General features: G+C 71.2%; 51 protein-coding genes (2 of these 51 running past the window's edge). 14 read left to right on the forward strand and 37 right to left on the reverse strand.

Translation table 11 applies throughout. The features are described 5' to 3' along the window. On the reverse strand, nucleotides 1-132 hold the 5' portion of the coding sequence (locus ACZ5L9_RS04560) for a redox-sensing transcriptional repressor Rex (protein WP_464534349.1). The gene continues 528 nt to the left of window position 1, outside the view; only the first 132 of its 660 coding nucleotides appear in the window; the start codon lies at nucleotides 130-132; the stop codon falls past the left edge of the window. Nucleotides 133-304: 172 nt separating this feature from the next. After that, the gene (locus ACZ5L9_RS04565) at nucleotides 305-541 is read right to left on the reverse strand and encodes a glutaredoxin family protein (RefSeq protein WP_464534350.1); all 237 of its coding nucleotides are present in this window, start codon (nucleotides 539-541) and stop codon (nucleotides 305-307) included. A 126-nt stretch (nucleotides 542-667) separates the two neighbouring features. Here ACZ5L9_RS04565 and ACZ5L9_RS04570 point away from each other — a divergent pair, with 126 nt between their 5' ends. The 3 genes from ACZ5L9_RS04570 to ACZ5L9_RS04580 all read left to right on the forward strand — a co-directional run bounded on the left by ACZ5L9_RS04570 (nucleotide 668) and on the right by ACZ5L9_RS04580 (nucleotide 3924). Then, on the forward strand, nucleotides 668-1576 hold the full coding sequence (locus ACZ5L9_RS04570) for an HAD family hydrolase (RefSeq protein WP_464534351.1): 909 nt from the start codon (nucleotides 668-670) through the stop codon (nucleotides 1574-1576). A gap of 187 nt (nucleotides 1577-1763) precedes the next feature. Continuing rightward, nucleotides 1764-2549, forward strand: a complete 786-nt coding sequence (locus tag ACZ5L9_RS04575) for a sigma-70 family RNA polymerase sigma factor (protein WP_464534352.1) — start codon at nucleotides 1764-1766, stop codon at nucleotides 2547-2549. Nucleotides 2550-2673: 124 nt separating this feature from the next. Beyond that, nucleotides 2674-3924, forward strand: coding sequence for a DUF5667 domain-containing protein (locus tag ACZ5L9_RS04580; RefSeq protein ID WP_464534353.1), 1251 nt, complete (start codon nucleotides 2674-2676; stop codon nucleotides 3922-3924). A 34-nt stretch (nucleotides 3925-3958) separates the two neighbouring features. Here the strand turns inward: ACZ5L9_RS04580 and ACZ5L9_RS04585 are convergent, their stop codons facing one another. The 8 genes from ACZ5L9_RS04585 to ACZ5L9_RS04620 all read right to left on the reverse strand — a co-directional run bounded on the left by ACZ5L9_RS04585 (nucleotide 3959) and on the right by ACZ5L9_RS04620 (nucleotide 10596). After that, nucleotides 3959-5128 carry a lysophospholipid acyltransferase family protein gene (locus tag ACZ5L9_RS04585; RefSeq protein WP_464534354.1) on the reverse strand — a complete coding sequence of 390 codons (1170 nt, stop codon included), beginning with the start codon at nucleotides 5126-5128 and terminating at the stop codon, nucleotides 3959-3961. After that, a complete protein-coding gene (locus ACZ5L9_RS04590) occupies nucleotides 5121-6158 on the reverse strand; it encodes an NAD-dependent epimerase/dehydratase family protein (protein WP_464534355.1) in 1038 nt (345 codons plus the stop codon). Before ACZ5L9_RS04590 ends, ACZ5L9_RS04585 begins: the two co-directional genes overlap by 8 nt. Nucleotides 6159-6191: 33 nt before the next feature. Beyond that, the gene (locus ACZ5L9_RS04595; RefSeq protein WP_017933175.1) at nucleotides 6192-6293 is read right to left on the reverse strand and encodes a 30S ribosomal protein bS22; all 102 of its coding nucleotides are present in this window, start codon (nucleotides 6291-6293) and stop codon (nucleotides 6192-6194) included. A 141-nt stretch (nucleotides 6294-6434) separates the two neighbouring features. Further along, complete coding sequence (locus tag ACZ5L9_RS04600) at nucleotides 6435-6641, reverse strand: helix-turn-helix domain-containing protein (RefSeq protein WP_017933176.1); 207 nt, start codon at nucleotides 6639-6641, stop codon at nucleotides 6435-6437. 185 nt (nucleotides 6642-6826) lie between these two features. Next, nucleotides 6827-8008 (reverse strand): acetoin utilization protein AcuC, encoded by a 1182-nt coding sequence (locus ACZ5L9_RS04605; protein ID WP_464534356.1) that lies wholly within the window; start codon nucleotides 8006-8008, stop codon nucleotides 6827-6829. A gap of 17 nt (nucleotides 8009-8025) precedes the next feature. Continuing rightward, nucleotides 8026-8826, reverse strand: coding sequence for a pyrroline-5-carboxylate reductase (proC, locus tag ACZ5L9_RS04610; RefSeq protein WP_464534357.1), 801 nt, complete (start codon nucleotides 8824-8826; stop codon nucleotides 8026-8028). 26 nt (nucleotides 8827-8852) lie between these two features. After that, nucleotides 8853-9629 carry a sugar phosphate isomerase/epimerase family protein gene (locus tag ACZ5L9_RS04615; RefSeq protein ID WP_464534358.1) on the reverse strand — a complete coding sequence of 259 codons (777 nt, stop codon included), beginning with the start codon at nucleotides 9627-9629 and terminating at the stop codon, nucleotides 8853-8855. A 22-nt stretch (nucleotides 9630-9651) separates the two neighbouring features. After that, the gene (locus ACZ5L9_RS04620) at nucleotides 9652-10596 is read right to left on the reverse strand and encodes a Ppx/GppA family phosphatase (RefSeq protein ID WP_464534359.1); all 945 of its coding nucleotides are present in this window, start codon (nucleotides 10594-10596) and stop codon (nucleotides 9652-9654) included. Between the two features lie 63 nt (nucleotides 10597-10659). Between ACZ5L9_RS04620 and ACZ5L9_RS04625 the strand changes: the two genes are divergently transcribed. From ACZ5L9_RS04625 to ACZ5L9_RS04635, 3 genes are all read left to right on the forward strand, one after another. Continuing rightward, nucleotides 10660-11421 (forward strand): DUF3109 family protein, encoded by a 762-nt coding sequence (locus ACZ5L9_RS04625; RefSeq protein WP_464534360.1) that lies wholly within the window; start codon nucleotides 10660-10662, stop codon nucleotides 11419-11421. A 137-nt stretch (nucleotides 11422-11558) separates the two neighbouring features. Beyond that, nucleotides 11559-12215, forward strand: a complete 657-nt coding sequence (locus ACZ5L9_RS04630) for a VOC family protein (protein WP_464534361.1) — start codon at nucleotides 11559-11561, stop codon at nucleotides 12213-12215. A 19-nt stretch (nucleotides 12216-12234) separates the two neighbouring features. Next, nucleotides 12235-12924: a class I SAM-dependent methyltransferase gene (locus ACZ5L9_RS04635; protein ID WP_464534362.1), complete on the forward strand. Its 690-nt coding sequence runs from the start codon at nucleotides 12235-12237 to the stop codon at nucleotides 12922-12924. A 3-nt stretch (nucleotides 12925-12927) separates the two neighbouring features. Here the strand turns inward: ACZ5L9_RS04635 and ACZ5L9_RS04640 are convergent, their stop codons facing one another. The 6 genes from ACZ5L9_RS04640 to ACZ5L9_RS04665 all read right to left on the reverse strand — a co-directional run bounded on the left by ACZ5L9_RS04640 (nucleotide 12928) and on the right by ACZ5L9_RS04665 (nucleotide 20079). After that, nucleotides 12928-13809 (reverse strand): carbohydrate ABC transporter permease, encoded by an 882-nt coding sequence (locus ACZ5L9_RS04640; protein ID WP_464534363.1) that lies wholly within the window; start codon nucleotides 13807-13809, stop codon nucleotides 12928-12930. After that, entirely contained in the window at nucleotides 13809-14705 is an 897-nt protein-coding gene (locus ACZ5L9_RS04645) for a carbohydrate ABC transporter permease (protein WP_464534364.1), read from the reverse strand. Before ACZ5L9_RS04645 ends, ACZ5L9_RS04640 begins: the two co-directional genes overlap by 1 nt. A 99-nt stretch (nucleotides 14706-14804) precedes the next feature. Next, nucleotides 14805-16178: an extracellular solute-binding protein gene (locus ACZ5L9_RS04650; protein WP_464534365.1), complete on the reverse strand. Its 1374-nt coding sequence runs from the start codon at nucleotides 16176-16178 to the stop codon at nucleotides 14805-14807. A 40-nt stretch (nucleotides 16179-16218) separates the two neighbouring features. After that, the gene (locus ACZ5L9_RS04655) at nucleotides 16219-17832 is read right to left on the reverse strand and encodes a glycoside hydrolase family 13 protein (protein WP_464534366.1); all 1614 of its coding nucleotides are present in this window, start codon (nucleotides 17830-17832) and stop codon (nucleotides 16219-16221) included. A gap of 118 nt (nucleotides 17833-17950) precedes the next feature. Continuing rightward, nucleotides 17951-18976 (reverse strand): LacI family DNA-binding transcriptional regulator, encoded by a 1026-nt coding sequence (locus tag ACZ5L9_RS04660; protein WP_464534367.1) that lies wholly within the window; start codon nucleotides 18974-18976, stop codon nucleotides 17951-17953. 77 nt (nucleotides 18977-19053) lie between these two features. Next, complete coding sequence (locus ACZ5L9_RS04665) at nucleotides 19054-20079, reverse strand: LacI family DNA-binding transcriptional regulator (RefSeq protein WP_464534368.1); 1026 nt, start codon at nucleotides 20077-20079, stop codon at nucleotides 19054-19056. Nucleotides 20080-20217: 138 nt separating this feature from the next. On the opposite strand from ACZ5L9_RS04665, the gene radA reads away from it, so the two are divergent. Together radA and disA are read left to right on the forward strand one after the other, a co-directional pair. Then, nucleotides 20218-21630: a DNA repair protein RadA gene (gene radA / locus ACZ5L9_RS04670; protein ID WP_464534369.1), complete on the forward strand. Its 1413-nt coding sequence runs from the start codon at nucleotides 20218-20220 to the stop codon at nucleotides 21628-21630. Between the two features lie 99 nt (nucleotides 21631-21729). Further along, nucleotides 21730-22812 carry a DNA integrity scanning diadenylate cyclase DisA gene (gene disA / locus ACZ5L9_RS04675; protein WP_464534370.1) on the forward strand — a complete coding sequence of 361 codons (1083 nt, stop codon included), beginning with the start codon at nucleotides 21730-21732 and terminating at the stop codon, nucleotides 22810-22812. A 17-nt stretch (nucleotides 22813-22829) separates the two neighbouring features. Here disA and ACZ5L9_RS04680 read toward each other — a convergent pair whose 3' ends face one another. Then, nucleotides 22830-23687 carry a hypothetical protein gene (locus ACZ5L9_RS04680; RefSeq protein ID WP_464534371.1) on the reverse strand — a complete coding sequence of 286 codons (858 nt, stop codon included), beginning with the start codon at nucleotides 23685-23687 and terminating at the stop codon, nucleotides 22830-22832. 74 nt (nucleotides 23688-23761) lie between these two features. On the opposite strand from ACZ5L9_RS04680, the gene ACZ5L9_RS04685 reads away from it, so the two are divergent. Further along, nucleotides 23762-24655, forward strand: coding sequence for an HhH-GPD family protein (locus tag ACZ5L9_RS04685; protein ID WP_464534372.1), 894 nt, complete (start codon nucleotides 23762-23764; stop codon nucleotides 24653-24655). 46 nt (nucleotides 24656-24701) lie between these two features. On the opposite strand, the gene ACZ5L9_RS04690 is transcribed toward ACZ5L9_RS04685, so the two are convergent. The 8 genes from ACZ5L9_RS04690 to ACZ5L9_RS04725 form a co-directional block, all read right to left on the reverse strand. After that, nucleotides 24702-27272: an ATP-dependent Clp protease ATP-binding subunit gene (locus ACZ5L9_RS04690; protein WP_464534373.1), complete on the reverse strand. Its 2571-nt coding sequence runs from the start codon at nucleotides 27270-27272 to the stop codon at nucleotides 24702-24704. A gap of 447 nt (nucleotides 27273-27719) precedes the next feature. Then, nucleotides 27720-28058: a histone-like nucleoid-structuring protein Lsr2 gene (locus ACZ5L9_RS04695; protein ID WP_464534374.1), complete on the reverse strand. Its 339-nt coding sequence runs from the start codon at nucleotides 28056-28058 to the stop codon at nucleotides 27720-27722. 92 nt (nucleotides 28059-28150) lie between these two features. Continuing rightward, entirely contained in the window at nucleotides 28151-28933 is a 783-nt protein-coding gene (locus ACZ5L9_RS04700) for a type III pantothenate kinase (RefSeq protein ID WP_464534375.1), read from the reverse strand. Between the two features lie 5 nt (nucleotides 28934-28938). Further along, the gene (gene nadC / locus ACZ5L9_RS04705; protein WP_464534376.1) at nucleotides 28939-29856 is read right to left on the reverse strand and encodes a carboxylating nicotinate-nucleotide diphosphorylase; all 918 of its coding nucleotides are present in this window, start codon (nucleotides 29854-29856) and stop codon (nucleotides 28939-28941) included. Continuing rightward, on the reverse strand, nucleotides 29853-31505 hold the full coding sequence (locus ACZ5L9_RS04710) for an L-aspartate oxidase (protein ID WP_464534377.1): 1653 nt from the start codon (nucleotides 31503-31505) through the stop codon (nucleotides 29853-29855). Before ACZ5L9_RS04710 ends, nadC begins: the two co-directional genes overlap by 4 nt. Before the next feature lie 22 nt (nucleotides 31506-31527). Beyond that, the gene (gene panD, locus ACZ5L9_RS04715) at nucleotides 31528-31953 is read right to left on the reverse strand and encodes an aspartate 1-decarboxylase (protein ID WP_464534378.1); all 426 of its coding nucleotides are present in this window, start codon (nucleotides 31951-31953) and stop codon (nucleotides 31528-31530) included. Further along, entirely contained in the window at nucleotides 31953-32816 is an 864-nt protein-coding gene (gene panC / locus ACZ5L9_RS04720) for a pantoate--beta-alanine ligase (protein ID WP_464534379.1), read from the reverse strand. Before panC ends, panD begins: the two co-directional genes overlap by 1 nt. Beyond that, nucleotides 32813-33748, reverse strand: coding sequence for a Rossmann-like and DUF2520 domain-containing protein (locus ACZ5L9_RS04725; RefSeq protein ID WP_464534380.1), 936 nt, complete (start codon nucleotides 33746-33748; stop codon nucleotides 32813-32815). The genes panC and ACZ5L9_RS04725 overlap by 4 nt, the downstream gene beginning before the upstream one ends. A 202-nt stretch (nucleotides 33749-33950) precedes the next feature. On the opposite strand from ACZ5L9_RS04725, the gene ACZ5L9_RS04730 reads away from it, so the two are divergent. Further along, nucleotides 33951-35390, forward strand: coding sequence for an SDR family NAD(P)-dependent oxidoreductase (locus ACZ5L9_RS04730; RefSeq protein WP_464534381.1), 1440 nt, complete (start codon nucleotides 33951-33953; stop codon nucleotides 35388-35390). Between the two features lie 7 nt (nucleotides 35391-35397). Here the strand turns inward: ACZ5L9_RS04730 and ACZ5L9_RS04735 are convergent, their stop codons facing one another. Together ACZ5L9_RS04735 and ACZ5L9_RS04740 are read right to left on the reverse strand one after the other, a co-directional pair. Continuing rightward, nucleotides 35398-36435, reverse strand: a complete 1038-nt coding sequence (locus ACZ5L9_RS04735; protein WP_464534382.1) for a sulfotransferase family protein — start codon at nucleotides 36433-36435, stop codon at nucleotides 35398-35400. Between the two features lie 11 nt (nucleotides 36436-36446). Beyond that, nucleotides 36447-39083: a bifunctional glycosyltransferase/CDP-glycerol:glycerophosphate glycerophosphotransferase gene (locus ACZ5L9_RS04740; protein ID WP_464534383.1), complete on the reverse strand. Its 2637-nt coding sequence runs from the start codon at nucleotides 39081-39083 to the stop codon at nucleotides 36447-36449. A 63-nt stretch (nucleotides 39084-39146) separates the two neighbouring features. Between ACZ5L9_RS04740 and ACZ5L9_RS04745 the strand changes: the two genes are divergently transcribed. Both ACZ5L9_RS04745 and ACZ5L9_RS04750 read left to right on the forward strand, forming a co-directional pair. After that, a complete protein-coding gene (locus ACZ5L9_RS04745; RefSeq protein WP_464534384.1) occupies nucleotides 39147-39500 on the forward strand; it encodes a phosphomannose isomerase type II C-terminal cupin domain in 354 nt (117 codons plus the stop codon). Between the two features lie 47 nt (nucleotides 39501-39547). Continuing rightward, nucleotides 39548-42658, forward strand: coding sequence for a bifunctional glycosyltransferase/CDP-glycerol:glycerophosphate glycerophosphotransferase (locus ACZ5L9_RS04750; RefSeq protein WP_464534385.1), 3111 nt, complete (start codon nucleotides 39548-39550; stop codon nucleotides 42656-42658). A gap of 14 nt (nucleotides 42659-42672) precedes the next feature. Here the strand turns inward: ACZ5L9_RS04750 and ACZ5L9_RS04755 are convergent, their stop codons facing one another. Further along, nucleotides 42673-43542 carry a DUF6270 domain-containing protein gene (locus ACZ5L9_RS04755; protein WP_464534386.1) on the reverse strand — a complete coding sequence of 290 codons (870 nt, stop codon included), beginning with the start codon at nucleotides 43540-43542 and terminating at the stop codon, nucleotides 42673-42675. Next, nucleotides 43539-46103, reverse strand: coding sequence for a bifunctional glycosyltransferase/CDP-glycerol:glycerophosphate glycerophosphotransferase (locus tag ACZ5L9_RS04760; RefSeq protein WP_464534387.1), 2565 nt, complete (start codon nucleotides 46101-46103; stop codon nucleotides 43539-43541). The genes ACZ5L9_RS04755 and ACZ5L9_RS04760 overlap by 4 nt, the downstream gene beginning before the upstream one ends. A 333-nt stretch (nucleotides 46104-46436) precedes the next feature. Here ACZ5L9_RS04760 and ACZ5L9_RS04765 point away from each other — a divergent pair, with 333 nt between their 5' ends. Then, nucleotides 46437-47720 carry a DUF6056 family protein gene (locus ACZ5L9_RS04765; protein ID WP_464534388.1) on the forward strand — a complete coding sequence of 428 codons (1284 nt, stop codon included), beginning with the start codon at nucleotides 46437-46439 and terminating at the stop codon, nucleotides 47718-47720. A gap of 1 nt (nucleotide 47721) precedes the next feature. Here ACZ5L9_RS04765 and ACZ5L9_RS04770 read toward each other — a convergent pair whose 3' ends face one another. The 6 genes from ACZ5L9_RS04770 to folP form a co-directional block, all read right to left on the reverse strand. Next, a complete protein-coding gene (locus ACZ5L9_RS04770; protein ID WP_464534389.1) occupies nucleotides 47722-49809 on the reverse strand; it encodes an acyltransferase family protein in 2088 nt (695 codons plus the stop codon). Between the two features lie 67 nt (nucleotides 49810-49876). Further along, nucleotides 49877-50458: a hypothetical protein gene (locus ACZ5L9_RS04775; RefSeq protein WP_464534390.1), complete on the reverse strand. Its 582-nt coding sequence runs from the start codon at nucleotides 50456-50458 to the stop codon at nucleotides 49877-49879. A 10-nt stretch (nucleotides 50459-50468) separates the two neighbouring features. Next, nucleotides 50469-50939 (reverse strand): DUF3180 domain-containing protein, encoded by a 471-nt coding sequence (locus ACZ5L9_RS04780; protein WP_464534391.1) that lies wholly within the window; start codon nucleotides 50937-50939, stop codon nucleotides 50469-50471. Beyond that, nucleotides 50936-51505 carry a 2-amino-4-hydroxy-6-hydroxymethyldihydropteridine diphosphokinase gene (gene folK / locus ACZ5L9_RS04785; protein ID WP_464534392.1) on the reverse strand — a complete coding sequence of 190 codons (570 nt, stop codon included), beginning with the start codon at nucleotides 51503-51505 and terminating at the stop codon, nucleotides 50936-50938. Before folK ends, ACZ5L9_RS04780 begins: the two co-directional genes overlap by 4 nt. Continuing rightward, complete coding sequence (gene folB, locus ACZ5L9_RS04790; RefSeq protein ID WP_464534393.1) at nucleotides 51502-51879, reverse strand: dihydroneopterin aldolase; 378 nt, start codon at nucleotides 51877-51879, stop codon at nucleotides 51502-51504. The genes folK and folB overlap by 4 nt, the downstream gene beginning before the upstream one ends. Then, on the reverse strand, nucleotides 51876-52715 hold the full coding sequence (gene folP, locus ACZ5L9_RS04795; protein ID WP_464534394.1) for a dihydropteroate synthase: 840 nt from the start codon (nucleotides 52713-52715) through the stop codon (nucleotides 51876-51878). Before folP ends, folB begins: the two co-directional genes overlap by 4 nt. 142 nt (nucleotides 52716-52857) lie before the next feature. Between folP and ACZ5L9_RS04800 the strand changes: the two genes are divergently transcribed. Then, entirely contained in the window at nucleotides 52858-55071 is a 2214-nt protein-coding gene (locus ACZ5L9_RS04800; protein WP_464534395.1) for a methyl-accepting chemotaxis protein, read from the forward strand. 94 nt (nucleotides 55072-55165) lie between these two features. On the opposite strand, the gene folE is transcribed toward ACZ5L9_RS04800, so the two are convergent. Both folE and ftsH read right to left on the reverse strand, forming a co-directional pair. Next, nucleotides 55166-55750, reverse strand: coding sequence for a GTP cyclohydrolase I FolE (gene folE, locus ACZ5L9_RS04805; RefSeq protein ID WP_464534396.1), 585 nt, complete (start codon nucleotides 55748-55750; stop codon nucleotides 55166-55168). Nucleotides 55751-55761: 11 nt separating this feature from the next. Continuing rightward, nucleotides 55762-56487, reverse strand: the end of a protein-coding gene (gene ftsH / locus ACZ5L9_RS04810) for an ATP-dependent zinc metalloprotease FtsH (RefSeq protein WP_464534397.1). 1329 nt of this gene lie beyond the right edge of the window; only the last 726 of its 2055 coding nucleotides appear in the window; the start codon falls outside the window, past its right edge; its stop codon occupies nucleotides 55762-55764.

The following is a 56487-nucleotide window of genomic DNA, read 5'->3' on the forward strand; positions in this document are numbered from 1 at the left end:
GGCCAGCTCCTCGCTGGAGCAGACGCTGATCTGCTGATCCCCGAGCGCGACGAGCGCGCGCAGGTAGACCGGGAGCCGGGCCACGGTCGCCTCCGGGATCTCCCGGGTGCTGTCGCTGCTTCGTGCCGTCACAGGATGCGCTCTCTAGTGCCACGCCGTGGACGGGGGCTCGTGACAGCCCGGGTTCGCCCAGCGGCCCGATCACTGTAGGAGTTTGTGAACGTGAGAACAAACCGAGCCGGACCCGGCCGGGACCTTCACCCGGCCCTTCACTGGGCCCTTCACCGGGTCCGTCTGGTGGCAATCAGGTGAGCGCCGAGCGCAGCCGCGCCTCGTCGACCCGCCAGAAGTCGTGCTGCCGGCCGTCGACAAGTGTTACCGGGATCTCCTCGCCATACCGCTCCCGCAGCGCCGGATCGTCGTCGATCGAGTGCTCGACGAAGCTCTCCCCCAGGTCGGCGCAGACCCGCTCGATGACGGCGCGGGCGTCCTCGCAGAGGTGACAGCCGGGACGGGAGTACAGGGTGATGCGTGCAACCACCCTCACAGTCTCCCCCACGGCCGAGCGGCCTCCCACGACGCTTCGCGTCTGACGTCCTCGCTCGCGGCCAGCGCCAGAGCTCGTTCCTCGCTCGCACTGCCGCCCCGGTCCCCTAGGGTGACGGGCATGAGCACCGCTCGCGATCGCCAGCGCCGCCGTGACGACCTGCGCCGCAAGGACCTGCAGCGGCGCTCCGTGCTCGCCGGGGAGGCGTCCGCGGCCGCAGCGGAGGTCGAGTCCGCGCTGAGCACCTCGGTCGAGCAGGCGAGCACCGCTGCCGCCTTCTTCGACGTGGACAACACGGTGATGCAGGGCGCCTCGATCTTCCACCTCGCGCGGGGGCTGTACCGGCGCAAGTTCTTCACCACCCGCGACATCGTGGGTGCGGCGTGGAAGCAGGCGTACTTCCGCTACGTCGGGGTGGAGAATCCCGAGCACGTCGAGGCGGCCCGCAACTCCGCGCTGAGCTTCATCGCCGGCCACACGGTGCAGGAGCTCCAGGAGGTCGGCGAGGAGATCTTCGACGAGGCGATGGCGGACCGGATCTGGCCGGGTACGCGCGCGCTCGCGCAGATGCACCTCGACCGCGGCGAGCGGGTCTGGCTGGTGACCGCCGCTCCCCTCGAGATCGCCCAGATCATCGCCCGCCGCCTGGGCCTGACCGGGGCGATGGGCACCGTCGCCGAGCATGTCGACGGCGTCTACACCGGCCAGCTGGTCGGTGACATGCTGCACGGCCCGGCGAAGGCCGAGGCGGTCAAGGCGCTCGCCGCTCGCGAGGGTCTCGACCTGAGCGTGTGCTCGGCCTACTCCGACTCCGCCAACGACCTGCCGATGCTCGGGCTGGTCGGGCACGCCACCGCGATCAACCCCGACGCCCGGCTGCGCCATCACGCCAAGGCCAACGGCTGGCAGATCCGCGACTACCGCACCGGCCGCAAGGCGGCTCGTGTCGGGTTCGCCGCAGGGTTGGTCGGCGGCGCCGCCGCGGGCGGCCTCGCGGCCGCCTCGGCGCTGCGCGGTCGCCGCCGCTGATCCGGTCGCCGCCGGCGCCGAGCACAGGCTCTTGTTACTCACGGGTTTGCATCGACCCCAGGACCGGTCAGACACTCGGTCAGATCCACATGACCCGAACGGGTCAGATGGCGAGCGGTCGCCTGACAGGCCTTGCACTGAAACGTAGAGTGACGTACGTCCCAGGGGAATGACGGGGAGGGACCAGATGACGCCGCGGTACGGCACGGAGGTTGAGCGCGGACTCGACGCATTGCGCGCCGCCGTCGCTGCTCTGCTGATGCAGCCGGCGACCGCAGGCGCCCCGGTCGGCATCCTCTACTCCGAGGCCGCCACCGAGAAGGACGGCGGCGATCCCGGCAACGTCCGCCCTCGCGAGCCCGGCGACGACGAAGGCCCGGACGACGAGGCGCTGGCGGCCTCCTCCGAGGTCTCGGCGGCCGAGCGGACTCGGCTGATCGCCCTGGTCGAGCTGGCCCGCAAGGGTGACACCGACGCGTTCGGCCTGCTGTACGACCACTACCACACGGCGGTCTACCGCTTCCTCTACTACCGGACGCGCTCCTCGACACTGGCCGAGGACCTCACCTCCGAGACGTTCTTCCGTGCGCTGCGCTCGATGACCGGCTTCCGCTGGCAGGGCAAGGACTTCGGCGCCTGGTTGATGACGATCGCCCGCAACCTCGCCACGGACCACTTCAAGGCGGGTCGTACGCGCCTCGAGATGGCGACCGAGGACATGGGCCAGCACGACGACGAGACCGAGGGCCCCGAGTCCGCGGTGCTCGCCAGCCTGACCAACGAGGTGCTCCTCAAGGCGCTCGCCAAGCTGCCGGACGAGCAGCGCGACTGCGTCGTGATGCGCTTCCTCCAGGGACTCTCGATCGCCGAGACGGCAGCGGTCCTCGGCCGCAGCGACGGCGCGGTGAAGCAACTCCAGCTCCGCGGCGTGCGCAATCTGGCGAAGCTGATGCCGGAAGGGCTGCGTGGGTGATGCACGACACTGGAAACACCCGTTTGAGGGCCGTAACCTCGGGACACGCGCTCCCGTTAGGGAGGTGGAGCGGCTCCACCCCTGCCGCGCCGCCCACCCACTTCACCCGAGTAGGACCACTGCGATGAGCCCGGCGTTCACCACGCGCCGCCGCGCTGAGGAGTTCGACCGCCTGGTCGAGAGCACCCTGAGCGGCGACCCCGTCACCGGACCGGTATCGGCCGACCTGGCCGAGCTGGCCGGCTTCGCTGCCGCGCTCCGCACTGCTCCCGAGGTCGCGCCCCGTCCCGCCTTCTCCGCCGATCTGCGCGAGCGCCTGATGGCCGCCGCCGCGACCGAGCTCGCCGCCGGCAGCACCGACGCTGTCAACGACCGGCTCACGGTGCGCAACAGCCCCGTGCGCCGCAAGCACGAGCGCCGCCTCACCGTCGGCATCGCCGCCCTGGCCATCGTCGGCGCCAGCGCCGGCACCGCCATCGCCTCGCAGGGCTCGCTCCCCGGCGAGCCGCTCTACCCGGTCAAGCGCGCGATCGAGAACGTCCGCTCCGGCTTCACGCCGAGCGACAGCGGCAAGGGCGCCGCGATCCTCGGCGACGCGGACCGGCGCCTCAGCGAGGTCGCCCAGCTCTCCCGCGGCTCCGACGACGACGTCGAGGAGATCACCAAGACGCTCGACGCGTTCTCCGACCAGGCCAAGAAGGCCTCCGACCTGCTGCTGAGCAACTACCAGCAGAACCAGGACGCCGAGTCGATCGAGAAGCTGCACGCCTTCACCTCCGACAGCATCGACCAGCTCACCGTCCTCGAGCCGCTGCTGCCGGACGGCGCGAAGCAGGCCCTGACCCAGGCTGCCCAGGCGGTGCTGATGATCGACACGGCGGCGAGCAAGCTCTGCCCGGCCTGCGCCGGCAACCCGATCACCGCGATCCCGGAGACCCTGCTCTCGGCGACCGCGCACACGATCGACACGCTCACGACCGCCCTGGTGCCGAAGGGCACGACCTCGGGCTCCGGCACGGCATCGACGACCACGTCGACGGGCCCGTCGGTCGCGCTGCCGTCGGTCCCGAGCAACGTCGGCCCGGCCAACGTCCTGCCGTCCTCGCTGCCCTCGCTCTCGGTCGGCTCCAACGGCGGCACCTCCGCCGGTCAGGGCAAGACCACGAAGGCGACCGCCAACCCGAGCACGCTCGACGGCGTGGTCAAGGGCGTCGGCGGGACCGTCAAGGGCGTCACCGATGGGCTGGGCAACGCCGTGGGCGGCCCGGTCGGCGAGACCGTCAAGGGCCTCGGTGACACCGTCAACGGCGTGACCGACGGCGTCGGCGACCTGCTCGGCGGCCTGCTCGGCACGACGAAGACCACGGCCCCCTGACGGAGGCCGCAGGGCCCGGCCACGGCCGCCGGAGTCAGCGGAAGACGGACTGGCGCTGCATCAGCAGCGAGTAGAGCGTCTGCTGGATCGTCTCGCGGACCTGGTCGGTCACGTTGAAGACCAGCATCGGGTCGTCGGCAGCGCTCGGCTCGTACTCGTCGGTCCGGATCGGCTCGCCGAACTCCATCAGCCACTTCGACGGCAGCGGGATCATGCCCAGCGGACCCAGCAGCGGGAAGAACGGCGTGATCGGCAGGTAGGGGACGCCGAGCACCTTCGCAAGCGCCGGGATGTTGCCCACCAGCGGGTAGATCTCCTCGGCTCCGACCACCGAGAGCGGCACGATCGGCACGCCCGTACGGAGCGCGGCCGAGACGAACCCTCCCCGGCCGAATCGCTGCAGCTTGTAGCGCTCGCTGTAGGGCTTGCCGATGCCCTTGAAGCCCTCGGGCCACACACCGACCAGCTCCCCGCCGCTGAGCATCCGCTCGGCGTCCTCGGTGCACGCCAGGGTGGCGCCGCCCTTGCGGGCGATCGAGCCGATGAGCGGGAGGCGGAAGACGAGGTCGGCGCCGAGGGGGCGCAGCGAGCGGCCGGTCAGGTCGTTGAGCATGACCATGGTCATCAGGCCGTCCATCGGCAGCGTGCCGGAGTGGTTGGAGACGACCAGCGCACCGCCGTCGACCGGGACGTTCTCGAGGCCGCGGACCTCGATGCGGAACCACTTCTGCGCGATCGGGCGCAGCAGGCTGACCAGGAACCGCTGGGTGAGCTCGACGTCGAAGCCGTACTCGTCGACGACATAGTCGCCGGTCACCCGGCGGCGCAGGAAGGCCAGGAAGTGGGCCAGCTGCGGCTCCCATTGCTCCCCGAACACCTCGCGGGCGGCGATGTCGAGGGCGGCCTGCCAGTCGGCGAGCGGGATGTGCCTCAGCGGGCCCCGGTCCTGCGTGAACGCGGTCACCGGGGCGGTCGGGGTCTCGACAAGCTCGACCTCCGGGCTCTCGGGCTCGACCTCCGGGCTCTCGGGCTCGACCTCCGGCCGCTCGGCCTCGTCCGGCGCCGGATCGGGCTCGTGCTTGGCCGCCTTCGCCGGCTCCTTCGCGGATCGTGCGAGCGCGCGGGCGGCGGCCGACGGGGCCTGGCCGGTGCCACGACCGGGGCGGCCACGGGTGCCGATCGGGATGATCTCAGCGTCACCCATCAAGAGCCTCCCGGAGCGTGCGCTCGGCGCGAGCTGACGGCAGCCGGGACTCGATCGCGGCCAGTGCGTGATCGGTGCGGCCGCCGGTCGGCACCAGGTCCCGGGCGAAGTCGTCCAGTGCCGCCGCGGTGGAGTAGGCCGGCTGGAAGCCGAGGGCGTCGCGCGTACGGGTGGTGTCGATGCCGCGACCGTAGGTGAGCAGCGCCCGCAGCTCGGGCGAGACCTGGGCGACGTGGGCCGACTTGAGCAGGCCGAGCCCGAAGGAAGGCACCGGGAGCGTGGGCCGCTGCAGGCGACGGACCACCTGGGAGAGCGGCATGACGCCCTCGCCGGCGACGTTGAAGGTGCCGGCGACCTGGCTGCGCACGGCGTGGCCGAGCACGGCGTACAGGTCGGCCTCGTGCAGGAACTGCAGGCGGGGGTCGAAGCCGAGCCGGCGCGGGATGAGCGGCATCCGCAGGTAGCTGGCCATCGGGCTGTGCACCTTCGGCCCGATGACGTTGGCACAGCGCAGCGTGGTCACGCAGACGTCGGGGCGGCGTCGCGCGAAGCCGCGCACGTAGCCCTCGATCTCGGCGACGTCCTTGGCGTAGCCGCCACCGGCGCGCCTGGTCTCCGAGGTCTCGGTGAACATCGCGGGGTCGCGGCTGCTGGCACCGTAGACGTGGGCGGTGGACTTCACCACGAGGTGCTTGACCGTCGCCGACTTCTGGCAGGCGGCGAGGAGCTGCATCGTCCCGATGACGTTGAGCTCCTTCATCATCGTCCGCCCGCCGGTACTGCCGGGCGTCGAGATGATGCTCATGTGGACGACGGTGTCGACGTCTTCCTTGGCGATCACCTTGGCGATCACCGGGTTGCGGATGTCGGCGCGGACGAACGACATCCCGCCGATGTCTCCACCGGGCGGGACCACGTCGACGCCGATCACCCGATCAACGTTGGGGTGAGCCGCGGCAGCGCGCGCAAACCTGCGCCCGAGGTCTCGAGAGACCCCGGTGACGAGAACAACCCGCCCTGCGCTGGCCACTGGCTCTAACGCGAGATCAGAAGGATCCGAGCGTCACTTGCCGAGCTTGCGACGGGCAACACGCGTCTTCTTGAGCAGCTTGCGGTGCTTCTTCTTCGCCATCCGCTTGCGACGCTTCTTGATGACAGATCCCACGGAACAACCTTTCAACTGCACCGACGACCTTCGCCGGCGCCGGCGGATGCGACTCCACCGGTCGGGCCAGCCTATCGGTCAGAACGAAGGGGAGCGGAATCGGTACGCCGCCCGAGACGGCGACCGGTCCCACCTGACGGATCAGCCGGCGTTGTAGAAGGAGTTCTTCAGGTACTCGTTCGCGTCCTCCTCGCGGACACGGAACGAGCGGCCGACGCGGACGGCCGGCATCTCGCCGCTGTGGACGAGGCGGTAGACGGTCATCTTGGAGACGCGCATCATCGCGGCCACCTCGGCGACGGTCAGGAACGTGCTGTCGGAGATGTCACCGGGCTTGTTGGCGGCCATCGTTTCCCACGCTTTCACTCGGGCAGCTGGTCAGCGCGCCATCGGCTTCCCCACCGATGTTCATCACGCTGCGCTGAGCGTGAGATTAGTGCCCCCTGTGACTCGTGGGGAAGAGGAAACTGATGGGAATTTCTTTTGATCGGCGTGTCGCCTTGCCTTCAGCATATTTCGGCGTTCAAGTGCGCCTACGGCAGCGGGTCGAGACCCAGCAACGGGAAGACCGCCGTACGGGTCGCGTTGACCTGCCGGTCGAGCCACGTGTTCGGGTCGTACCCCTCGCCCCAGTGCCGGTACGCGGGGATCTTCCCGTCGGTCATCAGCCGCGGCGCCTCCGCCCCGGCGAGCTCGCGGACGTGCTCGCGCCAGGCCTCCGGAACCTCGGTCCAGGGCTCGACCGGGACGCCGCTGGCGATCGCGAGCAGATGGGTCCAGGCGCGCGGGACGACATCGACCACGGCATAGCCACCGCCGCCGAACGCGACCCACTTGCCCTCGCAGAGCTCGTGGGCCAGCTCGTGCAAGGCGAGATAGGCGGCGCGCTGGCCGTCGACGCTGAGCATGAGGTCGGCGAGCGGGTCCTCGGCGTGGGAGTCGCAGCCCTGCTGCGTGACGAGCACGTCGGGCTTGAACTCGCGGAGCAGGTCGGGCACGACCGCGTGGAAGGCGCGCAGCCAGCCGTGGTCGGCGGTGCCGGGCGGCAGCGCGACGTTGGCGGCGCTGCCCTGGGCGTCGCGCCCGCCGACGTCCTCGGCGAACCCGGTGCCCGGGAACAGCATCTGCCCGGTCTCGTGCAGGCTGATCGTCAGGACCCGCGGATCGTCCCAGAACGCCCGCTCGACCCCGTCGCCATGGTGGACGTCGACGTCGACGTAGGCGACCCGCTCCGCACCGTGGTCGAGCAGCCACCGGATGCCGACCGCGACGTCGTTGTAGATGCAGAACCCGCTGGCCCGCCCCGGCATCGCGTGGTGCAGGCCGCCCATCGGGTTGACGGCGTGGACGTTCTCGCCCTCCCAGACGCGTCGGCAGGCCTCGACACTGGCCCCCACGATGTGGGCGCTGGCGTGGTGGACCTGCGGGAAGAGCGGGTTGTCCTCGGTGCCGAGTCCGTGGTCGAGGTCCGGGCGCATGGTGGCGCCGGCCCGCTCGACCGCCTCGATGAACTGCGGGTCGTGCACGGTGACCAGCTGGTCGAGGGTGCCCATCGGCGCCGGCGCGACCTCGAGCCGGTCGAGGACGCCGAGGTCGCCGGCGAGGCGCATCGTCAACGCGACCCGCACGGGTGCCATCGGGTGGGAGGGGCCGAAGTCGTACTCCCCCAGGCCGGCGTCGTAGACGACCGCCGACCGCCCCACGCACGCATCCATGGCGCCGACGGTACCTGTCACTCGCCGCGGCCGATCTCCCGCGAGCGGTCGCGGTTGGCACGGGTGGCGTCGAGCAGGGTGCCTCGCAGGCCGGCGTTCTCGAAGACCCGGAGCGCGGCGGCGGTGGTGCCGCCGGGCGAGGTGACGTTCTCGCGCAGCACCGCCGGGTGCTCCCCGGTCTCGCGCAGCATCAGCGAGGAGCCGGCGAGGGTCTGGTTGACCAGCTCGGTGGCGACGGCACGGGTCATGCCGAGGTGGACGCCGGCCTCGATGAGCGACTCGGCGATGTAGAAGACGTAGGCCGGGCCGGAGCCGCTGATCGCGGCGGCCGCGTCGATCTGCGATTCCGGGACGGTGACGACCCGTCCGATCGCAGCCAGGATCTCCTCGGTCCGGGCGACCTGCTCCGGGCGCGCGTGGGCGCCGGCGGCGACCACCGACATCCCCTCGCCGATGAGGGAGGGCGTGTTCGGCATGACCCGCACGACACCGACGCCGAGGGGCAGGGCCTCCTCGATCGAGGAGGTGGTGAGGCCGGCCGCCAGCGAGACCACGAGCTGGTCGTGGCGCACGGAGATGCCGCTGAGGACGTCGACGACCTGGTACGGCTTCACGCCGAGGATGAGCACGTCGGCCCGGCTCGCCGCCTCGACCGGGTCGAGGGCGGCGATGCCGTACTGGGCGGCGAGCTCGGCGGCGCGCTCCGGGCGGCGTACGCCCGCGATGACCGTCTCCGGGGCGTGGCCCGCCTTGAGCAGACCGGCCAGGACGGCCTCACCCATGTTGCCGACGCCGATGATCGCGATCGTGGAAGTCACGCTCGAAGACTAGGCGGTGGCGGCGATCACGGCCGGAAGTGCTCGCGCGCGAACTCCAGCGACTCGCGCAGGTCCGCCTCGCGCTCGGCCTTGGTGGCGGCCTTGCGGGTGTTGATCTCGAGCACGATCTCGCCCTCAAAGCCGCTGGTGGCGAGGTGCCGCAGGAAGGCGGCGGCGTTCATGTCGCCGCGGCCCGGGACGAGGTGCTGGTCCTTGGCGCCGTCGGTGCCGTCGGTGAGGTGGATGTGCTTGAGCGAGCGGCCCAGGCGCTGGGCCATCTCGATCACGTCGTCTTGGGCGATCGCGGCGTGGGAGAGGTCGATCGTGGTCGAGGCGTAGTCCTCGGTGGAGGGGTCCCAGTGCGGGAGGTACATCTGCATGGAGCGCTTCGAGGCGCGCCACGGGTACATGTTCTCGACGGCGAAGAAGAGGCCGGTGTTGTCCTCCAGCTTGGCGATGCCCTCCACGAAGCCGGACGCGTACTCCTTCTGCCACCGGAACGGCGGGTGCACCACGACGGTGCCGGCGCCGACGGCGTGCGCCATGTCGGCGGAGCGCTCGAGCTTCCCCCAGGGGTCGGTGCCCCAGACCCGCTGGGTGAAGAGCAGACAGGGGGCGTGCACCGCCGAGATCGGGACGCCGTGGTGCTCGCTGAGCTGTTGCACCGCCGACGTCTGCTGCGACAGCGCGTCGACCCCGACCATCACCTCGATCGCGTCGTAGCCGACGGTCTTGGCGTATGCGAAGGCGTGCGCCGTCGACTCCGGGTAGACCGAGACGGTGGAGAGGCCGATGCGGGTCATGCGCGGTGTCCCTTTCTTGGCCCTAGCGGAGGCGGACGCTCATCTGGTCGAGCCGCTCGAGGATGACGCCTTCACGCAGCGCCCACGGGCAGATCTCCAGCGCCGGCAGGTCGAAGATGTCCATGCAGGCCTCGGCGACGAAGGCGCCGGGCAGGATCTGGTGGGCCCGATCCGCGCTGACGCCGGGCAGCTCGGAGAGCTCGCGACGCGACATCGCGACCAGCTTCGGGATCCAGGCGCTCAGCTCGGCCAGCGGGAGCGAGCGCGGGACGAGCGGGCCCTCGCCGCTGGCGGCGGCGCCGCAGATGCGGGCCAGGCTGCGGAAGGTCTTGGAGGTCGCGACCGCCTTGTCGCAGGAGCCGGCCCGGATGAGGTGGCCCGCGTCCTGGGCGATGGAGGCGCGGATGCGTTTGCGCACCTCCTTGATGACGTCCTCGCCGGGCGCGTGGTCGGCGTCCGCGAAGTAGGTGGCCGCCAGGCGCGCCGCGCCGAGCGGCAGCGACCAGGCCACGTCGGGGGCCTCGTCCGCGCCGCCGGCGAGCTCGAGCGAGCCACCGCCGATGTCGAAGACGGCGAGCCGGCCCGCCGACCAGCCGAACCACCGGCGGACCGCGAGGAACGTCAGCCGAGCCTCGTCCTCACCGGAGAGCACATCGATCGTCGCGCCGGTCTGCCGGCGGACGTGCTCGAGGACCTCGTCGGAGTTGACCGCGTCGCGGACCGCCGAGGTCGCGAAGGCGAGCAGCTCGGCGCAGCCCTTGTCCTCGGCGACGCTGAGCGAGTCGGCGGTGAACCGGGTGAGCGCGTCGATGCCCGCCTGCGTCACGGCACCGGTCTCGTCGAGGTGCTCGGCGAGCCGCAGCGGCTGCTTGTAGGAGTAGGCCGGGAGCGGGGCGGCACCACCATGCGCGTCGACCACCAGCAGGTGGCCGGTGTTGGATCCGATGTCGAGCACGCCCAGACGCATGGAGACCACGCTACCGGCAGCGGGTGCTGCCCCGGGTCAGCCGTGCGCCGTACGCTTCAGCGCATGCCCGAGGTACCCCTGGACTTCCCGCGCGCGTGGGTGGAGTTCGTCAATCCCGACGACGCCGAGGAGGTGCTGCGCTGCGACCTCACCTGGCTGACGTCGAGCTACACCTGCATCTTCGGGTCGGGGTGCGCCGGCATCTACTCGTCGGCCCCCGACGTCGGCTGCTGCACCCTCGGGGCGCACTTCGCCGACGCCGACGATGAGAAGCGGGTGGCCGGCTTCGTCGAGCAGCTCACCTCCGACGTCTGGCAGCACCGCCCGGCCCGGACGGTGAAGAAGGCGGACTGGATCGAGACGGACGACGAGGGCGAGCGCAAGACCCGCACTCTCGAGATCGACGGGCAGCAGGCCTGCGTCTTCCACAACCGCCCGGGATTCGCCGGCGGGGCCGGATGCGCGCTGCACATCCTGGCGCTGCAGCAGGGCCGCAACCCGCTGGAGACCAAGCCGGACGTCTGCTGGCAGCTCCCGCTGCGCCGGACCTTCCGCGACGTCGAGCGCCAGGACGGCACGAAGTACACCGAGGTCTCGATCGGGGAGTACGACCGGCGCGGTTGGGGACCGGGTGGCCATGATCTCGACTGGTACTGCACCGGCAACCCGGTCGCCCACGTGGCCGCCGAGCCGCTCTACGTCACCAGCAGGGCCGAGCTGGTCGCCCTGATCGGTGAGGGCGCGTACGCCGAGCTGGCCCACCACTGCGAGGCGCACGTCCGCTCGCGCTCCGCCCTCGCCATCCACCCCGCCGATCCGCGCTGATCTCCGGGGCTGATCTTCGGGGCCTGGCCTCCGGCACGGCCCCCTCCGATCGTCCAGTACCGGATTTCAACTTCTCGACGTCAAGACACATCGACCCCCGTGTTGGTGCTCGTCAAGGGTGTGTCCAGAATCAAGACATGCGCCTGGACCACCTTTCCTACGCCGCCGGCCCGGACGGCCTCGTCTCCACCGCGAAGCGGCTCGGCGAGCTGCTCGGCCAGGACTTCGTCGACGGCGGGGTCCACCCCCGCTTCGGCACCCGCAACATGACGCTCCCGCTGCGCGGCGGCATCTACCTCGAGGTCGTCGAGGCGCTGGAGCACCCGGCCTCCGACAAGGCACCGTTCGGCCAGGCCGTCAAGGCGCGCTCGGCCCTCGGTGGCGGCTGGATGGGCTGGGTCGTCTCGACCGGCAACATGGCTGCGGTCGAGGAGCGGCTCGGCCGCCCGTGGGTGGACGGCAACCGGCACCTGCCCGACGGCACCGAGCTGCTGTGGAAGCAGATCGGCATCAACGGCCTGATCGCCGACCCGCAGCTGCCGTACTTCATCCACTGGATCACCCGCGACCTGCACCCGGGCAACGCCGGCTCCGACGTCACCCTGCGCTCCCTCGAGATCTCGGGCGAGCAGCAGCGCGTGCGCGACTACATGGGCGCGGAGTTCAAGGAGCGCACCGACCCGTGGACCGGCCGCCCGGCCGAGGACGTCGAGCTGACCTGGGTCGCCGAGCACGGCACCCCCGGTCTGCTCGCCGCGACGTTCGACACCCCGCTCGGCAACGTCCGCATCTGACCCGCTGAGCACCGTGCCGGTGGCGGAAGGGGCCGTTCCCAGCCCCAACATCTGGCACCACACCGCCACCTACGAGCTGGAGAACCGCGCCGCGGATCCCGACGGCCGGCTCTGGTCGGCGATGGCCGCCACCACGTCGTGGGCCGGCCGTGACGTGCTCGACCTCGGCTGCGGCACCGGCTACCATCTGTCGCGCTTCGCCGAGAGCGCGCGCGCGGTCGTCGGCGTCGAGCCGCATCCCGACCTGGTCGCCCTCGCGCGCCGCCGTACCCGCCGCCTGGCGAACGTGTCGGTGGCCCAGGGCGTCGCCCAGAGGATCCCGCTGCCGGATGCCTCGGTCGACGTCGTGCACGTGCGGTGGGCCTACTTCTTCGGCCCCGGGAGCGAGCCCGGCCTGGCCGAGCTCGCCCGGGTGCTACGCCGCGGCGGCACGGCGCTGATCATCGACAACGACGCGAGCCGCTCGACGTTCGGCGGCTGGTTCCGACGGAGCTATCCGACCGTCGACCCTGCTGCGGTCGAGCGGTTCTGGTCGATGCACGGCTGGACCCGCACGCCGGTCGAGATGGGCTGGCGGTTCGGCGCTCGCGCCGACCTCGAGGCCGTCGTACGGATCGAGCTCACGCCCGACGTCGCCAGCGCCGCGCTGGCCGCGCACGAGGGCCTCGAGGTCGACTACGCGGTCAACCTCTGGAGCCGGACCTTCTGACCATCAGCCCTTCACGGCTCCGTCCAGGCCCTCACTGCGCAGGAAGAACCGCTGGAAGACCAGGAAGAACGCGATCGGCAGCGCGGAGGAGATCAACAGGGCCGCCAGGAACGTGTCGATCGACGTCACCGGTGCCAGTGCCGGCAGGCGCACCGAGATCGGCTGCTTGGCCGGGTCCGGGAGCACCAGCAGTGGCCAGATGAAGTCCTTCCAGGCGGCCAGCACCGCGAAGACCGAGACCACGCCGAGGACCGGGCGCGACATCGGCAGCACGATCGAGGTGAAGAGCCGCATCGGCCCGGCACCGTCGACGCGCGCGGCCTCGATGATCTCGCGGGGGAGGTTGTCGAAGAACCGCTTCATCAGGGCGACGTTGAACGCGCTGGCGCCGGCGGGCAGGAAGGCGCCCCAGTAGGTGTTGACCAGCGAGATGTGGAGGATCGGCAGCTTGAGGACCGTGAGGTAGAGCGGCACCAGCAGCACCACCGTCGGCACGAACATGGTGGCCAGCACCGCGCCGTAGAGGTAGCGCCCGTAGCGCGGGTTGAGGACCGACAGGGCGTAACCGCCGGTCGTCGCGACGATCATCTGCACCGCCCAGGAGCCCGCCGCGATGATCAGCGTGTTCACCAGGTAGTGGCCCAGGTCCAGGCTGGTCCAGGCGTTGGTCAGGATCGACCAGTCCGGACCGTTGGGCCAGATCGCCATCGGGTGCTGCAGGGTGTCCTGGGCCGGCGTGACCGCGGACTTGGCCAGCCACAGGATCGGGCCGAGAGCCACCACGACCAGGAAGAGCAGCAGGACGACGTGGGCGGTACGTCGGGTCCAGCGCACGGCCGGACGGCGCAGGTCGGCCTCGCCGACGAAGCTGTTGGTCTCGCTCATCACTCGCTCCAGGATCGGGTCAGGCGGAAGTAGAGCCACGACAGGATCGCGAGCGCGACGGCGAGCATCAGGCTCAGCGCCGTCGCGTCGCCGAAGTCGCCGCCACCGGTGGTGCTGCCGAAGGCGTAGTTGTAGATGAGCAGCAGGACCGTCAGCGAGGCGTTGTCGGGACCGCCGTCGGTGAAGAGGTAGGGCTCGAGGAACACCTGCGCCGTGCCGATGATCTGCAGGATGAGGGTGATCAGCATGATCGAGCGGAGGTGCGGCAGGGTGACGTGCCACAGCTTGCCGAAGATGCCGGCGCCGTCGACCTGCGCGGCGTCGTAGAGCTCCTTGGGGACCGATGTCAGTGCGGCCAGGTAGATGATCACGGTGCCGCCGGCGGCGGCCCAGGTCGCCTCGATCACCAGCGAGGGCAGCACCCAGTGCGCGGAGACCAGCCACGGCACCGGGCCGAGCCCGAACCAGCCGAGGACGGTGTTGAAGACGCCGTTGTCGCTGGCGTCGTAGAAGATCTGCCACAGCAGCACCGCGACGGCGGGCGGGATGACGACGGGGAGGTACGCGAGCACCGCGTACAGCCCGCGCATCCGGCGCAGGTCGCTCATCACGATCGCCAGCACCAGCGGGACCGGGTAGCCGATGACGAACGCCAGGCCGGCGAAGATCGCCGTGTTCCGGATCGCCGTCGGCAGCAGCGGGTCGGTGAGAACGCGGTGGAAGTTCGCGAAGCCCACCCAGTGGGCCGGCTCGACCAGGTTGGTCTCCTGGAAGGCCATCACCGCGGTGCGCACGATCGGCCACCACGAGAACAGGCCGAAGATGATCAGCATCGGCAGCAGGAACAGCACCGTCGTGGGTCCGCTCCCGCGCACCCACCCCATCACCCGTGTCATCGGGCACTCCTTCTCAGATCGGCCCCCGCGGGCCGCTTTGGTCGTACGACGGTGCCGACCGAGCGAAGCGCGCTCGGCCGGCACCGTCCGGGTGTTGCGTCAGCCCTGCGAGATCAGCTGCTGGGCCTTGTCGTTGGCCGCCTTGAGGAGGCTCGGGACGTCGGCGTTCTTGTCGGTCAGCACCTTCTGCACGACCGAGTCGAGACTGCCGTAGACACCCTGCGTCTGCGTCGCAGGCTCGGCGATCAGCTTCGCGGTGAACATGTTGTCCGTGTAGGGCTTCATCTGGTCCATGGGCACGTTGACGTACTGCTGGATCCAGCTCTGGTAGTTGGTGTACGACGCCTGGTCGAAGATCGGGAACGTCGGCGTGCCGGTCGGCTGGCCGCTCTCGTTGGTGGCCTTCGCGTCGGCGACGGCGGCGTCCTGGTCGGTGTACTTCTGCACCCGGAAGAAGTCCGCCCACTCGACCGCGGCCTTGGCCTCGTCGGCGTTCGCCTTGGCGCTCACCACGTTGACCGAGCCGCCACCGAGGGCGCCGGCGTCGGCCGAGTCCGCCACCGGGATCGTGGCCAGGCCGTACGACTTCGGGTCGACCTTGTCGGTGGTGACCAGCGCGTTGTAGACGTCCGAGCCGGAGACGTACATGCCGACCTTGCCCGCGGCGAAGGCCTGGTTGATGCCCGCCCAGTCGTAGGAGTTGTTCGCCGAGATCGAGCCGTCGGTCCAGCGCATGTCGTGCAGCATCTGCAGCGCCTGCTCGGTCGCCGGGTTGTCGAGGGTCGCGGTCTTGCCGTCCTCGCTCTCCATCCGGCCACCCAGGGCGTACGTCAGCGTGGTCAGGATCCAGCCACCGGTGTTCGACTTAGTCATCTCGGCGTAGCCGGCCTGCCCGGTCTTGTCCGTGATGGCCTTGGCGTCGGCACGCACCTCGTCCCACGTCGTCGGCGGCTTGTCCGGGTCGAGGCCGGCCTTCTCGAACAGGTCGCGGTTGTAGTGCAGCGCGTTGGCGTACACGTCGCTCGGCAGGCCGTAGACCTTGCCGTCGCTGCCCTCGGCGGCGGCGAGCACGTTCTGGTTGAACTCGCTGAAGTAGGGCAGGGCGCGGATCTCGGCGTCGACGTCGGCGACCTGGTGGCGCTCGACCAGGCCCTTGGTGTCGGTGAACGGCACCCGGAACGAGATCGGCAGCGTGCCGCCGGCGAGCTGGGCCGGGAACGTCTGCGCGTTCCACTGCCACTCCTTCGGCACCACCGTGATGTCGGGGTGCAGCTTGTGGAAGGCGGCGGCCTGGCCCTTCACGTAGTCGATGGTGGCCTGCTGGTCGCCCGGCCGCCATCCCTCGACGGTGATCGTGATGCCCTTCGAGCTGTCGCTCGTGTTGTCAGACGAGCTACCGCAGGCGGCGAGCCCCGCGGCCAGGGCGGCCGCGGTCGCGGTCGCCGCGACCACGCGCAGTCGAGAAGTGTTCATGATGGTTACTCCTGGTCAGGTCAGGGAATGAGCGGCCGGCTCATGCGGTGGTGGGCCGGAGCCAAGCGGTGGCGTTGGGCGGGAGCTTGGTTCCGTCGAGCGGTGCGCTGGCGAGCCACAGGTGCCGGTGGCCCGGGAGGTCGATGGCCTCCGCGCTGACGTTGGTCACGTTCACGAAGGTCTCGCCGCGCCGGAAGGCGAGCACGCCCTCCGGGGCCTCGAGCCAGGAGAACGGGCCATCGCCGAGTTCTGGATGGGTCCGCCTGATCAGCAGGGCCATCCGATAGAGGGAGAGCATCGAGTCGGGATCCGCCGACTGCGCCTCCACCGTGAGATCCGCCCATGTGTCGGGCTGAGGGAGCCAGGTCTCCACGCCGTCGTCGCCGAAGCCGTACGGAGGGGTGGTGCCGGACCACGGCAGCGGCACGCGGCAGCCGTCGCGGCCCGGGTCCACCCCGCCGCTGCGGAAGTGCATCGGGTCCTGGATCTTGTCCCGGGGCACCTCGACCTCGTCGAGGCCGAGCTCCTCGCCCTGGAAGAGGTAGTAGGCGCCGGGCAGCGCCATCGCGAGCATCGCCGCCGCTCGGGCGCGGCGTCCGCCCAGCTCGGGGTCGGTGGGGGTGCCGTACCGCTTGCGGTCGAAGGCGAAGCCCGTGTCCTCGCGGCCGTAGCGGGTGACCGGCCGGGTGATGTCGTGGTTGGAGAGCACCCACGTGGCCGGGGCGCCGACCCGGGCGTGCACCGAGAGGGTGGTGTCGATCGAGGTGCGGAGGAGGTCGACGTCCCACGGCGTGGTGAGGAAGTCGAAGTTGAAGGCCGCGTGCATCACGTCGGGGCGCAGGTAGCGTGCGAAGCGCTCCGGGTCCGGCAGCCAGATCTCGCCGATGAGAGCACGGTCGCCGCCGTACTCCTCCGCGATCGCGCGCCAGGAGCGGTAGATGTCCTGGAGCTCGTCGCGGTCGATGTACGGGTGCTCGCCCGGGGCCGGCTCGTCGGGAACGTCGGGCAGCTGCGGGTCCTTGGCGAGCAGCGCCGCCGAATCGATCCGGATGCCGGCCACGCCACGGTCGAACCAGAACCGCAGGATCTCCTCGTGCTCGCGTCGGACGTCGGGGTGGCTCCAGTTGAGGTCCGGCTGCCCGGCGGCGAACAGGTGGAGGTACCACTGCTCGGGGACGCCGTCGGCGCCGACGAGCCGGGTCCAGGCACCGCCGCTGAACTCCGAGGTCCAGTCGTTGGGCGGCAGCTCGCCGTTCTCGCCGCGACCGTCGCGGAACCAGAAGCGCTCGCGCTCCGGGGAGCCGGGCGCTGCGGCGATCGCTGCCTGGAACCACGTGTGCTGCTCGGAGATGTGGTTGGGGACGACATCGATGATCGTCCGGATGCCGTACTCGAGGGCGTCCTTGATCAGTGCCTCGGCCTCGGCGAGGTCACCGAAGAGCGGCAGGATCCCCCGGTAGTCGGCGACGTCGTAGCCGCCGTCCGCCAGCGGGGAGGGGTACCAGGGCGTGAACCAGATGGCGTCGACGCCCAGATCACGCAGGTACGGCAACCGGTCGCGGACGCCGATGAGGTCACCGGTCCCGTCGCCATTGCCGTCCGAGAAGCTGCGCGGGTAGATCTCGTAGATCGCCGCATTGCGCCACCAGTTCACGTTGCTCCGTTCGTCCGCACCCCGCAGGAGGTGTGTCGCCGGTCACATGACTGGCGCGGACCGCAACTTATGCAAAGGCATCAGGACATTGCAAGAACTTGACGGAATGTAAGTGCTTTCACGACTTTGCGATGGAATGCCGCGATTTTGCCGGTCCCGTTGTGCGACGAACAACGAGCTCCGGCTCGAAGAGCAGCTCATCGACGGGTCCCATCGAGCCGTCGATCTGGCTCATCAGGAAGTCGACCGCGGCCCGCGCCATCGCCTCGATCGGCTGTCGCACGGTGGTCAACGGCGGGTCGGCCACCGCCATGAAGGCGGAGTCGTCGTACCCGATGACCGAGACGTCCTCCGGCGTGTTGAGCCGGGCACGTCGCACCGCGCGGACGGCGCCGAGCGCCAGCGGGTCGCTGGCGCACACGATCGCCGTCGCACCGCGCTCGATCAACCGCGCCGCCGAGGCCTGGCCGCTCTGCAGCGAGTACAGGCTGCGCACCACCAGGTCCTCGTCCAGCGGGCGTCCGGCCGCCTCCGAAATCTGGCGCGCGGCGGCCAGCTTGCGCTCGGACGGGACGTGGTCGCGGGGCCCGAGCACCAGCCCGATCCGCTCGTGGCCGAGCGCGTGCAGGTGCTCCAGCGACTGCTCCATCGCGGTGTCGTCGTCGCACACCACCCGCGGGAACGGCAGGTCGATCGCGGCGTTGATCAGGACCACCGGGAGCTTGCGGTGGATGAGCCGGTCGTAGTGCGCGTGGTCGGCGTCCGCCTGGCTGTAGTTGCCGCCGGCGAAGACCACGCCCGCGACCTGCTGCTCCAGGAGCAGGTCGATGTACTCCGGCTCCTGGACCCCGCCAGCGGTCTGTGTGCACAGCACCGGCGTCAGGCCGAACTGGGCGAGGTGCGAGCCGAGCGCCTCGGCGAAGGCCGGGAAGATCGGGTTCTGCAGCTCGGGCAGGACGAGGCCGACGAGACGGGCCCGCTCGCCGCGCAGCTTGGTCGGGCGCTCGTACCCCAGGACGTCGAGCGCCGTCAGGACGCGGGTCCGGGTCGCCTCCGCGACACCGGGCTTCCGGTTGAGGACGCGGCTGACCGTCGCCTCACTGACCCCAGCGCGGGCCGCCACCTCTACGAGTCGTCGCGTCACAGCGCAAGAGTAGGACGAAACTCTGCAAAAACTTGCAGAGAGTCCGCGATTTATCGATCCAACGACTCGGAAAAATTCTAGGAAGTGCCGCGGATGACCAGCCTGGGCTGCAGCATGACGCCCTCACCGCGGGCCGCAGCGCCGAGGCCCTCGAGGGCCTTGACCAGCTCGGCGGCGGCGTCCTCGAGCGGCTGGCGCACCGAGGTGAGGCCCGGGGGCACGGTCTGGGCGGCGATCGAGTCGTCGAACCCGGTGACGGCGATGTCCTGGCCCGGACGCAGGCCACGGACGTAGAGCTCATGCAGGACGCCGAGGGCGAGGGTGTCGGAGGCGCAGACGAACGCCGTCGGGGCGGCCTCGTCGAGCAGCGCCACGGTCGCGGCCCGCCCCGAGGCGATCGTGTCCTCGACCCGCGAGGCGAGGCCGGTGGTGGCCAGACCGTGATCGCGCATGGTGCGGGTCCAGCCGGAGCGACGCTCCTCGCCGAGGACGTTCTCCTTGCGCCAGCCGATCCAGGCGATCCTGGTGTGGCCCTTCTCGATGAGGTGCTCGGTCGCCATCGCGGCGCCGGCGGCGCTGTCGACGTCGACCCACGGGTGGGTCGGGTCCTCGGTGACGTCCCACGGACGGCCGAAGGCGACGAACGGCGCGCGCCGCGATCGCAGCCACGAGGCGACCGGGTCACCCTGGGTGGTGTCGGTGACGATGAAGGCGTCGACGGCGGTCGAGCGCAGCAGCTCGTCGTAGCCCGCGACCGGGTCGCCGGCCTCGCCCGGGAAGAGCAGGATGTGGTAGCCCGCGTCGGCGGAGGTGTCGACCAGCGCATGCACGAACCGGTCGATCAGCGCGTTCGCGGTGCCCTCGGGCACGGGCGGGATGCGCAGACCGATGAGGCGCGAGGAGCGGGTACGGAGGCTGCGGGCGGCCCGGTTGGGCTGGTAGCCGAGCTCCTCGATCGCCGCCTGCACCCGGGCGAGGGTGTCCTCGCGCAGCAGGTCGGGGTTGTTGACCGCGTTGGAGACCGTCTGGCGCGAGACACCCGCGAGCTCGGCGACATCGGCCAGCGTCGGCGGCGCGGAGAGTCGCCCGATCGCTCGGCTCATCGCGTGACCTCCCGTGGTGCCTCACCGTCTGGATCGATCCAACAGGCCCGATCCCGGACAGCATAGAGGCTCCACCGCGCGCCCGCGTGAGGGCATGGCGCCCGAGAACTGTCGGGGCCCTGACCTAGCGTGTGCGCCATGGCAACCCGCACCGCGACCAGAGCGCCCCGCCCGGCCTACCGCTGCAGCGAGTGCGGCTGGGAGACCGGCAAGTGGGTCGGCCGCTGCGGCGAGTGCCAGGCATGGGGCTCGGTCGCGGAGGCGGCGGCGCCCATCGGTCGGACGGCCGCCGCGCCGGTCTCGACCGCCGCCGTCCCGATCGGGCAGGTCTCCGTCGTCGAGTCCGGCTTCCGGGCCAGCGGCGTCCCCGAGCTCGACCGGGTGCTCGGCGGCGGCCTGGTGCCCGGCGCGGTGATCCTTCTCGCCGGTGAGCCCGGCGTCGGCAAGTCGACCCTGCTGCTCGAGGTGGCGGCCCAGACCGCGAAGAGCCGCCGTCGCACCCTCTACGTCACCGGCGAGGAGTCGGCCTCGCAGGTGCGGCTGCGTGCCGATCGCACGAACGCGATCCAGGACGAGCTCTACCTCGCGGCCGAGACCGACCTCGGGGCGGTGCTGACCCACATCGAGCAGGTCCGCCCCGAGCTGATCGTGGTCGACTCGGTGCAGACCATCGGCGCTGCCGACACCGACGGCGTCCCCGGGGGCGTCACCCAGGTGAAGGAGGTCGCCGCCGCGCTGGTGCGGATGGCGAAGACCCGCAACATCACCACCATGCTGGTCGGCCACGTCACCAAGGACGGCTCGATCGCCGGCCCGCGCGTGCTGGAGCACCTCGTCGACGTGGTGCTCCACTTCGAGGGCGAGCGCGACTCCCGCTTCCGGATGGTCCGGGCGATGAAGAACCGCTACGGCCCGGTCGACGAGGTCGGCTGCTTCGACCTCTCCGCCGACGGCATCGTCGCGGTCACCGACCCCACCGGGCTCTTCATCGAGACCCAGCACGTGTCGGTGCCCGGCACCTGCGTGGCGGTCACGCTCGAGGGGCGGCGCCCCATGCTCGCCGAGGTGCAGGGTCTCGTCGCCTCCGCCACCGACCGGGCCCGGCGCACCACCTCCGGTGTCGACGGCTCCCGGCTGGCGATGATCCTCGCGGTGCTGCAGCGTCACGCCCGGCTCGATCTGCACCAGCACGACGTCTTCGTCTCCACCGTGGGTGGCGCCAAGCTGGTCGACCCGGCCAGCGATCTCGCCGTGGCGATCGCGATCACCTCCGCCGCCACCGGCCGCCCCACCCCCAAGGGCGTGGTCGCGATGGGCGAGATCGGCCTGGCCGGCGAGCTGCGCCGGGTGCGGGGCCTGGAGGAGCGGCTCTCCGAGGCGGCCCGGCTCGGCTTCGCGGTGGCTGTGGTGCCGCTCGCAGAGCGCGGCGAGCACGGTGCCTATGCCCGACCCAAGGAGCGCAGCGTGGACGGGATGAAGGTCTATGAGGTGCACGACCTGGCCACCGCGATCTCGCTGCTGCGACTCACCGGCTCCAGCACCGACCGCTGATCGGCTCGGCACCGGCCGTTAATCAGTCGTCTCGGCAGGTCACCTGGCTAGACTGCGTTCCTGTTACACCCACTCTGTGCAGGTCAGGAAGGGAACGCCGTGGCCAACGACCGCCCCGAGGAGTCGCTGCGCCTGCGCGAGACGCTGGCGCTGATCGCTCCCGGCACCACGCTGCGGGACGGTCTCGAGCGCATCCTCCGCGGCCGCACCGGTGCGCTGATCGTGCTGGGCTTCGACAAGACCGTCGACGGCATCTCCACCGGTGGCTTCGACCTGGGTGTGCCCTTCAGCGCGACCGGTCTGCGCGAGCTGGCCAAGATGGACGGCGCGATCATCATCGACGCCGGCATCAACAAGATCATCCGGGCGGCCGTCCACCTGATGCCGGACCACACCATCCCCTCCAACGAGACCGGCACCCGACACCGCACCGCCGACCGGGTCGCGAAGCAGACCGGCTACCCCGTCATCTCCGTCTCGCAGTCGATGCAGATCATCGCCGCGTACGTCGGCGAGACCCGCCACGTGCTCGAGGACACCGGCCAGATCCTCGGCCGCGCCAACCAGGCACTCGCCACGCTCGAGCGCTACAAGATGCGCCTCGACGAGGTCGCCTCCACGCTGTCCGCCCTCGAGATCGAGGACCTCGTCACCGTCCGCGACGTCGCCGTGGTGGCCCAGCGTCTCGAGATGGTCACCCGCATCGCGCGCGAGATCGAGGACTACATCGTCGAGCTCGGCACGGACGGACGTCTGCTCGCCCTCCAGCTCGAGGAGCTCGTCACCGGCGTCGACGCCGAGCGCGAGCTCGTCATCCGCGACTACCTGCCGCGTGGCAAGCGCGCCAAGAGCCCCGAGGAGCTGCTCGCCCAGCTCGAGGCGCTCTCCTCCACCGAGCTGGTCGACCCGGCCGCCGCGGCCCGGGTCCTCGGCCTCTCCAGCGGCGACACGCTGGACGGTGCGGTCACCCCGCGCGGCTACCGGCTGCTCGCCAAGGTGCCGCGGCTCCCCGGCGCCGTCGTGGACCGGCTCGTCGACCACTTCGGCACCCTGCAGAAGCTGCTCTCGGCCTCGATCGACGACCTTCAGGCCGTCGAGGGCGTCGGCGAGCTCCGCGCGCGGTCGGTGCGTGAGGGTCTGTCCCGCCTCGCCGAGTCGACGATCCTCGAGCGCTACGTCTGACGGACGTCGTCGCCGGCTCAGTCGGCGATGACGTGCTTCTTCTTCGCCGGGGCGCTGGGCGTGTTCGAGGGCGTCGCGCTGCCCTTGGCGGTCTTCGACGTCGCGGTGGACGGCTTCCCGCTCGACCTGCTGCCGGCGCTCGGCGTGCTGCTCGGGGTCGGCGGGGCGACCGGCGGGGCTGACGGGGAGTCGAGGTCGAAGGATGCCTCGTCGGGCTGGCCGCCGAGAGCGACGCCGGTGACCTGGTAGGCGCCCGCCTTGGCCCAGTCCGTGTGACCGTCGCAGGTCGCGTCGGCCAGCCTGGAGGACCAGGCGACGACCACCGGGGTCGACTGCTGCTGGTAGAGCGTCACGGTCTCGGTCGGCAGCGCGCCCTTGCACTGGATCGTCGACCAGACGTCGCTGCCTCCGGCCGTGGTGACCTTGACCTGCATGGTCTTGTGGCTGATCTGCCAGGTGCAGGCCGGGGTGTTGAAGGTCTGCAGGGTGAGCAGGATCGAGACCTCGGAGCCGGCGGCGGCGTTGGTGACCGACGGGGTGACTGAGACATCGCTCGGGGCGCAGGCGCCGGTCGGGGACGGCAGCGCCGCCGGAGTCGGGCTCGTTGTCGGGGTCGGCGTAGTCGACGAGGTGTCGGTCGCGCTGGCGGTGGGGGACGTGGAGGGGTCCCCGCTCGCCGTGCCGGACGGGCTCGGGCTCGGACTCGTGACGGCGGCGCCGATGTCGGCGACGGACTTGGCCTTCGGGGTCTGCCCGCCACCCCCGCCGAGCAGGTGGGCGAGGCCCCAGATGACGACGACGGCGACCGTCAGCACCACGAGCCGACGGCGCCAGTAGACCGAAGTGGGAAGCGGGCCCCGGGTCAGCGCTGCCATGCGCTCACCGTAATCAGTCGCGGCCCCCGGATCCGGGTGCCACTCCGGCGCGGGGTTCAGCGACAATCATCGCGATGGCTGACACACTCGCGGGCGCTGCACGCCGGCTGCACGACCCGATCCTGGGCTGGTACGACGAGAACGCCCGCGACCTGCCGTGGCGCAGCGCGTCCGCGACGCCGTGGTCGGTGATGGTCAGCGAGTTCATGCTCCAGCAGACCCCGGTGGTGCGGGTGCTCCCGGTCCACGCCGCCTGGATGGAGCGCTGGCCGACACCGGAGGACCTCGCGTCCGAGTCGCCGGGCGAGGCCGTACGGGCCTGGGGCAGGCTCGGCTATCCGCGCCGGGCCCTGCGACTGCACGCCGCAGCGACGGCGATCGTGGAGCAGCACGGCGGCGAGGTGCCGTCCGACCACGCGGCGCTGCTGGCACTCCCGGGCGTGGGCGAGTACACCGCCGCGGCGATCGCTGCCTTCGCGTTCGGGCAGCGCCAGGTCGTCCTCGACACGAACGTCCGCCGGGTCTTCGCGCGCGCGGTGAGCGGTGAGGAGTTCCCCGCGACCTCGCTCAACAAGGCCGAGCGCGAGCTCGGTGCCGCGATGCTGCCCCTCGACGAGCCGACCGCCGCGACCTGGTCGGTCGCGGTGATGGAGCTCGGCGCGCTGGTCTGCACCGCCGCCTCCCCTACCTGCGAGCGCTGCCCGATCGTCGCCCAATGCGCCTGGGCCGTGGCCGGGCGGCCCGCGTATGACGGTCCGCCGCGCAAGGTGCAGACCTGGGCGGGCACCGACCGGCAGTGCCGCGGGCGGCTGCTCGCCGTGCTCCGCGACGCCGACGAGCCGGTCCATCGCAGCACCCTCGAGGCCGTCTGGTCCGACACCGCTCAACGCGAGCGCTCGCTGTCCGGGCTGCTCGCCGACGGGCTGGCGGCGCAGGTCGGCCCGGACACGTACGCCCTACCGGGTTAGACAACGGCCCCGCAACCGTGATGGTTGCGGGGCCGTTGTCGGTGGATCACTCGGCGGAGGCCGCCGGCGGCTCCGGGGTGCCGGCGTCTGAGCCGGTCTCGGCGTCGCTCACGCCGGCCGCCTCGAACGGCGGCGCGTCAGGCAGCGACTCGACCTTCTGGCCCTTGAACGTGAAGGCCGCGCTCGGGCCGGTGCCCTCGACGTCGACCAGCACGATCTGGCCCGGGCCGACCTCGCCGTAGAGCATCTTCTCGGCCAGCACGTCTTCGATCTCGCGCTGCACCGTGCGGCGCAGCGGGCGAGCACCGAGGACCGGGTCGAAGCCCCGCTCGGCGAGCAGGTTCTTCGCGGGCTGGGTGAGCTCGATGCCCATGTCGCGGTCCTTGAGACGGGTCTCGACGGCGGCGACCATGTTGTCGACCATCGCGATGATCTGCTCCTGGGACAGCGGCGGGAAGACGATGATCTCGTCGACGCGGTTGAGGAACTCCGGGCGGAAGTGCTGCTTGAGCTCCTCCGACACCTTCGACTTCATCCGCTCGTACGTCCCCTGGGCGTCGGACGCGTTGCCGAAGCCGAGGCTGACGCCCTTCGAGATGTCTCGCGAGCCGAGGTTGGTCGTCATGATGATGACGGTGTTCTTGAAGTCCACGACCCGACCCTGGGAGTCGGTCAGGCGACCCTCCTCCAGGATCTGCAGCAGGCTGTTGAAGATGTCCGGGTGGGCCTTCTCGACCTCGTCGAAGAGGACGACCGAGAACGGCTTGCGGCGCACCTTCTCGGTGAGCTGGCCGCCCTCCTCGTAGCCGACGTATCCCGGCGGGGAGCCGAAGAGGCGCGAGACGGTGTGCTTCTCGCCGAACTCCGACATGTCGAGCTGGATGAGCGCGTCCTCGTCACCGAAGAGGAACTCGGCCAGCGTCTTCGACAGCCAGGTCTTACCGACGCCCGAGGGGCCGGCGAAGATGAACGAGCCACCGGGGCGCTTCGGGTCCTTGAGGCCGGCGCGCGTACGACGGATCGCGCGGGAGAGCGCCTTGACGGCCTCGTCCTGCCCGATGACGCGCTTGTGCAGCTCGTCCTCCATCTTGAGCAGGCGGGTCGACTCCTCCTCCGACAGCTTCACGATCGGGATGCCGGTGGCGACGGCGAGGACCTCGGCGATGAGCTCCTCGTCCACCTCCGCGACCTCGTCCATGTCGCCCGAGCGCCAGCTCTTCTCGCGCTCGGCCTTCTTGAGCTGGAGCTGCTTCTCCTCGTCGCGCAGGCGGGCCGCGGCCTCGAAGTCCTGCCCGTCGATCGCGGCCTCCTTGCGCTGGCGCACGTCGGCGATCTTGTCGTCGTACTCGCGCAGGTCGGCCGGGGCCGTCATGCGGCGGATGCGCAGGCGCGAGCCGGCCTCGTCGATGAGGTCGATCGCCTTGTCCGGCAGGAACCGGTCGGAGATGTAGCGGTCGGCGAGGGTGGCCGCGGAGACCAGCGCCTCGTCGGTGATGGTGACGCGGTGGTGCGCCTCGTAGCGGTCACGCAGGCCCTTGAGCATCTCGATCGTCTCGGCGATGGAGGGCTCGGGGACCTGGATCGGCTGGAAGCGGCGCTCCAGGGCGGCGTCCTTCTCGAGGTACTTGCGGTATTCGTCGAGCGTGGTGGCACCGATGGTCTGGAGCTCGCCGCGGGCGAGCATCGGCTTGAGGATCGAGGCCGCGTCGATGGCACCCTCGGCGGCGCCGGCGCCGACCAGGGTGTGGATCTCGTCGATGAACAGGACGATGTCGCCGCGGGTCTTGATCTCCTTGAGCACCTTCTTGAGGCGCTCCTCGAAGTCACCGCGGTAGCGGGAGCCGGCGACGAGCGCGCCGAGGTCAAGCGTGTAGATCTGCTTGTCCTTCAGCGTCTCGGGGACGTTGCCCTTGACGATGTCCTGGGCCAGGCCCTCGACGACCGACGTCTTGCCGACGCCGGGCTCGCCGATGAGGACCGGGTTGTTCTTCGTACGCCGCGACAGCACCTGCATGACGCGCTCGATCTGCTGCTCGCGCCCGATGATCGGGTCGAGCTTGCCCTCGCGCGCGTCCTGGGTCAGGTTGCGGCCGAACTGGTCCAGCACCAGCGACGAGGACGGCGCCTCGCCCGCGCCGGCACCGGCGGTGGCCGCGGCCGCCTGACCGGACTCCTTGCCCTGGAACCCGGACAGCAGCTGGATGACCTGCTGGCGGACCCGGTTGAGGTCGGCGCCGAGCTTCTGCAGGACCTGGGCGGCGACGCCCTCGCCCTCGCGGATCAGGCCGAGCAGGATGTGCTCGGTGCCGATGTAGGAGTGTCCGAGCTGCAGCGCCTCACGCAGCGACAGCTCGAGGACCTTCTTGGCACGCGGCGTGAAGGGGATGTGGCCCGACGGCGCCTGCTGGCCCTGGCCGATGATCTCCTCGACCTGGGCGCGCACGGCCTCCAGGGAGATGTCCAGCGACTCCAGTGCCTTGGCGGCGACGCCCTCGCCCTCGTGGATGAGGCCGAGCAGGATGTGCTCGGTGCCGATGTAGTTGTGGGAGAGCATGCGGGCCTCTTCCTGGGCCAGCACGACCACCCGACGAGCTCGGTCGGTGAACCGCTCGAACATGCGCATCGCTCCTTGTGCTTCGGGGTGGACCTCCGCCGCCGGGCGGGAAGATCCGTCGAGGGTATTAACCCTGCAGACAGCCTACGCGTTCCGTGTACGGGCAGGTTTCCCGTGCGCTGTCAGCGAACACGCCCGGAGCAGACGAGCGCGATGCTCCCCGTCGCCCCCGGCCCGTGTCCGGCCCGTGTCCGGCCCGTGCAGCAAGGCGATCTCGCGCGAGACCTCGTCGCCCGAGGACGCCCCCGAACGACGGACGGCGGTACCGCGAACACCGATATCCGCTAATCGCACGCCCCGTCGAGCGTGTTAGTACGCCGCGGTCGCGACTTCTCCCGCACCGGGACCTGAACGCCCTTGTGCGATCCGGTTTGTCGCCCCGCCGACCCGTGGGACGCAAAAGGGGCGCGGTCCGCCTTTTCGGCCGACCGCGCCCCTTCGTCGAAAATCTCAGTTGGCCGCTTCATAAGCGCTGCGGACATCGGCCGGGATGCGGCCGCGCTCGGGAACGGCGTGACCGTTCGCGTGCGCCCACTCGCGGATCTCCTTGGCGCTGGCGCCACCGGGGACGACGGCCGCGGCGCGACGGCCGGGGCCGCGACGGCCCGCGCTGCTGCTCACCCTGCGACCGTGGCCGACGAACGGGGCGATCGCGGCGCGCAGCTTCTCGGCGTTGTCGTCGTTGAGGTCGATCTCATACGACGTGCCGTCCAGAGCGAACGTCACCGTCTGCGTGGCCTCACCGCCGTCGATGTCGTCCTCGAGAACGATCTGGACCTTCTGCGCCATGCGAATTCCCCTTAGAAATCAGGTCATGAAGAAATACGGCGCACTCATCAAACCACGCGGCACACGCCGAGGGCACGTCCGCCGACGTCTTTTTAGGAATTCCGCCGGAAAACGAGCTCGAGACCGAGCAGGGTGAGCCAGGGCGAATGGTCGGTGAAACAGCCGCACTCGCCACTCACGATATCGGCGAGATATCCGGTGGAGATGACCTTCACCTCGGCCGCCGGCACCTCCAGCGCGGCGATCATCCGGGCCACGATGCCCTCGACCTGGGCGGCCATCCCGAAGACCATTCCGGATTGGAGCGCCTCGACGGTGTTCTTCGCGATCACCGAACGCGGCCGGGCCAGCTCCACGCGGCGCAGCTGCGCGCCCCGGCGTCCGAGCGCCTCCAGCGAGACCTCGAGCCCCGGGGCGATCGCCCCACCGACGTACTGGCCCTGGGGCGAGACGACCTCGAAGGTGGTCGCGGTGCCGCCGAAGTCGACGACGATCGCGGGGCCGCCGTAGAGCGTCACCGCAGCGAGCGCGTTCGCGATCCGGTCGGTGCCGACCTCCCGCGGGTTGTCCATCAGGATCGGAACGCCCGTACGGACGCCCGGCTCGACCACGACGGACGACACCCCTGGGAAGTGCCGGGCGAGCATGTCGCGCCACTCGTGCAGCACCGCAGGAACGGTCGCGCACACGGCGATCCCGGCGATCCCCGCGATCCGGTCGCCCAGCAGGCCGCCGACGAGGACCTGCCACTCGTCCGCGGTGCGTCGCGGATCGGTGGAGACCCGCCAGACCGCCTCGACCGAGCCGTCCCGGACCAGGCCGAGGGTGGTGTGCGAGTTGCCGATGCGGGCACACAGCAGCGGCGCGTCCGTCACGGGGATCAGCCCTCGCGCAGGTCGAGGCCGAGGTCGAAGACCTCCACCGAGTGCGTCAGCGCGCCGACCGAGATCCAGTCGACGCCGGTCTCGGCCACCGCGCGGGCCCGCTCCAGGGTCAGTCCGCCCGACGCCTCCAGCACCGCCCGGCCGGCGGTCAGGGCCACGGCCTCGCGCAGCGTCTCGGGCGACATGTTGTCGAGCAGGATCCACTCGCAGCCGACCTCGAGCAGCTCGCGCAGCTGGTCCAGCGAGTCGACCTCGACCTCGACCGGCACATCCGGGAACCGCTCGCGCACCGCGCGGTAGGCCGGAACCACTCCCCCGGCGGCGACCACGTGGTTGTCCTTGATCAGCGCCATGTCGGCCAGGGAGAAGCGGTGGTTGTGGCCGCCACCGCAGCGCACGGCGTACTTCTGCAGGGCGCGGTAGGTCGGCAGGGTCTTGCGGGTGTCGAGGACCTTGGCGCCGGTCCCGGCCAGCGCCTCGACCCACTTCGAGGTGGCGGTGGCGATGCCGGAGAGGTGGGTGGCGTAGTTGAGCGCCGTCCGCTCGGCGGTGAGCAGCCCGCGGGTCGGTCCCTCCACCATCAGGACGGTGTCGCCGGGGGTGACCCGGGTGCCGTCGTGCGCGCGGTTGCTGATGTGCAGGTCGTCGCCCAGGACGGTGCGGAAGACCAGCTCGGCCACCACGAGACCGGCGACCACGCCCGTCTCCCGCGACCCGAAGACCGCGACGCCGCGGGCGTCGGCGGCGATGGTGGCGGCCGAGGTGACGTCGACGTCGTGCGGCTCGGGCAGGTCCTCGCGCAGCGCCTGCACGACCTCCCCGTAGAGCGTGTGCGGGTCCAGCCCGGTGTGGCGCAGCTCGGAGAGGAGGCCCTCGGGCAGGTCGTCGTACGCGGTGAAGGTGGTCGTGCTCATACGGGCACTCCGTCCGTGGCGGGGGAAGGGGTGAAGTCGACGGTGACCGAGCCGTCCGCCCCGAGGGCGACGTCGCAGTGCCCGGCCCAGCGCGCGTCGTCGCGCTCGGGGAAGTCCTCGCGCCAGTGCGAGCCGCGGGTCTCCTCGCGCAGCAGTGCCGCCTGGGTGAGTGCGGTGGAGACCATGACCAGGTTGGTCATCTCCCACGCGTCGGGACCGAGGGCGCCGGCGGCGACCCCGGCGAGCTTGTCGAGGTCCGCGAGCGCCTCGCCGAGCCCGGTGGCGGAGCGCAGCACGCCGACCTGGGTGCCCATCGTCTCCTGCATCGCCCTGCGCCCGGCGCCGGAGATGGCAGCGGCCGTACGAGGGTCCTCGACGGGCTCGGCCAGCGGGCGCAGCTCCCCCGGCAGCACCTCCGCCACCCGGCGGGAGAAGACCAGTCCGTCGAGCAGCGAGTTGGAGGCGAGCCGGTTGGCGCCGTGCACGCCGGAGCACGCGACCTCCCCGGTGGCGTAGAGCCCGGGGACCGAGGAGCGGCCCCACAGATCGGTGCGGACGCCGCCGGAGGCGTAGTGGCAGGCCGGCGCGACCGGGATCAGATCGGTGGCGGGGTCGATGCCGTACCGCTCGCAGGAGGCGAGGATGTTCGGGAAGCGCCGCTCCCAGAACGCTCGGCCGAGGTGGCGGGCGTCGAGCCACATGTTCGGGCGCCCGGTCTCGAGCATCCGCTGCATGATCCGCTTCGCGACCACGTCGCGTGGGGCCAGGTCGGCGAGCTCGTGGACGCCCTCCATCAGTCGGGCGCCGTCCCCGTCGACCAAGAAGGCGCCCTCGCCGCGGACCGCCTCCGAGATCAGCGGCTGCTGGCCGCGCGAGTCCGGCCCCAGGTACATCACCGTCGGGTGGAACTGGACGAACTCCAGGTCCCGCAGCTGCGCTCCGGCACGCAGCGCCAGCGCCATCCCGTCGGCGGTGTTGACCGCCGGGTTGGTGGTCTGCGAGAAGACCTGGCCGAGTCCGCCCGCCGCCAGCAGCACGGCTCGGGCTCGGACCAGGCCGACGCCGTCGCGCTCGCCCTCGCCGACCACGTGCACGGTGAGGCCGGCGACGCCGCCGTCCTCGGCGAGCACGAGGTCGAGCACCATCGTGTGCTCGTAGACGAGGATCTCGGGCGCACGCCGTACGGCCTCGTTGAGCGCCCGCTGGATCTCGGCCCCGGTCGCGTCGCCGTGGGCGTGCGCGATCCGGTCGCGGTGATGACCGCCCTCGCGGGTCAGCGAGAGATTGCCGTCGGGGTCGTGGTCGAAGTTGGTGCCCCACGAGATGAGCTCGCGGACCGCGTCGGGGCCCTCCTGGACGAGCACCCGTACGGCGTCCGGGTCGCACGCGCCGGCGCCGGCGACGAGGGTGTCCGCCTCGTGCTGCTCGGGGGTGTCGCCCTCGCCGAGCGCGGCGGCGATGCCGCCCTGCGCCCACTGGGTCGAGCCGTTGCCGAGGATGTCCTTGGTGACGACCAGGATCCGGTCGACCTGATCGCGGAGCCGGAGAGCTGCGGTCAGGCCGGCGATGCCGGAGCCGACGATGACGACGTCGACGGTCTCGGTCCAGCCAGGCTCACCGGCATCGAGCCGGCCTGGGAGGTTGTGCATTGGGTGAGGGTATTCCCTCGGGCTACCGGGCGGACGCGACGAGGTCGCCACGCAGCTGGTCGCTGCCGGGCACGGGCTCGCCGCGGTCGTTGCCGATCGCCACGATCCGGTTCTTCTCGTCGACGTGGACGACGTGCGGGGCCAGCGCACGGGCCTCCTCGGTCGTCATCTGCTGGTAGGCGATCAGGATGACCAGGTCGCCGGGGTGGACCAGGTGGGCCGCCGCACCGTTGATCCCGAGGACGCCGCTGCCGCGCGGGCCCGCGATCGTGTACGTCTCCAGGCGGGCGCCATTGGTGATGTCGACGATCGAGACCAGCTCGCCCGGGAGGATGTCGGAGGCGTCGAGGAGGTCCTCGTCGACCGTCACCGACCCGACGTAGTGCAGGTCGGCCTGCGTCACCGTGGCGCGGTGGATCTTGCCGGTCATCATCGTGCGCAACGCCATCAGAAGTTCAGCTCCATGTTGTCGATCAGCCGGGTCGTGCCGACCTTCGCGGCGACCAGGATGCGCCCGGTGGTGCCGGGCTCGGGGTAGTCCGGCAGCTCGCCGAGGTCGGAGGCGGTCAGGGCGAGATAGTCGAGCTCGACGCCGGGCTCGGCGAGGAGCCGGCCCATCGCGGCCCAGCGCGCCGCCGGGAGCCCGTACTGCGCGCGCTCCTGCCCCGCCCGTAGCGCAGCGCTCAGGGTCAGCGCGGCCTGGCGCTCGGCGTCGGAGAGGTAGCGGTTGCGGCTGGAGAGGGCGAGGCCGTCCGGCTCGCGCTGCGTCGGCGCGCCGACGATCTCGATCCCCATGCTGAGGTCGTCGGACATCCGGCGGATCAGGGCCAGCTGCTGGTAGTCCTTCTGGCCGAAGACGGCGACGTCGGGGCTGACCAGGCCGAAGAGCTTGGCGACCACGATCAGCATCCCGGCGAAGTGTCCGGGGCGGGTCTCGCCCTCGAGGATCGCGCCGAGCGGACCCGGCTCGATGGTGACGTGGGGCGGTCCGCCGACGTAGACCTCGTCGACGGCGGGTGCGAACACGATGTCGACGCCCTGCTGCTCGGCGATGACCAGGTCGGCCTCGAGGGTGCGCGGGTAGCGGTCGAGGTCCTCGCCTGCGCCGAACTGCAGCGGGTTGACGAAGATGCTCACCACGACCTTGCCGCCCGGGCCGACGCGCTCGCGAGCGAGCGCCATCAGGGAGGCGTGGCCCTCGTGCAGCGCGCCCATGGTGGGGACGAGCCCGACTCGCTCGCCGTTGCGGCGGGCCGTCGCGAGGAGCTCCGCGAGCTCGGCGCGGGTCGACGCCAGCGCCGGCGCCGTCACCCGCGCACCTGACGTTCCGTACGCGTCATCGGCGTGTTGCGGTGGGAAAGGTCAGGGGCCCGGTCGTAGCGGGCCAGGATGCCGGCGATCTTCTGCGCCCGCAGCGGCACCAGCCGGCCGTCCGCGGCGGCGCGGTCGAGGGTGGCGTGCGCGAGCGCGAGGTAGGAGCGGACGGTCTGCGGGGCGTTGGCGCTGATGTCGGCGAGGTGCGCCTCGACGGTGCCGGCGTCGCCACGCACGATCGGGCCGGTCAGGGCCGCGTCGCCGTGCTCGAGGGCGTTGTCCAGGGCGGCGGTCAGCAGCGGGCGCAGCGTGCCGGCAGGGTCGGCGGCACCGGCGGCCGACAGGATCTCCATCGCCTCGGTCACCAGGGTGACGAGGTGGTTGGCGCCGTGCGCGAGACCGGCGTGGTACAGCGTGCGCATCTCCTCGGGGACCCACATCGGGCGGCCGCCGAGATCGGCGACGACCTGCTCGGCGACGGCACGGTCGGGGCCGGTGGCGGTGAGGCCGAAGACGACGTCGGCCAGGCGCGGCAGGTCGACGGCGGTGCCGGTGAAGGTCATCGCCGGGTGCAGCGCGATCGGGTGCGCGCCCACCGCGACGGCGGGCTCGAGGACCGCCAGGCCGTGCCGGCCGGACGTGTGCACGACGTACTGGCCCTCGCGCAGCGCGCCCGCGTCGGCCAGGGTCCGCACGACGTTGCCGAGCATGTCGTCGGGGACGGTGAGCAGCAGGACGTCGCAGGCACGAGCGACGGCCGAGGGCTTCAGGACCGGTACGCCGGGCAGCAGTGCGGCGATCCGGCCGCGAGAGGCATCCGACTCACCGGCGACCGCGACGACCTCGTGGCCGGCGGTCCGCAGGGCGGCTGCCAGGACGGCACCGACGCGACCAGCGCCGACGACGCCCACCCGGTAGGGGTGACGCATGGTGGTGACCTTTCGTTCCAGTCCCGCCGACCACCTCCGTGGCGGAGGCCGGTGTGGGTACCAGACGTTGTTCACGGCTGAGGGTCACCACGCTACGCCGGGGGCGATGCGGCACGGAACGGCCGTCACGGTGGTTTCAGTCACAGGCGAGCCGCTGGCGCGCGTGTGGGAAACTGCGGGCCACCCCACCTCAGGAGCAATGATGACCAAGCTGCGCAACGTGGCCGTGCTGCTGGCCGGCGGCGTCGGCTCCCGAGTCGGCCTGGATCTGCCCAAGCAGCTGATCAAGATCGCCGGCATGCCGATCATGGAGCACACCCTCGCCGCCCTCGAGAGTCATCCCGAGGTCGACGAGATCATCGTGATGATGGCTCCCGGCCACCTCGACGCGGTCCACGCCATGACCCGAACGGGCCGCTACCCGAAGGTCACCCGGATCCTCGAGGGCGCGGGCACCCGCAACGACACCACCCAGGCCGCCCTGGCCGCGCTGGGTCCGATCGGCGAGGGCGCCGCGGACTGCAACGTCCTTCTGCACGACGCCGTCCGCCCGCTGCTCTCGGCTCGCATCATCAGCGACTGCTTCAGGGCACTACGGACCCACCAGGCCGTCGACGTCGCCATCCCGAGTGCCGACACCATCATCGAGCTCGCCGACGACAACACCATCGCCGACATCCCGGACCGCTCCCGGCTGCGCCGCGGCCAGACTCCGCAGGCATTCCTCGCCTCCACCCTGAGGGCGGCGTACGTCGAGGCGAACAAGGATCCCGACTTCAAGGCCACGGACGACTGCTCGGTCGTCCTGCGCTACCTACCCGAGGCACGGATCTGGGTCGTCCCCGGAGACGAGCAGAACATGAAGGTCACCGAGCCGATCGACGTCTACATCGCCGACAAGCTCTTCCAGCTCAACGCCCACCAGCCGCTCCCGGACAACACCGACGAGGACTATCGCGCCGCGCTGAGCGGCAGGACCGTGGTCGTCTTCGGCGGCTCCTACGGCATCGGCGCCGACATCGCCCGGCTCGCTGGGCAGTACGGAGCGAACGTCGCCTCCTACGCCCGCTCCTCGACCGGCACCGACGTCGCGCGCCGTGCCGACATCGCGGCGGCCGCGACCGACGCGATGGAGCGCTTCGACCGGATCGACTTCGTGGTGAACACCGCCGGCGTCCTGCCGATCAGCAATCTGGTCGGCACCTCGGAGGAGACCATCTGGTCGGCCACCGAGGTCAACTACCTGGCGCCGATCCTGATCGCCCAGGAGTTCCACCCCCACCTGGCTGCGACGCGGGGCTCCCTGCTGCTCTTCACCTCGTCGTCCTACACCCGTGGCCGCAAGGGCTACAGCCTCTACTCCTCGGCCAAGGCGGCGACGGTCAACCTCACCCAGGCGCTCGCCGACGAGTGGGCCGAGGACGGCGTGCGGATCAACGTGATCAACCCCGAGCGCACCGGCACCCCGATGCGGACCAAGGCGTTCGGCGAGGAGCCGCTCGACTCGCTGCTCGCCTCGGAGACCGTGGCACTGGCCTCCCTGGACACGCTCATCGGCGCCGGTACGGGCCACGTGGTCGACCTGCGGCGTCTCGACCCGATCGCGACCGCACTCGCCAACGGGGTCGCCGACTACGAGTAGTCGTCGATCAGCGCTGGCGCGGTCGGAGGCGTCGCACCGCCCGGCGGCCGACCTCGCGCAGCAGGTCGCGACTGCCGACCTCGGCCATCAGCGGCCCCCGCGCCGGTAGCTCGGCGCGCGCCTCGCGAGCCCCGTCGCGGCGCGCGGCGACCCGAGCCTGCTGGAGAAGATCCTGCGTGATGGCGGCCGAGGAGGCGAACAGCTCCGCATAGCGCTCGCTGCACCCGTCGAGGTCCGTACCCGCCCCGATATCGTCCGCGCGCGCCCCGAGCGCGACCATGTCCGCCCAGATCGCCTCGGCGAGATCGATCATCGGCGCGGGGACGCCGAGGCCGTCCCAGCTGACGCTGTGCCGGCGCAGCGCCGGCTCGATGAAGTCGTCCACCGCGTGATGGCCGGTGCCGAGGTCCGTGTTGAACACCAGTCCGAGGTCGTCACGCAACCGTGCCGCCACCGGCCGCCATTCCTCGAGCAGATCCGTGTACTGCACGAACGTCCGAGCCTCCGACCGCGTCTCCCGCTCGGAGACGAGCTGGCTGTTGATCCAGCGCGCGGTGCTGAGGATCTCGTACGAGCGGCGTTGCTGCTCGGACGCGCTCTCGGCGACGTAGTAGGTGCTTCGGCTGCCGATCGACTCGGCGGGGTGGCGCAGCATCGTGACGTACCGGATCTCGCGCCCGACCTCGGTCGCCGCGTCCCGCCACAGGCGCTGCGCCCAGATCGAGCGGGGATCCTTGACGACCACCTGCTCCAGAGCGTCCCAGCGGCGGAGCTTCGCGACCAGACGGGCCCGCAGCTCGGGCGTGGCGGCGGCGCGGGCGGCATCGATCGCCTGGGGTCGGGCGTCGAACTGGTCGATGCCCGCGGCCTCCGCGATGCTCTTGTGGAAGCGCACCGCCCAGCGCGACTCGTAGAAGCCCTTCGGGTTCGACTCGTTGGCGCCGAGGTACGGCCCGGGCACGGCCAGCCCGAGGTGATGCAGGGTGCCGGACATCGTGCTGGTCCCGCTGCGTCCGGTACCGGTGATCAGAACGAGCGTCGCCACGAGGCGCGACCCTACCCGTGCCTCGCGTCGAGGCCCCAGCGCTCGGCGAGCTCGTCGACCACCCGGGCGGCGGCTCGATCATCATGCCAGGGCTGGAAGCGCCGGTTGAACGCCTCGATCAGCGGCGTGGCGCGCGCCCGCAGTGACGCCAGGTCGCTCAGCTGCTCGACCACCGCGGCAGTGGTGTCCACCAGGGGGCCCGGAGCGCTGTCGGCGAACGGATACAGGAAGCCTCGCTTGCTGCTCCCGTACGACGCGAGGTCGGGGACCAGGAAGACCATCGGCACTCCGGCGAAGGCGAGGTCGAAGCGGATCGAGGAGTAGTCGACCACCGCGGCGTCGGAGGCCAGGATCAGCTCGTTGACCTCGGGGTGGCCGGTCACGTCGACGATCCGGGCACCGTCCGAGTCCACCTGAGGCAGCTGGTGGAACCGATGGCCGCGTAGGAGCAGCACGTAGTCAGAACCCAGTGCGCGCGCCGCCGCGGCGACGTCGAGCTCGAGGGCCGCCTCGGCGGAGCGCCAGTCGGTCGCCAGGTCGTCGCGCCACGTGGGCGCGTAGAGCACCGCCTTCTGGTGCTCGGAGATGCCGAGCGTCGCCCGTGCGCGTGTCCGGATCGCCGGAGCCTGCGGCGCTACCAGCGCGTCGTCGCGCGGGTAGCCGACGCTGAGGATCGGTCCGTCGTAGCGATACTGCTCCCGATAGTGCTCGGCCATCTCCTCGGTCGGCGTGAGGATGAGGCTCCAGTTGCGCGTGACCCGCTCGACCTCCCACGCGATCCGCCGCTCGCTCAGCCCCTTGCTCTGCCACATCAGCACGCCCATCGCCTTCGCCGGGTACCCGTGGAACGTCTGCAGCAGCAGCTGATCCTCGCGGCGGGTGAACCACCGGTCGGGCTCGGTGTTCAGGCACAGGTAGTGGGCGCTGGCCATGACCCGGTACCACTCGCGGGTCCCGATCACGACGCCTTCGGCACCCTCGGGCAGCGGCACGTCGGAACCGGTGACACCCCAGACGAGGCGGAGGTGCGAGAAGCGGCGGCGCAGCTCGTCGTGGAGCGCCCGCTGCGAGTCGGTGGCGTGCTGGCCCGAGTAGGACTGCAGATAGAAGAGGTCGGGCTCGATCGGCGGCGGCGTGCTCGCCGCCCACTCCTGCAGCCGGCGCTGGTGGAACGGCCCGAGCTCGTCGTCGGCGAGCGCGTGACGCCTCCGCGGACGCGTCCACTCCGGCGCGTCGAGGTCGACGGCGAGCTCGCGGGTGCGGGTGACGCCGCGGCTGGTGAGCGCGATCTGGAGGCGTGTGGTCCCGGTAGCGTCCTCGGGTCCGTCGATGGAGAGCGTGAACGCTCCGTGCGCGACGTCGTGGCCCGGGCGCCGCTCGCCATGGTTCGCGGTGATGTCGTGGCGCTGGACGATCTCCACTCGGGCAGGCGGGCCGTCTCCCGGCGACGTGACCGTGATCTCCGGGCGTTCGGGGAGATCGAGATGATCGATCCAGGCGACGACCTCGAGCACCGTGCGTCCCGGCTCGCGGCGCTGCCCGCGCACGTCGAGCAGCAGCGGCGTCTCGGCCTCGCTCATCGTCAGCAGCTCGCGCGGTGCGTCCGCGGGCACCGGGAGGTCGGCGATGACCTGGCCCCCCTCGACCCGGGTGGGCTGGTCCCCACCGGCGAAGGTCCGTGTGAACACCAGGTCGGCGAGATCGTCGGGGCGATCCTGACCGACCAGCCAGAGCTTGATCCCGGCCTCGGCGCCGACCCGTGCCGGCAGCGCACGGTCGGCGTCCGAGAGCGCCGCGACGACCGTGCGCAGCAGCTGCCACTGGTCGGGGGTGGCTCGTTCGACGTCGTCGGCGAACGCCATGAGGCCGGTGTCGAGCAGCGACCAGCGCCACCAGCCCAGTGCCTCGTCGTTCCCGCTCGCCTCGATCGCGGCGCCGACCCGCTGCTGCTCGGCCCACCAGCTGCCGAGCTCGGCGAGCGAGTTCGGCCGCGAGCCGAAGGGGACGTCGTCGCGGCGGCCGGTGCGTTGGTAGGTGACGGGGGCCAGGAGGTCGAAGGTGCCGCTCAGACCGGGCAGCAGCGGGGAGGTGTCGCCCGCCCACACCGAGCGGCGGAGCAGGCGGCTGCCGAGCGTCAGGTCGGCGACCGCCTCGGGAGCGGAGGCCAGGGTGAGCTCCCGTCGGGTGATCCGATGGGGCAGGTCGAAGGCGGTGGTCGCGACGGCGTACCCCTGGCGCGGGACCGCCACGCGGCCGATCGCCGCGGCGCTGCCCGAGCGCTCGAGGGAGGCGACAAGACGCGCGATCGCGTCGCGCGGCAGCAGGTCACCGGCGTGCGGGAGGAGGACGTAGCGTGCCGCGCCGAGCGGCGCTCGCGCTCGCGCGTCCGCCGCATCCCTGGCGCTCGGCGCGATCCTGACCCGCCAGTCCTCCTCCGCGTGGCGTCGCGCGGTCGCCTCGACCACGGCCGAGCGCCCCCACCGGGCGACCACGACGTCGATGTTGCGGTAGGTCTGCTCGCGCAGGCTCTCGAGGAGCGGTCCGATGCGGGTGGTGTCCTCGTCGCTCGCCGCGACGACGATCGCGACACGCGGTCCACGGTACTGACGACGAAGGCGTCGGCTTGCCCGACCGAGGAAGCGGCGCACGGCCCGCACGATACCAAGTCGCGACGATCTGTCCCGACGTCCGACCCGTGCGAGAATCCCGCCATGATCGGTGAGTCGGAGACCCGCCCCTGGGGCAGCTGGAAGGTGCTCGACGAGGGCGAGGGCTACAAGGTCAAGCAGATCGAGGTGCTGCCGCACTCACGGCTGTCGTACCAGACCCACGCCCACCGCGCCGAGCACTGGGTCGTGGTCAGCGGCACCGCCTCCTCGGTCATCGACGGCGAGACGATCGTGACCGGTCCGGGCGAGTGCGTCGACGTCGCGATCGGCGTCCCGCACCGCATCGTCAACGCGACCGACGAACCGCTCATCGTCATCGAGGTCCAGCGCGGCGCCTACACCGGCGAGGACGACATCGTCCGCCTCGAGGACGACTTCGGACGCACCGGAGCCTGACGAACGCGGGCCGACCCGCCTGCGGTCCGGCCCTAGGATCACCCACGATGACATCACCATGGCGAGGCCTGCGTCGGCGGCTCAGCAAGCCCGTCGTCTCCGTCGTGATACCCGTGTACAACGTCGAGGAGTATCTCGACGAGTGCCTCGACAGCCTGCTCGCGCAGTCGCTGAGCGACCTCGAGGTCATCGCCGTCGACGACGGCTCGACCGACCGCTCAGCCGCCATCCTGCAGCGCCATGCGGCCCGGGACCGTCGCCTGCGCGTGATCACCCAGCCCAACGCCGGTCAGGGAGCGGCCCGCAACGCCGGGGTGTCGATCGCGCGCGGCGAGTTCCTGATGTTCGTCGACGCCGACGACGTGGTGCCGCGCGACGCCCTCGCGGTGATGGTCTCCACCCTGCGGCACACGGGTTCGGACTTCGTCCTCGGCGCCGCCCAGCGCTTCACCCACCGACGCAACCACGAGATCGCGTGGGGCCGCCTCGTGCACGACCGCGACCGGCTCTCCACCTCGCTCGACGCGTTCCCTGACGCCATCCTCGACATCATCGCGTGCAACCGGCTGTTCCGGGCCGACTTCTGGCGCACCCGGGTGCCACCGTTCGAGACGGGGATGGCGTACGAGGACCACGTGCCGATGCTCGCGGCCTCCGTGCGCGCATCCCGCTTCGACGTACTCGCCCGAGTGGTCTACCGCTGGCGGATCCGTACGGACGGCAGCTCGACGAGCCAGCAGAAGGCGACCCTGCGCAACCTCGCGGACCGGATCGCGGTGAAGGAGCAGGCCCGCCTGCTGCTCGGTGCCGAAGCCTCCCCGCTGGTCTACGACGCCTGGGTGGCGCGCACGATCGACATCGACTACCAGCCGTTCCTCCGGCATGCCCTGAGCGCCGAGCCGGCCTATCGCGAGCTGCTGGGCCGCGCGCTCGCGGCGATCCTCGAGGGTGCCTCTGATCGGGCCCTCGACCGGATGCGCTACTCGCCGAAGGTGCGGGCCTGGCTCGCCTCGCGCCGGGACTGGACGGGGCTCGACGAGGCGGAGGCGTGGTTCGGCGAGCACGGTCATCTGCCACGCGGACGGGTCCAGGGCGAGCGGCTGGTCGCCGACGACGACGGTGCGCCGCCCTTCCTCGAGGAGGTGCCCGAGCGGATGCGCGGCCTGGCCGAGCACGAGACGCCCATGTCCGCCGTGATCACCAGCGCCCGCTGGGCGGGCGCGCGGCTCTCGCTCGAGGGCTACGTCCTCGTCCGCGGCCTGGACGCCGCGACGCGCGCTCCCTCGGTCGAGGCGAGGCTGGTCGGCGACTCCCCGGACGACCCGGTGCCGCTGCCCGTCACCATCCACCCCGACGACCGCGTTGACGTCTGGGCCGGCGATGCCTCGGTCTCGTACCGGCACGGGCGGTTCGCGACGCAGGTCGATCTCGACACGCTCGGCGAGGGGTCGTGGCGGCTGGTGCTGCAGGTGAGCCGTGGAGACCTGGTCCGGGAGGACGGTGTGCACCGCGTGCTGGACGGCTCCGCGGTGCCCCGCCTGGGCGAGCACGCCGTCGGCTCCCGCGCCGCCGCGGCGACGCTGGCACCCGAGGGGTTCGCCATCGAGATACGGAACGGACGGCCGGCCGCCCGCCCCCGTGCCGGGCAACGGCTCGACGTCGAGGCGATCGCGCTGGACGGAACGCGGCTGACGCTCGGACTCGGCGCCTGCGATCTCGACGAGCGACAGCTGGGCACGGCGATGCTGGAGGGCGACGGCCTCACCCTGTCCGCGGTGAGCGCCGACAGCACGAGGATCGTCTTCGACCTCACCACGACCCGGTGGGACCTCGGCGCCACCGTCGTGCCGCACGGCGGCTACCGCCTCCTTGCCGACGGCGTGGCGGCCGAGCCGGGCGAGACGCTGCTGCCGCTGCTGCCGTCCCCGCAGGTGAGTGCGGACGTACGGGTGACGGCGCGGATGCGCCCCACCGGCGTGCTCGGCCTGAACGTCGCGGCCCCGCTGAGCGACACCGAGCGCTCACCCGTGGGGCGGCTGCAGCTCGAGGGCCTGCCCGCCACGACCGTCGATCCCGACCTGGTCCTGCTGCAGTGCGGCGACGGGGACAGCGCTGACGGCGATCCGCTCGCGCTCGACGCGGCGCTGGCTCGGACGCGCCCCCACTTGCGGCGGGTCTGGGCGGTGCGCACGCGCGAGGTGCTGCTGCCCGAGGACGCGCAGAGCGTCGTGATCGGCACGACGGCGTGGCACGAGACGCTGCGTGGCGCCGGCACGATCATCAGCGACGGCGAGATCGCCGATTGGTACGAGCGGGCACCGGAGCAGCGCTGGATCGTCACCGGCACCGGTCATCCGGCCAAGGCGATGGGATCGGCGCATGACCGGATCCTCGGACTCTCCCCCGGGCGCTCCGCCGCACGGGCCGAGCGCCGCAACCGGGCCTGGAGCGTCCTGCTCGCCGGATCGTCGGACGCCGAGCAGCTGTATCGCGCGGCGCTCGGCTTCGACGGCAGGATCCTGACCACCGGCCTGCCCCGGACCGACCTGCTGCTCCCGGCGCCCGCCGCCGACGAGACCCGCCGCCAGCAGCGTGCCGCGGCCCGGGCCCGGCTCGGCGCCGGCCCGGATCAGACGCTCGTCCTGTACGCGCCGACGTACCGTGACCCCCAGGTCGACCGGGTGCGTTCGGCACCGTTGCCCCGCCTCCTCGGCCTCGCCGCCATCCAGCGCATCCCGGGCGCCAGGGTCCTCCTGCGGGCGCACCCGTACGACGCGCCGGATGCCGCGGCGTGGGCCCGGGAGACCGGCGCCCTCGACGTCACCGGCTACCCGCACCAGGCCGACCTGCTGCTCGCCGCCGATGTCGCGGTCCTCGACCACTCCGCGCTGCGGTTCGACTGGGCGCTGACCGGCAAGCCGGCGATCTGCTTCGTCCCCGACCAGGCGGCGTACGAGGCGCGGCGTCCCCAGCTCCTCCCGTACGAGCAGACGGCTCCGGGCCCGGTGGTCACCCGCGGCGAGGAGGTCGTGCGGCTCCTGAGCGACCTACCGACGCTGCGGGCGGCCTCGGCGCCACGGGCGGCCGCGGTGCGCCGACGCTTCGGTTCGCTCGCCGACGGTTCCGCCGCCGATCGAGTGGTGGCAGACCTGTTCTGACCAGATCGACGCCGTCACGCGTTGGCGTCGGCCCGCGCTCCTCGGGCACGCAGCCTGCGTGCTGCACGCGCCCGGCTGAGCCATCCGCCCCGGCGGGCCGCGTCGATGTCCTCGAGCCAGGCGAGGAAGGAGCGGTAGTACTGCGGCACGTAGTGGACGTAGAACGGCCCCCAGGGATGCTCCCGATAGGTCGGGGCACGCATGGGCCGCAGGTCGATGACCGCGTCCACCCGATCAGCGGCATACGCGTCGAGTCGCGCCCACAGCCGGTTGGCGCGCTTGACGTTGAGCGGGGCCACCGAGACGTTCTTGCGGAAGGGGACCACCTCACCGTCCTCACGCCGGAGATCGTCGGTGTTGCGACCGCGATTGAGGACGACGACCGTGTCGGGCAGCACGTGCCGCACACGATCGATGAAGACGTCGAAGGCGGCCCGCCATCGCTGCAGGTACTCCTCCGTGTCCCGCATCAGGTTGATCGGGGTCAGGTCCCCGGCGGCGTGGTGCTCCGCGTACCAGGTCGTCTTGTGGATCTTCCAGCGGTTGTTGGTCACGTACTCGCCCGAGGGGGTGCGCACGACACCGAAGTGGACGTCACCGAAGAAGTCGAGCAGGAGGTAGGCGGGCTGGAGGCGCTCCACCTCCACCCAGAAGGACCGATCGAACTCAGTCGCGACGTTCCATCGGTCGAAGTCGCTCATCGCCTCGTCGAGGGGCTCCCACTCGACCACCATCGGCTGATCCACCAGCGCAATCACCGATCCCTGGTTGTGCAGGAGCCGACAGTCGAAGCGGTCCCGGTAGCCGGGGTTGAAGGTGGAGTTGAAGTTGTCGCGGGTGATGCAGCTACCCACCACCGCCACGGTGGCCGGTGCGCCCGTCATGACGGGCCTTCGACCGCGAGGTCCTCGGACGTCACCAGGCGGGTGGAGGCGAGGATCGCCTGGAAGGTGCGCTCACAGCAGCCCCCGTCCCGGGCGGGGAAGGTGGCCGCGATCCTGCCGGCGTACGGCTCCTGCGGGGAGCGCCCGGCGTCGAGCGCGGCCCCGATCTCCTTGGCGGTCTGCTCGACGGTCCCGGTGACGGGTCCGAACCCGTCGCGCCGGTAGTCGAAGTAGCCGCCCTGACCGACGTGCTCTCCGCCGAAGACCCGGTCGGCGTCGAACTGGAAGTAGACGACCGGCCGGTCGATGTAGGCGGCGTTGAACGCGACCGAGGAGTAGTCGGTCACCATGAGCGCGGCTCGGGCGAAGAGCACCCGGACGTCATTTCCCTCGTACGAGAGTCGCTCGACCCACTCCGGCAGGTCGAGATGAGGCAGGGCCTGCTGCAGGTTGGGGTGTGGCAGGAAGCCGATCCGGAGTCCGTGGCGCTCGCAGGCCTCGCGCAGGGCGGGCGAGCGGACCAGACCGAGCCATTCCTCGACGAACTGGGACTCGAAGAACTCAGGACCGTAGGCCGCCCGCTTCTGCGTGTCCGCCCCGGCGAAGCCACCAGAGAGCCAGTTGCGCCAGGTCGGCACCATCAGGACCAGGTCGCGCTGCTCGGGCGGAACGGCCAGGCCCGCCTCCCGGACCCTGTCCAGGCGCGGCAGACCGGTGAGCACCGTCTCCTTGGCCGTCACCACGTAGCGGGTGTTGTCTCCGACGATCGAGTCGTACTCCGGCCGGGTGCTGGTCACGAAGACGTCGATCTTCTTCTGGTTGAGCCAGCTGGAGAGGTCGTCCTTGATGACGCCGTGCTGCAGGAAGGTGAAACGCCAGTTGCGCCCGCCGGGGAACTCGAGTGCCGGTGGCCGGACGATCGGCTGGTCGGCGTGCGAGGAGATGAGGTGCGCGGCGTTGACCATGAGCAGCTTCCACTCGGGCGACCCGTGGGCCACCAGCCGCTTGATCCCGGCACGCTTGAGCCGCCGCCAGTCGGCGGTGTCCTTCTCCACGACGAACCACGCGTTGATCTCGGGGTGGTGAGTGCGCACGTGGTGGAAGAGGTGCTCGCCGCTGTCGTCAGCGTCATGGATCCGGTCCATGAAGACCCACGCGTCGCCGTAGCGTCGACGCGTGCGCGGCGTTGCCGCACGGCGCAGCAGCTCCTCCTGCTCCGGCTCGAGCGGCTGCTCGCGCTCTGCTGTGCCCGGCAGCCACTTGCGCAGCACGCGTTGCGGGATCAGCGATGTGGGCGCAGGGGATTCGCCACGGGCGTCGATGGCGATGTCATGGCCGTCCAGTGCGAGCTGGAGCGTGCCGTCGAGCGGCACCCAGAAGATGCGCTGACGGACCGGGATGCGGTCGTACAGCAGCAGGTCCCTCACCTTCGCGAAGCGCGGCTCGATGATCTGCCCACGGACCTCGACGACCTCGTGCGGCTGCTCCCCGGTGAAGAAGTAGGACAGCTTCGCGAGGTTCCGCACGAGGTCGACCTCGACGATCGCGGCGGGGTCCTCGTGCCACCCCGGTGCGGCATAGCCGTGCCGCAGGATGGCCCGGACCTCACGAGTCAGTACTCGACGGCTGAACGTGACGAGCGTCCTGTCATCGATGTGGGAGAGGATCTCCCTCATCAACGCGTTGAACTCGTCGGCCACGGCGCCTCGGCAGGCTGTCGTGTCGGCATGACGCAGGCCCGAGCTGACGTACCAGGACAACTCGTAGGTCAGGAAGTGCTGCAGCCAGATCGGCACGGAGCCGAAGCGCTCGAGCGCGACCCGGATGACGTCGAGGTAGCCGTAGCGCGGCACGTCGGTGAAGCGCCGCACGTCCATCATGCTGTTCTGCAGGGTTGAGGTCCCGTCGCTGCGCCGGCGGTAGCGATAGCGCGCACTCCCGACGAAACCGAGCACCGGGTCGTCGAACGAGAGCAGGTAGCGGACGCAGAAGTGTCCGTCCTCGAAGTTCGGCTGCACGCGGTCGTCGAACCGAACACCGATCGACTCCAGGTGCTCGCGACGGAAGAAGGCGCTCGGTGCGGAGCCGTGGAAGTAGTCGCCGTGAACGGTGAGGCGGCGCGCGACGTCGCCGTCGCGGAAGTTGGTCCGCAGCGGATGGGAGTTGGTGATCTTGCCGGTCTCGTCGTCGAGCACCATGAGACGGGTGGCCAGCATGTGCGCGCCCGGGTGCTCCTCGACGAATCGGGCGACCTGGGCGAAGTAGCGCGGCGAGAGGGTGTCGTCGGGATCCGTGAAGGTCACCCACTCACCGGTCGCCTGCGTGAGGCCGAGGTTGCGGGCACTGCCCTGGCCCCCGTTCTGCTTGGTGAGGACGACGATGTCGAGGTCGCTCTCCTGCTGCCACCGCCGCAGCCGGGCGAGGCTGTCATCGGTCGAGCCGTCATCGACGGCGACGACCTGGATCCGCTCGTGCGGATATCGCTGGGCTTCGATCGAGGCGATGAAGTCGTCGAGGTAGCGCACGACGTTGTACACCGCCGACACGATCGTGAACGTCACCTGTCGTGACGCGGCTTCGCTGTCCACCTGACCCCTAACACCGAGAACTTCCGGCGGGATTCTATCGGCGGAACGCTCAAATCCGTCGCCGAGGCGGCCGTCGCTTAGCCTGTCGGCGTGGTCGAAGACCGACGATCCGGGGATGTTGCACCGTTACCGCGCCACATCTGGCGACCCCAGCGACCCCAGCGGCCCCGGCCGGAGGGCCGCTGGGCCTCGCTCGTCGCCGCCAGCGCGCTCGCCCTCCTAGCGCTCGCCGCGGGGGCCGGCCTCTGGGTCCGGCCGAGTGCGGACGACTGGTGCATCCTGGCCCACGTCAACGAGTCCGGCCCGGTGGGCCTCGCCTCGCACTACTACAACGCGTGGAGCGGCCGGGTGTCCAAGGGGATTCCCGAGGGACTGGTGTGGCACTGGCGTTGGGGCGGCGCGCAACTGCTCCCCCTCGTTCTCATCGTCTCCCTGACCGTGAGTACCTCGATCATCCTCCGGGCCGGGCTGCGGCGACTCGGCATCACCGTGCCGTACGCGTCGATCGTGGCCCTGAGCGCGACGGCGACCGCCCTGACGCTGCTCGCCGGGACCGTCCCCTACCAGCTGACCTACTGGGTCGCAGGGTCGATGACACACATCGCACCGACGGCGATCGCCAGCACCTCGACGGCCCTTGCCATCCTTCTCACCGCGCGGGTCGGACGAGCACGTACCGTCGCCGCCCTGATCGTGCTCGCAGTCGGTGGCGTCGTGGTGGGGTCGTGGAACGAGGCACTGGCACCCGTTGCGATCGCCTACGGCCTGATCCCGGGGCTGGCCGCACTCGTCCTCGGACGCGGACGCAGGGTGGGTCGGACCCTCCTTCTGGCCGGGGCATGGTGCGGCGGCGTCGCGATCGGCTTCGTGGTGCTCTACACGTCACCGGGGCTCAGCGGGCGTGCGCAGCACCGGGACCAAGCGGCTCCGTGGACCCCGTCCGGCCTGTCCGATCTTCTCAGCGGCTGGATCCACACGTGGGCGACGATCATGGGCGAGCCCGCGTACTACTCGATCCTCGCCCTCGGGGTGCTCGCCGGTCTGTCCACCCGCGTGACGGATGAGACAGCGCAGACTCTCGCCCGCCACCGTCGGCTGCTCCTCGCCCTCCCAGCGCTGTTGGTGGTGGCCACCTCCCTCGTGGTGATCGCAGCCCTGCGCGAGGGCTACGGCACCAACGGCTGGACGTACGCCCGTACCTGGGCTGTGTTCCTCTTCCCCGCGATGCTCGTGCTCGGCTACTACGGAGCCGCGCTCGGGTACACCATCCGGAATCGGCTACCGGTCCTCGCCCGCACGCCGGCGGTAGCGGTCGCGGTCGCAGTCGTGGCCGCGGCGATCCTTCTGTCGCTCTGGCCCCGCACCTACAGCCTCGCCGCCGAGATGCGGGATCGAGCGGCGGCCTGGGACGCCAACGAGGCTTCCGTGAACAGCCAGATCGCGCAGGGATCACAGCGCCCGACCTTCACACCGACACCGATCGCCGGATCGCACGAGCCCTTCAACCCACTCACGACCAGACGGTCGGACTGGGTCGCCCGCTGCGTCGCACAGTTCCTCGGCGTGCCGCGGATCGTCCCTCCGCGCTAGCTCATCGGCGCATGCTGGCCAGCAGCGCAGGGCGCAGGAACGGCGCCAGCGTGGTCGCATAGGTGGCGGTGAGGTGCGAGGCGTCGAAGTAGACGATGACGCCGCCGACGACCGGCTCGCAGGTCACCCCGGGGCAGATCCGGTCGGTGAGGTCGACGGTGTGCACCAGCGGGCTCGCCATCGCCTTGGCGGCCGCCACGGTCGGATCGGCCGGCAGCCACTCGGATCGGGGGCCCGAGCAGGCGGTGGCGTAGTCGTCCGGGTGGGCGCCGACGCAGTCGGGGATCAGCTGCATCCCACCGTCTCCCGGCGCGGGGGTGTCGCGGATGACGAGCACCGGGATGCCGGCATCGGCCCACTGGGACATGATCCGCTCTGCGCCCGCCTCGTAGGCGGGCTGGCTGGACGCCACGCCGTCGGCACCGACAGCGGGGACCGAGACCCGGTTCGCCAGCACGATGAGGTCCGGGCGCGAGGCGGCGACCGCGGCAGCGGTCCGACGGCCCCACGAACGGCACGCGGACGAGTGGGCGGACGTGTCGAAGGTCTGGGCGACGTCCGACATGGCGCACTGGGAGGCGAGGTAGGTGGTGATGTGCCACCGCTCCTGCTTGGCTACCCGCTGGAGCGCGGGAAGCCACTGGCCGGCGTGGGAGTTGCCGACCAGTGCGACCCGCACCGACGCGGCACGGGCGCCGAACTGGCAGGTGACGGTCCGGAAGGTCGGCAGGTAGGACCAGCAGTCGCGGCGATGCGACACGGCGGCGTAGGCCTGCGACTTGTCGTTCGCCGCGAGTGCTGGCGACGGGACGGGTGCGCCGATGGCGGGCGCGCACGCGTTGGCGCTGTCGGTCGCCCCGGCACCCAGACACGGGTCGTTGCTGCGCAGCGCCGCCGCGAGCTGCACCCGGTCGTGGTCGATGTGCGACTGGGCCTGGGTCGTCACCGTCGCGCACAGCGCGAGCACGATGGCCATGCCGATGCCGCCGACCGCGTACGTGCCGCCGAGTCGCCGGTTCCAGGAGGCCGTGCGGAAGTAGTCCTCGATCCAGCGCTTGGTAGCCGCGGCGAGCATCAGGGTCAGCACCACGATGAGCACGTCGTCGAGCGCATCGCGGTTGTGGTGTCGCGCGGCCGGGATCAACACGATCAGCGGCCAGTGCCACAGATAGACGGAGTACGAGACGTCGCCGAGCCACTGCACCGGCCGCACGCCCATCACCCGTACCAACGCCGACCCGGCGGGCGCGTCTGCGAGGATCACCAGGGCCGTGGCCAGCACCGGGATCGCCGCGCGCCAGCTGGGGAACGGTGTCGCCGAGTCGAACGTGAAGCCGACGACCAGGACGACGGCCAGGCCGAGCACGGCGAGAGCCGTGCGGGCGCCCGGACGCAGCACCCAACGTGGGATCGATCCGGCTGCGAGCGCCGCCAGGCCGCCGACCCCGAGCTCCCAGATCCGGGTCGGCGTGACGAAGTAGGCAGCGGCCGGGTCTGTCGCTGTGTCATGGATCGACCAGAGGAACGACGCCAGCACGACCACGCCGAGGCCGACCGCGTACCAGAGTCCGGGCTTGCGCCGGGTCAGGTGGGCGAGCAGGCCGAGCGCGAGGATCAGGATCGGCCAGCCGAGGTAGAACTGCTCCTCGACCGAGAGCGACCAGAAGTGTTGGACGGGGGAGGCCGCGGCGTCCTGCGCGAGATAGTCGACCGCGTCATGCGCCAGGCGCCAGTTGACGACGTAGAGCGCCGCGGCGCGGACCTGCGCGCTCGTGCTCTGCCACCGGGTATCCGGCAGGGTCGCCCAGGACGCGACCATCGTGACGGCGAGGACGAAGAGGGACGCCGGCAGGAGGCGTCGGATCCGGCGGCCCCAGAAGGCGAGCAGATCGCCGGCGCTGCGCGGCGCACGGGAGATCAGGTGCGAGGTGATCAGGAAGCCGGAGATGACGAAGAACGCGTCCACCCCGACGAAGCCACCGCGGAGCCGGGTCGGCCACAGGTGGTAGACCACCACGAGTGTCACCGCGAGGGCCCGGAGCGCCTGGATGTCCACGCGGACCCCGCGGCGAGCAGTGGGCTCAAGCATCCAGCAACTCCTGACGGTCGGACGAACGACCGCCGAGGCTACCTTCTCCTGCGGGCGGGACCGAATGTCAGGCGGTCTGGGCCCGACGCCAGGCGGCCTGCTCGTGGGCGTCGTCCTGGGCCTTCTTGAGCGCGACCCTGGCGGCGTCGAGCTCGGCGCGGGCGACGTCCAGGTCGCGCTCGAGCTCGGCGACCCGGGCCAGCGCCTCGGTGGCGCGCTGGGTCTCGGACGCACGCGACTTGAGGGCCTCGGCGGCGCGCTGGTGCGCCGCGGTCAGCGCGGCCTCCAGCTCGGCGACGGTCTTGGCCGAGCTGTTGCGCTCACGCTCGGCCTGCTCGGCGAGATGCGCCTCGTGCTTGCGGTTCTCGGCGATCCGCTCGTCGGTGAGGGCGACGTACGCCTTGGCCTGCGCGGCCCGGTCGCGGTTGGCCTCGCGACGGGCGTCCTGGAGCTCGGTCTGGGTGATGCGGGTGGCAGCAGCACCCAGCGCAACAGCGCCGATCGCCGCGCCGATCAGCAGGACGACGGTGTGCGCCACGATCGCGCCGACGACCAGCAGGGCCGCCACGACGAGCAGCGCGACAGCGACGGTCAGCCGAGTGCTGCGCTGGCGACGACGTGTGACGGATGTTGCTGCTGGGGAAGTCATGGACTTCACGTTACGGCTTGGGACCGTCCTCACGGACCCGACACGCGCGCTCCAGGAGCAGTCCTGCGACACACACGCCGAGACCGAGGACCGCCGCGATGCTCGAGCGCACCACCCGCTGGCCGGCCAGGGGGTCGCCGTCGATGCCGAGCCAGCTGAGGGCGTAGCCGGCGTATCCGCCTGCGATCAGCGCGCCGACGAGCGCGCAGGCGCGGCCCAGGACGAGCCGATTGACCGCATAGAGGGGCTCGATCCTCTCCGCCTTGCCCGCGATGGAGCGGCGGGTGGCCCAGGCGGTGATGCCGACGATGAGGACGACGATGAGCAGCGCCAGCGGCTGGAGCCAGGTGACCACCGGTGCGGTGCTCCACCACGCCTCCGAGACGCGGTGGAGCAACCATCCGCCGATCAGGCCGACGATGGCCCAGACGGTGAGCGCTCCGCCCGAGATCGGCCGGAGCCGCTCCCGGGGCTCGGTCACTCGGCTTCGAGGATGAGGTCGTCGCGGCGGGCGACGCCGCCGTCGCCCGCCTGCGCGAGCAGGTCGGCGATCGGTCCGCGCCCCGGGATCTCAGCGGCCGGCTCGATGTCGATCCACGGGCGCAGGACGAAGGCACGCTCGTGCGCCCGCGGGTGGGGCAGGACCAGCTCGGGGTCCTCGCTGATCCGGTCGCCGACGACGATGACGTCCACGTCGAGGGTGCGCGGGGCGTTGGTGACGTCCGAGCGCTCGCGCGCGTACGCGTCCTCGATGGCCAGGGCCCGATCGAGCATGCGGGCCGCGGAGAGCGTGGTGTCCGCGACGACCACGGCGTTGAGGAACTGGCCGGCCTCGTCCGGGCTGTCGACCGGGTCGGTCTCGTAGACCGGTGACACCGCGGTGACCCACACGTCAGGCGTGTCGACCAGCGCGGAGACGGCTCCCTGCAGGCTGGCCATCCGGTCGCCCAGGTTGGATCCGATGGCGAGCACGACACGGCGGATCGGACGCATCTCACCGGTCAGGGTGTCCGCGTCGATGATGTGGGGATTGGGTACCTCGGTCACGCATCTGCCCTTCTCGTGATCGTCAGCGCGACATCCCGGAACGTCGCGTCGATGGGCGCGTCCGGCTTGTGGACCGTGACGCGTACCCATTCAACACGGTCATCCAAGAGACAGACACCCGCGATCCGCTGGGCGAGCGTCTCGATCAGGTCGACCGGGTCGCGCTCCACTGCAGCTTTGACCTGCGCGACGAGACTTCCGTAGTCGACGGTGTCTGACAAGTCGTCGGAGGCCGCCGCGGGCGCGGTGTCCAGCCCGAGGACGAGGTCGATCAGGAAGACCTGCCCCTCCCGACGCTCGAAGTCGAAGACGCCGTGGTGGCCGAAGCACTCCACTCCGTGGATCGCCAGCTCATCGATCATGCGCTCAGTCATCCCTGCATCCTCTCGGTCACCGCGAACGCGTCCCGCGTCGCCCTCACGTCGTGCACCCTCACGCACCACACGCCCGCCTGCGCAAGTCCCACCACGACGGCGGTGTGGGCGCTCTCCCGCTCCCCGACCGGGCGCGATCGGCCCTCGTCGTCCGCCAGCAGCGCCCCGAGGAAGGCCTTGCGGCTCGCGCCCACCAGCACGGGCCGGCCGAGATCGGCGATCCGGTCCAGCCCGCGCAGGAGCTGCCAGTTCTGCTCGGCCGTCTTGGAGAACCCGAGGCCGGGGTCGAGGACGAGACGCTCCTGCGCGATGCCGGCGGCGACGGCGGCCTCGACCCGCGCCTCCAGCTCGGTGCGGACGGTCTCGACGACGCCGTCGGCGTACTCGGTGAAGCTCTGCATCGTCGTGCTGTGCGCGCGCCAGTGCATCGCGGCGTAGATCGCGTCGGACTCCGCGACGACTCGGAGGATCCGCGGGTCGGCCAGCCCGCCGGAGACGTCGTTGACGATCCGGGCGCCGGCGTCGATCGCCGCTCGTGCGACCTCGGCGCGCATGGTGTCGACCGAGATCACGGCGCCCTGCGCGGCGAGCTCCTCGATGACGGGCACGACCCGGGCGAGCTCCTCGGCCACGAGCGGGCGGGTGGCGCCCGGACGGGTGGACTCGCCGCCGATGTCGAGGATGTCGGCGCCCTCGGCGAGGAGCTGGCGACCGTGGTGCACGGCGTCGTCGGTCGCGAGGTACCGGCCGCCGTCGCTGAACGAGTCGGGCGTGACGTTGACGATCCCCATCACCCGGGGGCGGCGGAGCGGGACGAACAGGTCGGTCACAGGCATGAACCTATCCGTCCACGGCCCTGGCGCCTCCACGGGCGTCCCCCGACTTATCGCTCCAGGGGACTTAACTTTCGGCTTGTCAAGGCCGATACCTGAGCAGGAATCCGATCAGATCTTCTCCTGTTGCGCCGATCACACCGCCATGACAGCCGTGCACGACCCGCTCTCCCCACCCCTGGAGATGCCGGACTCCTCGACCGAGATCGACGACGTCGCCGCCCCCTCGGAGGCGCTCCCCGAGTCATCGGCCGTCGAGGAACAGGCTGAGGAAGCCGCTCCGGCGACGATCCGCAAGCAGCGGCGCGGCCTGCGGGTCACGATCGTGCAGCGGCTGTGGGCGATGATCGCCGTCGGTGTGGTCGCCCTGGTCGTGGTCGGCAGCGTGGGCGCGATGAAGGTCGCCGACGTCGTCGACCTGACCGCCCAGAACAAGACCACCGCGCAGGTCAACAGCAAGATCAACGCCGGGTACGAGGAGTGGCTCCTCGAGCGCTCCTTCACCGGGCAGTACGCGTCGATCATCCTGGCCGGCGGCCAGGCGAGCGACTCCGCCGCGACCACCGCGTACGGGGTCGCCGAGTCGCACTACACGACGGCGATCGAGAAGTACCAGGCCGCGATCGCGCTCGACGTCGACGGCAGCGCCCACGACATCGTCACCAAGCTGCTCGACCAGACCCGGCAGTACCACTACTTCCTCGAGCAGATCCACCGCGCCGGCCAGGCCGGCCGGGCGGATGCGCTGGTCACGATCACCAACTCCGCGAGCGGGACCGCTGCCGACGCCATCGACACGCTCTTCGGCCAGGCCGACGACTTCACGGACAACCTGGTCGACACCCAGGTGCTGGCGATCAACAAGTCGGTCAGCGACCTGCGCTCGATCACGCTGGTCGTGTCGATCGTCGGCCTGCTGCTCTTCGTCGCCTCCGGCCTGCTCCTGGTGCGTGCCGTCGCGCGCCCCCTGCGCAAGGTCGTCACCGCTCTGCGGGCGATCGCCGAGGGTGACCGCAGCACCCGCGTCGACCACCAGCGCCGCGACGAGATCGGCGAGATCGCGATCGCCGTGGACCAGGTCGTCGAGGCGCTCGACGCCGGCGACGAGGACAGGCGCCGTGCCGAGGCCGAGCGCATCGCCCGCGACGAGCAGGACCGCCATGACGCCGAGGAGCGGGCGGCCGCCGAGCGGGCGGCCGTCGAGCGCGACGCCGAGCTGGAGCGCCAGCGCGAGCAGGAGCGCCGCGACGCCGAGCAGGCCCAGCAGGACCGCGAGCGCGAGCAGGAGCGCCAGCTCGCCGAGGAGCGCGCCCGTGCCGAGCAGGAGCGCTTCGAGGCCGAGCGGGCCCGTCAGCAGGAGATCGCCGAGGGCGAGGCCGCCCGCGCCCGCGACGCCGCCGAGGCCGCTGCGGAGACGGCTGCCCGCGTCGAGGTGATCAAGGACTACCTCGCGGTCGTCGCCCGCGGCGACCTCACCCAGCAGCTGGCCATGGCCGGCGACGACAACGTCGGCCAGATGGCCGACTCCGTCCGGGCGCTGGTGGAGTCCCTGCGCGCCAGCATGACCCAGATCGGGCAGAACGCCGCCTCCGTCGCGTCCGCCTCCGAGGAGCTCAGCACGGTCAGCGCGGACATGGGCCGCAGCACCGGCGACACCGCCGCGCTCGTCGGCAGCGTCTCCGACTCCGCCGGCCACGTCTCGGGCAACGTCGCCACGGTCGCCAGCGCCGCCGAGGAGATGACGGCGAGCATCGCCGAGATCGCCCGCAACGCCACCCACGCCTCCTCGGTCGCCTCCGATGCGGTCGAGCGCGCCCGGGCCGCCACGGACACCGTCGAGGCGCTCGGCACCTCCTCGGTCGAGATCGGCCAGGTCATCAAGGTCATCACCGCGATCGCCGAGCAGACCAACCTGCTCGCCCTCAATGCCACGATCGAGGCCGCCCGGGCCGGCGACGCCGGCAAGGGCTTCGCGGTCGTCGCCAACGAGGTCAAGGAGCTGGCCGGCCAGACCGCCAAGGCCACCGACGAGATCGGCCGCCTGATCGAGGCGATCCAGCGCGACAGCGCCGGCGCGGCCACCGCGATCAGCGAGGTGGGCGAGGTGATCACCTCGATCCACGAGATCCAGGTGACGATCGCCGCCGCGGTGGAGCAGCAGAGCGCCACCACCAGTGAGATCGCCCGCTCGGTCACCGAGGCCGCCAACGGCACCAACGGCATCGCCGACTCGACGGCCTCCGCTGCCGCTTCGGCCGCCGCCGCCCAGTCCGGCGCGGCCAGCACGGCCGAGGCGGCATCGGCCCTCGCCGGTCTCGCCATCGAGCTCGACACCCTGGTGCGCCAGTTCTCGGTGTAGCGGCAGCGCGAACAACAGAAGGCCCGGCTGCTCGGCAGCCGGGCCTTCTTGTTGCTCTCACATCACCGGGTCGGCGAGCGATCGCCGGCGAGGGTCAGTGGATCGGGCGGTTGATCAGCGCCATCGCCTCGGCACGGGTCGCGGCGTTGGTCCGCATCGAACCCCGTACGGCGGACGTGATCGTCCGCGCGCCCGCCTTGCGGACGCCTCGCATCGTCATGCAGAGGTGCTCGGCCTCGATCACCACGATGACGCCGCGCGCCTCGAGGATCTCCATCAGGGCGTCGGCCACCTGGGTGGTGAGCCGCTCCTGGACCTGGGGCCGCTTCGCGTAGACGTCGACCAGCCGGGCCAGCTTGGACAGCCCGGTGATCTTGCCGGTCTCGGCCGGGATGTAGCCGACGTGCGCGACGCCGGTGAACGGCACCAGGTGGTGCTCGCACATCGACCACAGCTCGATGTCACGGACCAGCACCAGCTCGTCGTGGCCGAGGTCGAAGGTCGTCGTGAGGACGTCCTCCGGCTCCTGGCGCAGGCCGGCGGTCAGCTCCGCGTACGCCCGGGCCACCCGGGCCGGCGTCTCGAGCAGGCCCTCGCGATCGGGGTCCTCCCCGATCGCGTGGAGCAGCTCGCGAACGGCCGCCTCGGCGCGCGCGTGATCGAACGCTCGCTCGCTCATCCGTCGTCCCCTCAGGCCTGCGGCGGCTGGACGCCGCTCGGCGGGAGCACCCCCGGGTCACCGTGGACGTCGCCACCGGAGCCCGGAGGGGTGAGCACGGCGCCGCTGTTGCCGGCCTCGGTCTGCTTGCCGTTGGCGAGGGCGCGGTCGCGGATCTCCTGCGGGATCTCGACGGCCGGGATCTCCGACGGCTTGCGGGTCGGGGAGCCCGTCCAGGCCGGACGCTGCGGACGACGCCGAAGGGCGGCGAAGATCTCGGCGATCTCCTCCTTGTTCAGCGTCTCCTTGTCGAGCAGCTCGAGAACGAGCGCGTCCAGGACGTCGCGGTTCTCCTCGAGGATGTCGAAGGCCTCCTGGTGGGCGTTCGCCAGGAACTGCTTGACCTCGTCGTCGACGATCGCGGCGACGTCCTCGGAGTAGTCGCGCTGGTGACCCAGGTCGCGGCCGAGGAAGGGCTCGGAGCCGGACTGGCCGAGCTTGATGGCGCCGAGACGCTCGGTCATGCCGTACTGCGTCACCATCGCGCGGGCCAGGTTGGTGGCCTTCTCGATGTCGTTGCCGGCACCCGTGGTCGGGTCGTGGAAGATCATCTCCTCGGCGGCGCGGCCGCCGAGCATGTACGCCAGCTTGTCCAGCATCTCGCTGCGGGTCTGGCTGTACTTGTCCTCGTCGGGCATGACCATCGTGTAGCCCAGCGCACGACCGCGCGGCAGGATCGTGATCTTGTGCACCGGGTC

It is taken from the genome of Nocardioides sp. JCM 18998 (assembly GCF_055391535.1).

Excerpts from the sequence above, each read along its gene's own strand:
- ACZ5L9_RS04580 (WP_464534353.1), top strand. The coding sequence starts at position 2,674 with ATGAGCCCGGCGTTCACCACGCGCCGCCGCGCTGAGGAGTTCGACCGC.
- ACZ5L9_RS04645 (WP_464534364.1), bottom strand. The coding sequence starts at position 14,705 with ATGACACGGGTGATGGGGTGGGTGCGCGGGAGCGGACCCACGACGGTG.
- ACZ5L9_RS04710 (WP_464534377.1), bottom strand. The coding sequence starts at position 31,505 with ATGCACAACCTCCCAGGCCGGCTCGATGCCGGTGAGCCTGGCTGGACC.
- ACZ5L9_RS04725 (WP_464534380.1), bottom strand. The coding sequence starts at position 33,748 with ATGCGTCACCCCTACCGGGTGGGCGTCGTCGGCGCTGGTCGCGTCGGT.
- radA (WP_464534369.1), top strand. The coding sequence starts at position 20,218 with ATGGCAACCCGCACCGCGACCAGAGCGCCCCGCCCGGCCTACCGCTGC.
- ACZ5L9_RS04755 (WP_464534386.1), bottom strand. The coding sequence starts at position 43,542 with ATGACGGGCGCACCGGCCACCGTGGCGGTGGTGGGTAGCTGCATCACC.
- ACZ5L9_RS04640 (WP_464534363.1), bottom strand. The coding sequence starts at position 13,809 with ATGAGCGAGACCAACAGCTTCGTCGGCGAGGCCGACCTGCGCCGTCCG.
- ACZ5L9_RS04680 (WP_464534371.1), bottom strand. The coding sequence starts at position 23,687 with ATGGCAGCGCTGACCCGGGGCCCGCTTCCCACTTCGGTCTACTGGCGC.
- folP (WP_464534394.1), bottom strand. The coding sequence starts at position 52,715 with ATGCCTGTGACCGACCTGTTCGTCCCGCTCCGCCGCCCCCGGGTGATG.
- folB (WP_464534393.1), bottom strand. The coding sequence starts at position 51,879 with ATGACTGAGCGCATGATCGATGAGCTGGCGATCCACGGAGTGGAGTGC.
- nadC (WP_464534376.1), bottom strand. The coding sequence starts at position 29,856 with ATGAGCACGACCACCTTCACCGCGTACGACGACCTGCCCGAGGGCCTC.
- ACZ5L9_RS04600 (WP_017933176.1), bottom strand. The coding sequence starts at position 6,641 with ATGGCCGCCAACAAGCCCGGTGACATCTCCGACAGCACGTTCCTGACC.
- ACZ5L9_RS04745 (WP_464534384.1), top strand. The coding sequence starts at position 39,147 with ATGATCGGTGAGTCGGAGACCCGCCCCTGGGGCAGCTGGAAGGTGCTC.
- ACZ5L9_RS04750 (WP_464534385.1), top strand. The coding sequence starts at position 39,548 with ATGACATCACCATGGCGAGGCCTGCGTCGGCGGCTCAGCAAGCCCGTC.
- ACZ5L9_RS04630 (WP_464534361.1), top strand. The coding sequence starts at position 11,559 with ATGCGCCTGGACCACCTTTCCTACGCCGCCGGCCCGGACGGCCTCGTC.
- ACZ5L9_RS04605 (WP_464534356.1), bottom strand. The coding sequence starts at position 8,008 with ATGGATGCGTGCGTGGGGCGGTCGGCGGTCGTCTACGACGCCGGCCTG.
- folE (WP_464534396.1), bottom strand. The coding sequence starts at position 55,750 with ATGAGCGAGCGAGCGTTCGATCACGCGCGCGCCGAGGCGGCCGTTCGC.
- ACZ5L9_RS04650 (WP_464534365.1), bottom strand. The coding sequence starts at position 16,178 with ATGAACACTTCTCGACTGCGCGTGGTCGCGGCGACCGCGACCGCGGCC.
- ACZ5L9_RS04685 (WP_464534372.1), top strand. The coding sequence starts at position 23,762 with ATGGCTGACACACTCGCGGGCGCTGCACGCCGGCTGCACGACCCGATC.
- ACZ5L9_RS04585 (WP_464534354.1), bottom strand. The coding sequence starts at position 5,128 with ATGGGTGACGCTGAGATCATCCCGATCGGCACCCGTGGCCGCCCCGGT.
- ACZ5L9_RS04575 (WP_464534352.1), top strand. The coding sequence starts at position 1,764 with ATGACGCCGCGGTACGGCACGGAGGTTGAGCGCGGACTCGACGCATTG.
- ACZ5L9_RS04775 (WP_464534390.1), bottom strand. The coding sequence starts at position 50,458 with ATGACTTCCCCAGCAGCAACATCCGTCACACGTCGTCGCCAGCGCAGC.
- ACZ5L9_RS04730 (WP_464534381.1), top strand. The coding sequence starts at position 33,951 with ATGACCAAGCTGCGCAACGTGGCCGTGCTGCTGGCCGGCGGCGTCGGC.
- ACZ5L9_RS04800 (WP_464534395.1), top strand. The coding sequence starts at position 52,858 with ATGACAGCCGTGCACGACCCGCTCTCCCCACCCCTGGAGATGCCGGAC.
- ACZ5L9_RS04615 (WP_464534358.1), bottom strand. The coding sequence starts at position 9,629 with ATGACCCGCATCGGCCTCTCCACCGTCTCGGTCTACCCGGAGTCGACG.
- ACZ5L9_RS04570 (WP_464534351.1), top strand. The coding sequence starts at position 668 with ATGAGCACCGCTCGCGATCGCCAGCGCCGCCGTGACGACCTGCGCCGC.
- ACZ5L9_RS04690 (WP_464534373.1), bottom strand. The coding sequence starts at position 27,272 with ATGTTCGAGCGGTTCACCGACCGAGCTCGTCGGGTGGTCGTGCTGGCC.
- ACZ5L9_RS04665 (WP_464534368.1), bottom strand. The coding sequence starts at position 20,079 with ATGAGCCGAGCGATCGGGCGACTCTCCGCGCCGCCGACGCTGGCCGAT.
- ACZ5L9_RS04770 (WP_464534389.1), bottom strand. The coding sequence starts at position 49,809 with ATGCTTGAGCCCACTGCTCGCCGCGGGGTCCGCGTGGACATCCAGGCG.
- ACZ5L9_RS04625 (WP_464534360.1), top strand. The coding sequence starts at position 10,660 with ATGCCCGAGGTACCCCTGGACTTCCCGCGCGCGTGGGTGGAGTTCGTC.
- panD (WP_464534378.1), bottom strand. The coding sequence starts at position 31,953 with ATGGCGTTGCGCACGATGATGACCGGCAAGATCCACCGCGCCACGGTG.
- ACZ5L9_RS04620 (WP_464534359.1), bottom strand. The coding sequence starts at position 10,596 with ATGCGTCTGGGCGTGCTCGACATCGGATCCAACACCGGCCACCTGCTG.
- ACZ5L9_RS04695 (WP_464534374.1), bottom strand. The coding sequence starts at position 28,058 with ATGGCGCAGAAGGTCCAGATCGTTCTCGAGGACGACATCGACGGCGGT.